The 43998-nt window shown below is 73.5% G+C and carries 43 protein-coding genes (1 of these 43 running past the window's edge); 14 read left to right on the top strand and 29 right to left on the bottom strand.

The window, feature by feature from the left end:
• Positions 1 to 410 precede the first annotated feature (410 nt).
• On the top strand, positions 411 to 614 hold the full coding sequence (locus ACZ7G1_RS31705; protein ID WP_470882474.1) for a hypothetical protein: 204 nt from the start codon (positions 411 to 413) through the stop codon (positions 612 to 614).
• A 92-nt stretch (positions 615 to 706) separates the two neighbouring features.
• Here the strand turns inward: ACZ7G1_RS31705 and ACZ7G1_RS31700 are convergent, their stop codons facing one another.
• The 10 genes from ACZ7G1_RS31700 to ACZ7G1_RS31655 form a co-directional block, all read right to left on the bottom strand.
• Positions 707 to 1780, bottom strand: a complete 1074-nt coding sequence (locus tag ACZ7G1_RS31700; RefSeq protein ID WP_470882473.1) for a helix-turn-helix transcriptional regulator — start codon at positions 1778 to 1780, stop codon at positions 707 to 709.
• Between the two features lie 168 nt (positions 1781 to 1948).
• On the bottom strand, positions 1949 to 2980 hold the full coding sequence (locus ACZ7G1_RS31695) for a helix-turn-helix transcriptional regulator (protein ID WP_470882471.1): 1032 nt from the start codon (positions 2978 to 2980) through the stop codon (positions 1949 to 1951).
• A gap of 99 nt (positions 2981 to 3079) precedes the next feature.
• Positions 3080 to 3520 (bottom strand): Fur family transcriptional regulator, encoded by a 441-nt coding sequence (locus ACZ7G1_RS31690; RefSeq protein WP_470882469.1) that lies wholly within the window; start codon positions 3518 to 3520, stop codon positions 3080 to 3082.
• A gap of 172 nt (positions 3521 to 3692) precedes the next feature.
• The gene (locus ACZ7G1_RS31685) at positions 3693 to 4553 is read right to left on the bottom strand and encodes an SAM-dependent methyltransferase (protein WP_470882467.1); all 861 of its coding nucleotides are present in this window, start codon (positions 4551 to 4553) and stop codon (positions 3693 to 3695) included.
• 238 nt (positions 4554 to 4791) lie between these two features.
• Positions 4792 to 5277 carry a GNAT family N-acetyltransferase gene (locus ACZ7G1_RS31680; RefSeq protein WP_470882465.1) on the bottom strand — a complete coding sequence of 162 codons (486 nt, stop codon included), beginning with the start codon at positions 5275 to 5277 and terminating at the stop codon, positions 4792 to 4794.
• A 122-nt stretch (positions 5278 to 5399) separates the two neighbouring features.
• Positions 5400 to 6311: a M56 family metallopeptidase gene (locus ACZ7G1_RS31675; protein ID WP_470882464.1), complete on the bottom strand. Its 912-nt coding sequence runs from the start codon at positions 6309 to 6311 to the stop codon at positions 5400 to 5402.
• Complete coding sequence (locus tag ACZ7G1_RS31670; RefSeq protein WP_470882462.1) at positions 6308 to 6697, bottom strand: BlaI/MecI/CopY family transcriptional regulator; 390 nt, start codon at positions 6695 to 6697, stop codon at positions 6308 to 6310. The genes ACZ7G1_RS31675 and ACZ7G1_RS31670 overlap by 4 nt, the downstream gene beginning before the upstream one ends.
• Before the next feature lie 137 nt (positions 6698 to 6834).
• Positions 6835 to 7116, bottom strand: coding sequence for a metal-sensitive transcriptional regulator (locus ACZ7G1_RS31665; protein ID WP_384873482.1), 282 nt, complete (start codon positions 7114 to 7116; stop codon positions 6835 to 6837).
• 34 nt (positions 7117 to 7150) lie between these two features.
• Entirely contained in the window at positions 7151 to 9412 is a 2262-nt protein-coding gene (locus ACZ7G1_RS31660) for a heavy metal translocating P-type ATPase (protein WP_470882459.1), read from the bottom strand.
• A gap of 147 nt (positions 9413 to 9559) precedes the next feature.
• The gene (locus ACZ7G1_RS31655; RefSeq protein ID WP_470882457.1) at positions 9560 to 9847 is read right to left on the bottom strand and encodes a heavy-metal-associated domain-containing protein; all 288 of its coding nucleotides are present in this window, start codon (positions 9845 to 9847) and stop codon (positions 9560 to 9562) included.
• Positions 9848 to 10040: 193 nt separating this feature from the next.
• Between ACZ7G1_RS31655 and ACZ7G1_RS31650 the strand changes: the two genes are divergently transcribed.
• Both ACZ7G1_RS31650 and ACZ7G1_RS31645 read left to right on the top strand, forming a co-directional pair.
• On the top strand, positions 10041 to 11021 hold the full coding sequence (locus tag ACZ7G1_RS31650) for a hypothetical protein (protein ID WP_470882456.1): 981 nt from the start codon (positions 10041 to 10043) through the stop codon (positions 11019 to 11021).
• A gap of 53 nt (positions 11022 to 11074) precedes the next feature.
• Entirely contained in the window at positions 11075 to 11764 is a 690-nt protein-coding gene (locus ACZ7G1_RS31645; RefSeq protein ID WP_470882454.1) for a copper homeostasis protein CutC, read from the top strand.
• A 61-nt stretch (positions 11765 to 11825) separates the two neighbouring features.
• Here the strand turns inward: ACZ7G1_RS31645 and ACZ7G1_RS31640 are convergent, their stop codons facing one another.
• Entirely contained in the window at positions 11826 to 12551 is a 726-nt protein-coding gene (locus ACZ7G1_RS31640; protein ID WP_471204325.1) for a transcriptional regulator, read from the bottom strand.
• Between the two features lie 46 nt (positions 12552 to 12597).
• Between ACZ7G1_RS31640 and ACZ7G1_RS31635 the strand changes: the two genes are divergently transcribed.
• The 3 genes from ACZ7G1_RS31635 to ACZ7G1_RS31625 all read left to right on the top strand — a co-directional run bounded on the left by ACZ7G1_RS31635 (position 12598) and on the right by ACZ7G1_RS31625 (position 15084).
• Entirely contained in the window at positions 12598 to 12957 is a 360-nt protein-coding gene (locus ACZ7G1_RS31635; RefSeq protein ID WP_470882450.1) for a hypothetical protein, read from the top strand.
• A complete protein-coding gene (gene tgmC, locus ACZ7G1_RS31630) occupies positions 12947 to 14113 on the top strand; it encodes an ATP-grasp peptide maturase system methyltransferase (RefSeq protein ID WP_470882448.1) in 1167 nt (388 codons plus the stop codon). Before ACZ7G1_RS31635 ends, tgmC begins: the two co-directional genes overlap by 11 nt.
• A gap of 62 nt (positions 14114 to 14175) precedes the next feature.
• A complete protein-coding gene (locus ACZ7G1_RS31625; protein ID WP_470882446.1) occupies positions 14176 to 15084 on the top strand; it encodes an aminoglycoside phosphotransferase family protein in 909 nt (302 codons plus the stop codon).
• 153 nt (positions 15085 to 15237) lie between these two features.
• Here the strand turns inward: ACZ7G1_RS31625 and ACZ7G1_RS31620 are convergent, their stop codons facing one another.
• The 3 genes from ACZ7G1_RS31620 to ACZ7G1_RS31610 form a co-directional block, all read right to left on the bottom strand.
• Positions 15238 to 16026 carry an ABC transporter permease gene (locus tag ACZ7G1_RS31620; protein ID WP_470882444.1) on the bottom strand — a complete coding sequence of 263 codons (789 nt, stop codon included), beginning with the start codon at positions 16024 to 16026 and terminating at the stop codon, positions 15238 to 15240.
• A gap of 65 nt (positions 16027 to 16091) precedes the next feature.
• Entirely contained in the window at positions 16092 to 17054 is a 963-nt protein-coding gene (locus tag ACZ7G1_RS31615; protein ID WP_470882443.1) for an ATP-binding cassette domain-containing protein, read from the bottom strand.
• Positions 17055 to 17106: 52 nt separating this feature from the next.
• On the bottom strand, positions 17107 to 17778 hold the full coding sequence (locus ACZ7G1_RS31610) for a DUF4097 family beta strand repeat-containing protein (protein ID WP_471204322.1): 672 nt from the start codon (positions 17776 to 17778) through the stop codon (positions 17107 to 17109).
• A 266-nt stretch (positions 17779 to 18044) separates the two neighbouring features.
• Here ACZ7G1_RS31610 and ACZ7G1_RS31605 point away from each other — a divergent pair, with 266 nt between their 5' ends.
• A complete protein-coding gene (locus ACZ7G1_RS31605) occupies positions 18045 to 18794 on the top strand; it encodes a GbsR/MarR family transcriptional regulator (protein WP_470880511.1) in 750 nt (249 codons plus the stop codon).
• Between the two features lie 10 nt (positions 18795 to 18804).
• On the opposite strand, the gene ACZ7G1_RS31600 is transcribed toward ACZ7G1_RS31605, so the two are convergent.
• The 3 genes from ACZ7G1_RS31600 to ACZ7G1_RS31590 form a co-directional block, all read right to left on the bottom strand.
• Positions 18805 to 19848 carry a saccharopine dehydrogenase family protein gene (locus tag ACZ7G1_RS31600; RefSeq protein WP_470880513.1) on the bottom strand — a complete coding sequence of 348 codons (1044 nt, stop codon included), beginning with the start codon at positions 19846 to 19848 and terminating at the stop codon, positions 18805 to 18807.
• Positions 19849 to 19969: 121 nt separating this feature from the next.
• Positions 19970 to 20368, bottom strand: a complete 399-nt coding sequence (locus ACZ7G1_RS31595) for a VOC family protein (RefSeq protein ID WP_471204319.1) — start codon at positions 20366 to 20368, stop codon at positions 19970 to 19972.
• Positions 20365 to 22404 (bottom strand): HelD family protein, encoded by a 2040-nt coding sequence (locus ACZ7G1_RS31590; protein WP_470880517.1) that lies wholly within the window; start codon positions 22402 to 22404, stop codon positions 20365 to 20367. Before ACZ7G1_RS31590 ends, ACZ7G1_RS31595 begins: the two co-directional genes overlap by 4 nt.
• Before the next feature lie 229 nt (positions 22405 to 22633).
• Here ACZ7G1_RS31590 and ACZ7G1_RS31585 point away from each other — a divergent pair, with 229 nt between their 5' ends.
• A complete protein-coding gene (locus ACZ7G1_RS31585; protein ID WP_470880519.1) occupies positions 22634 to 22819 on the top strand; it encodes a hypothetical protein in 186 nt (61 codons plus the stop codon).
• 31 nt (positions 22820 to 22850) lie between these two features.
• Here ACZ7G1_RS31585 and ACZ7G1_RS31580 read toward each other — a convergent pair whose 3' ends face one another.
• The gene (locus ACZ7G1_RS31580; RefSeq protein ID WP_470880520.1) at positions 22851 to 24491 is read right to left on the bottom strand and encodes a DNA repair helicase XPB; all 1641 of its coding nucleotides are present in this window, start codon (positions 24489 to 24491) and stop codon (positions 22851 to 22853) included.
• Between the two features lie 161 nt (positions 24492 to 24652).
• Here ACZ7G1_RS31580 and ACZ7G1_RS31575 point away from each other — a divergent pair, with 161 nt between their 5' ends.
• Positions 24653 to 24967, top strand: a complete 315-nt coding sequence (locus ACZ7G1_RS31575; RefSeq protein ID WP_470880522.1) for a hypothetical protein — start codon at positions 24653 to 24655, stop codon at positions 24965 to 24967.
• Positions 24968 to 25007: 40 nt separating this feature from the next.
• Here the strand turns inward: ACZ7G1_RS31575 and ACZ7G1_RS31570 are convergent, their stop codons facing one another.
• Positions 25008 to 27671 carry a helicase-associated domain-containing protein gene (locus ACZ7G1_RS31570; protein WP_470880524.1) on the bottom strand — a complete coding sequence of 888 codons (2664 nt, stop codon included), beginning with the start codon at positions 27669 to 27671 and terminating at the stop codon, positions 25008 to 25010.
• 95 nt (positions 27672 to 27766) lie between these two features.
• Between ACZ7G1_RS31570 and ACZ7G1_RS31565 the strand changes: the two genes are divergently transcribed.
• Positions 27767 to 28873, top strand: a complete 1107-nt coding sequence (locus ACZ7G1_RS31565; RefSeq protein WP_470880525.1) for a hypothetical protein — start codon at positions 27767 to 27769, stop codon at positions 28871 to 28873.
• On the opposite strand, the gene ACZ7G1_RS31560 is transcribed toward ACZ7G1_RS31565, so the two are convergent.
• Genes ACZ7G1_RS31560 through ACZ7G1_RS31550 form a run of 3 tightly spaced genes read right to left on the bottom strand, consistent with a single transcriptional unit; the run spans position 28870 to position 31855 of the window.
• Positions 28870 to 29688 carry an ABC transporter ATP-binding protein gene (locus tag ACZ7G1_RS31560; protein ID WP_470880622.1) on the bottom strand — a complete coding sequence of 273 codons (819 nt, stop codon included), beginning with the start codon at positions 29686 to 29688 and terminating at the stop codon, positions 28870 to 28872. The genes ACZ7G1_RS31565 and ACZ7G1_RS31560 overlap by 4 nt on opposite strands.
• 8 nt (positions 29689 to 29696) lie before the next feature.
• Positions 29697 to 30854: a FecCD family ABC transporter permease gene (locus ACZ7G1_RS31555; RefSeq protein ID WP_470880527.1), complete on the bottom strand. Its 1158-nt coding sequence runs from the start codon at positions 30852 to 30854 to the stop codon at positions 29697 to 29699.
• Complete coding sequence (locus ACZ7G1_RS31550) at positions 30851 to 31855, bottom strand: FecCD family ABC transporter permease (protein WP_470880529.1); 1005 nt, start codon at positions 31853 to 31855, stop codon at positions 30851 to 30853. Before ACZ7G1_RS31550 ends, ACZ7G1_RS31555 begins: the two co-directional genes overlap by 4 nt.
• Before the next feature lie 101 nt (positions 31856 to 31956).
• Here ACZ7G1_RS31550 and ACZ7G1_RS31545 point away from each other — a divergent pair, with 101 nt between their 5' ends.
• The gene (locus ACZ7G1_RS31545; protein WP_470880531.1) at positions 31957 to 32607 is read left to right on the top strand and encodes an HAD family hydrolase; all 651 of its coding nucleotides are present in this window, start codon (positions 31957 to 31959) and stop codon (positions 32605 to 32607) included.
• On the opposite strand, the gene ACZ7G1_RS31540 is transcribed toward ACZ7G1_RS31545, so the two are convergent.
• Positions 32595 to 32873, bottom strand: coding sequence for a hypothetical protein (locus ACZ7G1_RS31540; RefSeq protein WP_470880533.1), 279 nt, complete (start codon positions 32871 to 32873; stop codon positions 32595 to 32597). The two genes, ACZ7G1_RS31545 and ACZ7G1_RS31540, sit on opposite strands and share 13 nt — an antisense overlap.
• 141 nt (positions 32874 to 33014) lie before the next feature.
• On the opposite strand from ACZ7G1_RS31540, the gene ACZ7G1_RS31535 reads away from it, so the two are divergent.
• Positions 33015 to 33398: a cold-shock protein gene (locus tag ACZ7G1_RS31535; RefSeq protein ID WP_033211384.1), complete on the top strand. Its 384-nt coding sequence runs from the start codon at positions 33015 to 33017 to the stop codon at positions 33396 to 33398.
• Between the two features lie 24 nt (positions 33399 to 33422).
• Here the strand turns inward: ACZ7G1_RS31535 and ACZ7G1_RS31530 are convergent, their stop codons facing one another.
• The 4 genes from ACZ7G1_RS31530 to ACZ7G1_RS31515 all read right to left on the bottom strand — a co-directional run bounded on the left by ACZ7G1_RS31530 (position 33423) and on the right by ACZ7G1_RS31515 (position 37030).
• The gene (locus ACZ7G1_RS31530) at positions 33423 to 34277 is read right to left on the bottom strand and encodes a 1,4-dihydroxy-6-naphthoate synthase (protein WP_470880535.1); all 855 of its coding nucleotides are present in this window, start codon (positions 34275 to 34277) and stop codon (positions 33423 to 33425) included.
• Positions 34274 to 35035, bottom strand: a complete 762-nt coding sequence (locus ACZ7G1_RS31525) for a futalosine hydrolase (protein ID WP_470880537.1) — start codon at positions 35033 to 35035, stop codon at positions 34274 to 34276. Before ACZ7G1_RS31525 ends, ACZ7G1_RS31530 begins: the two co-directional genes overlap by 4 nt.
• A 7-nt stretch (positions 35036 to 35042) precedes the next feature.
• A complete protein-coding gene (locus ACZ7G1_RS31520; RefSeq protein ID WP_470880539.1) occupies positions 35043 to 35522 on the bottom strand; it encodes a DUF2771 domain-containing protein in 480 nt (159 codons plus the stop codon).
• Positions 35523 to 35632: 110 nt separating this feature from the next.
• A complete protein-coding gene (locus tag ACZ7G1_RS31515) occupies positions 35633 to 37030 on the bottom strand; it encodes an MFS transporter (RefSeq protein ID WP_470880541.1) in 1398 nt (465 codons plus the stop codon).
• Positions 37031 to 37441: 411 nt separating this feature from the next.
• Between ACZ7G1_RS31515 and ACZ7G1_RS31510 the strand changes: the two genes are divergently transcribed.
• Positions 37442 to 38371 carry a DUF3027 domain-containing protein gene (locus tag ACZ7G1_RS31510; RefSeq protein ID WP_470880543.1) on the top strand — a complete coding sequence of 310 codons (930 nt, stop codon included), beginning with the start codon at positions 37442 to 37444 and terminating at the stop codon, positions 38369 to 38371.
• Between the two features lie 179 nt (positions 38372 to 38550).
• On the top strand, positions 38551 to 41682 hold the full coding sequence (locus ACZ7G1_RS31505; protein WP_470880545.1) for a sacsin N-terminal ATP-binding-like domain-containing protein: 3132 nt from the start codon (positions 38551 to 38553) through the stop codon (positions 41680 to 41682).
• 18 nt (positions 41683 to 41700) lie between these two features.
• Here the strand turns inward: ACZ7G1_RS31505 and ACZ7G1_RS31500 are convergent, their stop codons facing one another.
• Positions 41701 to 43761 (bottom strand): protein kinase domain-containing protein, encoded by a 2061-nt coding sequence (locus tag ACZ7G1_RS31500; RefSeq protein ID WP_470880547.1) that lies wholly within the window; start codon positions 43759 to 43761, stop codon positions 41701 to 41703.
• Positions 43762 to 43837: 76 nt separating this feature from the next.
• Positions 43838 to 43998, bottom strand: the final stretch of a protein-coding gene (locus ACZ7G1_RS31495) for an HAD-IC family P-type ATPase (RefSeq protein ID WP_470880549.1). It continues 2248 nt past the right edge of the window; 161 of the gene's 2409 nt are visible here — the last part of the coding sequence; its start codon lies beyond the right edge, outside the window; its stop codon occupies positions 43838 to 43840.

Here is a 43998-nt window from a genome sequence, read left to right as displayed (position 1 = left end):
CCTGCTCGGCGCGTTGCCTTTCTTTTGTGGGGGCGCGGGGGGGGGGGGGGGGGGGGGGGGGGGGGGGGGGGGGGGGGGGGTTTTTTTGGGGGGGGGGGGGGGGGGGGGGGGGGGGGGCGGGCCCCCCCCCCCCCCCCCCCCCCGGCGGCCTCCCTCTCCTGGAGGAACGAGAAGGCCGTAGCACAAGTCTAGCATCTCTTTTGGTTCGACCAAAGGTATGGCGAGCTCCGGATGCCTCAATTCCGTTGTGAGAATGGCGCATTGACGCATCCACGCCATGGCGGGTCCACGCAGCGAGTATCCCTGGATTCGTTCTCGAGGCCGGGACAGTATGGAGATGTCTTCAGGGAACGCCCGGCGGCACGGGCCCCCGGAAGGCGGAACGCACATTCCGAATCCTGGAGGAAAGCATGTCCGCGCAGAACACCGGCATCAGCAAGGCCATCCGTCAGCTCCTGGTCGCCGCCGTGGCCTGTATGGCCGTCGCGGGCGGCGCCGCCTACGCCGTCTCCCCCGACAGCGCCCCGGTCGACCCGCAGACCGTCGCCGGCGTCGCGGACGACAACGGCTGGCCGGTCGCCCCGCCGAAGCCCACCCCCAGCCCCACCAACTGAGAACAATTCCAGGGGAATTCCCCACGCATTTTCGCAACACCAGGCCCCGTGATCGCTGCCACGATCACGGGGCCTCACGCATGTCGCATTCCTCAGTCCAGCCAGCCGAGCCGCACCGCGCGCGCCCCCGCCTCGAAACGGCTCGTCGCGCCCAGTTCCTGCATCAACTCGGAAATCATCCGGCTGACCGTCCGCAGCGACACCCCGAGCGTCCGCGCGATCCGCTCGTCCTTCATTCCCGAGGCCAGCATGTGCAGCGCGGCCCGCTGCTGTTCGGACAGGCCGTCGCCGCCCGCCTCCGTGGTCGTCTCGACGCCGTACGGGGTCGCCGTGTGCCAGCAGTGCTCGTACAGGCTCAGATACGGCCGCACCAGGGCGCTGCCGCGCGCGAGGATCGCGCCCTCGCCGGGCTCGTCGGGGCGGATCGGGACCAGCGCGAACTGCTGGTCCGCGATGATCATGTTCATCGGGACGACGGGGGCGAGCCGGATCTCCACGCCCAGCTCCGCCCGCTGCCCGAGCAGCTTCTCCATGTACGGGTCGGTGGCCTCGTGCCGGCCGTAGATGGCGCGCACCCGCACCCCGTTGGCGATCTGGCGGCGGTCGCGGTCGAGCATCCGGTCCGGGTTCTGCCGGCCCGGCGTGCCCGGGTGCAGCGAAGCCGAACTCTCCTGCATCACGTCCGTGATGTCCTCGATGGCCTGCTGGATCCTGCGGTAGTCGGTCAGCGCCTCGACATGCGCCTCGGCCCGGGTCAGCGCCTCCGCCCGCAGATACGAACCCGCCAGGATCTCCAGGGTGCTGTACGCCTCGTCGGCCTCGGCCAGGTGCTCGCGCAGCCGCTCCCGCTCCCGTTCGAGCAGCCGGAGCAGCGCGATCTCGGGGTCGATCGCGGCGACCGTGTCCGTCTCGGACCGCCAGCTGCCGTCCTGCACGGCCGTGACGGTGGCGTGCGCCTGGCCCGTCGGCACGACGAGACCCAGGGAAAGGAGTTCGGCGCGACATCGCTCGTACTCCTCCGGGGCCAGGCCGAGCGCTCTGCGGACCTCCTCGAAGTCCGAGACGCCCCGGCGGCGCAGCTCCTGGTACACGGCGAGGAGGACGCCGCTCGCCCCGTCCCCGACGCCGGTCGTGCCGTCCCCGATGCCGTCGCCCCCAATGACCATGGCGAAGTGACCCCCTCATCCTCCGAGTCGCCCCGCCCTCCCCGTGTCAGGTGGCCCGGCGGGTGTCCGTCGTGCAGTGCGTGCAGCCCGTGCGGTCCGCGCGCCCCGAGTGGTCCGTCCGGCTCGCGCGGCTCGTGCGTGTGCTCCGTGCCATGTGAACTCCTCGTACTAGGCCCCGGGTTCCGACCCCTCGCCGTCGAGCAGGCCGAGCCGGGCGGCCTTGACGCCGGCCTCGAAGCGGCTGGCCGCCCCGAGCTCCTGCATCACCTCGGAGAGCAGCCGGCTGACCGTCCGCAGCGAGACGCCGAGGTTGCGGGCGATCTGCTCGTCCTTGATGCCGGAGGCCAGCATGTGCAGGGCGGCCCGCTGCTGGTCGGACAGGCCGTCGCCGCCCGCCTCGCCCGGCTCCTCGCCGTACCGCGAGGCCGCCTGCCAGCAGTACTCGTACAGAGCGAGGTAGGAGCGGACCAGGCCGGGGCCGCGGGCCAGGATGACGGGCGAGTCGGGGTCGTGCGGGTCCGTCGGCAGGAGGGCGAAGTTCTCGTCGGCGAGGACCATGTTCATCGGGACGACGGAGGAGAGCCGCAGCTCGACGCCGAGCGCCGCCCGGTCCGCCAGGTGCTGGGTCATCTCGGGAACGGTCCCGACCCGGCGGCTGTACATCGCGCGGATCCGCACCCCGCGGGCCGCCCGGGAGCGGTCCCGCTCCAGCTCGGCGGCCATCTCCTCGCGGCGCACGGAGCCGGTGTGCATCACGTGGACGGCGGTACGGACCGATTCCGTCAGGTCCGTCAGCTCGCGGCCCACCCGCTGCGGGTCGGTGACGATCTCCACCTCGACCTCGGAGCACGGGGCGGCCCCGGCCCGCAGGAACGGACCGGCGAGGGCCTCGATCGCGGTGTGCGCGCGGCTGGTGGCGGCGAGCCGGTCCTGGAGCCGGTCGCGCTCGCGCCGCAGCAGCCGGAGCAGGGCGACGTCGGGGTCGACGACGGAGGCCGGGGCGTGCGGGGCCGCGGGGTCCTCGGGGCCGGTCAGTCCTAAGGAGGAGAGTTCGCGGCGACATCGGTCCCGCTCGTCGGCGGAGAGGCCGAAACACTCCGCGACCTCGTCGAATCCGGCGTCGGGACGGGCCCGGAGCTCCTGGTACACGGCGAGAGCCTGGTCGCTGCCCACACGGGTGACGGCGGCGTTTCTGGACACGGCGCAGCAGACTCCCCTCGGATCCCACCGGACCCCTGATGAATCGCCCCGCTAGACCCTGCCACAAATTCGAACGACACGCACGGAGTTGACCGCCCCTCAGGCGGTCTCGGCGCTCGCCCGGCAGTCGGGGCACAGGCCCTTGAACACGACCTCGGCGTCGTCCACCCGCCACTGGGGCAGGGCCCGGCGGGGCGGCTCGGGCACGGTCGCGGTGACGTTCTCCACCCGGCCGCAGTTCGTGCACAGGGCGTGCTGGTGGGGCGGCCCGGAGATCTCGAAGACGGCGGGCAGGCCGGGCCGGTCGAACTTGCCGACCAGGCCGGTCTCCTGGAAGTGCCGCAGCATCTCGTACACGGCCTGGCTGGTCAGCGTCCCGAGCCGCTCGCGGGCGGCCGCGGTGATCGCCTCGACGTCGAGATGACCGCCGGCGGCGAGCACCGTGAGCACTTCGAGGCGCGGGCCCGTGACCCGCAGGCCGACGTCGCGCAGGCGCTGGATCACCGCCTCGCGGCCCGTCAGCTCTTCCACGACTGCCATCTTCTCCGCCCGCCACCTGGTCGGCTCAAACTTTTGTGGGCATCGTACCTCTTGCTCGTCAACCTGGTGAGGTGTCCGTCGGCCGTCCGGAAACCGATCCGGTCACTCGTCCGGCGTCACTGGTCCGGCGTCACTGGTCCGGCGTCACTCGTCCGGCGTCACTCGTCCGGCGTCACTCGTCCGTCCGGCACACGAGGAGCACGCTCTCCGTCCGGTCGTCGATCCGGTGCCGCCGCCGGCCCTCGATGTGCAGGCCCGCCGAGTGCAGCTCGGCCGCCAGCCGCTCGGGGTCGACGATCCACTTGTCCGTGGTCAGCACCACCCGCTCGGTGGACAGCTTGCCGGTGCGGGCCGCGTAGTACGTGATCCGCTCGCTCATCGACGGCAGGTCGAAGACCTGCCGCGCCACCACCCACTCGTCGATCCCGTCGAACCGCGGCACCTGGAACGCCCAGGTCCGCTGCGGCTCCGCGATCAGCCCCGGCAGCCGGTGCGCCGTGTAGTCGAGGGCGAGCGCCCCGCCCGTCTCCAGATGGGCCGCGACCTCGCGGAGCAGCCCGGGCCGCCGGGCCGGCGGTACGGCCGAGACCATCGCGCCCGCGAGGAGCGCGAGCCGGTAGCTGCCGTCGAGCCGCAGTTCGGCGAGGTCCGCCCGGTGCGTGACGACGAGGCCGGCGACCTGTGGGCCGATCCGGTGCGCCCAGCTTTCGAGGCGCTCCAGTGCGGAGGCGTCCCGGTCCACGGCTTCCACGGCGAATCCGTGGCGGGCGAACGGGACGGCGAGCCGCCCGGCGCCGGAGCCGAGGTCGAGGACGGGTCCGCCGGTGGAGCGGGCGAGGCTGAGGTACCGGACGATGTCCGCGCTGTGCGGGCCGAGCAGGGCGTCGTGCAGCCACACGGAGTTCTCGTCGGCCGGTGCGACCGATTCGAGTCCGGGCAGGGTGTCCGCGGTGACCCGCACCCCCGCCCCCGGCGCGGGCTCCGTCACCCGGCCGTATCGGGACGGCAGGACCGGTGCGAGCGCTGCGGGCACGACGGGCAGGGAAGTGCCGCTCGGTGTGTGCATCCGCTCCTCCAGGGGCTCGCTCGGTCCGTGCCGTCCGGACGAGGTACCCGTGCCGCCGGGACCGCGCCGCTGCACCCATCGTGACCTGGCGAACGACCCCCGATCCACCGGATCGGGCTGCGTGAACACGCGATGGCGTGGATCTGCCACGGCCCGCGGGGATCCTCGGCGGATCCTCGGGGGGATCTCCGCCGGGGCGGGAGCGTCAGCCCAGGTGCCGGCTCAGGCGGGCCGGGTCCTCAAGCGGCGCGAAGCCCTGGTGGGCGTAGAAGGGGAGGGCGGGGTCGGTGTCGACGGGGAGCTTCACGCGCTGCTCGCGGGCGTCGTAGGCGCGCATGCGGTCGGTGGCGGCGGCGAGCAGGGCCGTACCGACTCCGGTGCGGCGCGAGCCGGGGGCGACCGCGAGGGCGTAGACCTCGCCCTCGCCCGGTACGGGGACGCCGCCGGCGGCCACGCCGACGACCGTGCCCGCGGTGTCGGTGGCGACGAGCCAGCCGAGCCATCCGGGCGCGCCTCCCGGTATTTCAATTTCCGCGCGGATGCGGGGGAGTGCGCATTGGGCCGAGATCAGCCGCCGCATCGGGATTTCGTCCAGTATTCCGGCGTAGCTGCTCCGGATGATGTCGGCAAGCAGTCTGGATATCGTCGTCGCGTCGCCGGCCGCTGCCGTGCGAACGCCAGCGATCTGCATTGGTTGTGCACCCTTCGACGTATCGAGTCCGAGCCCCAACGTACCCACGATAGCGGTGAATTCGGGTGCTCGTGACCGATGCGAAATCTACGAATTCGCTTAGTAAATAGTGGCGTTCGCCATTACGGGGGGAATGAGCAGCAGGCGAAGACCAGAGGCGCCATCGCGAGGGCCGCCGAAGCGATCGTGAACAGGCCGCGGAGCACGGGGTGTCCGGCGCTGTACGGGGTGAGGATGCGCCGCATCCGCAGCGCCGCAGAAGGGCCGCCCGCGGCGAACGCGGACCGCGGGGCCCGTCCCGAGGCCAGCGCGTACAGCGCGGTCGCCAGCGCGTCCCGGGTGCACCGCCGCAAGGCCCGGTCGTCCGCGGCCATTTCGAGCAGCAGCGGTACGGCGCTGCCCCCGCCGCGGGCCAGCGGGAGGCGCGGCAGGACCGCCGCGAAGGCCTCCGACGCGGTGACGAGGAGGTGGTGGCGGCCGGTGATGTGCGCCCGCTCGTGCGCGAGGGCCGCGGCGAGCTGCGCGGGGGTCAGGGTGTCGACCGCGCCCGAGGAGACGACGACCCGGCGCGAGCGGCCCGGCAGGCAGTAGACCGCGGGCCGTTCGTCGTCGAGGACGGTGGCGCGCAGCTCGGGGTCGTACCGGCCGACGAGCCGCAGCACCCCCGCGTGCCGCACCCGGATGCGGCGGGCCCGGGCGAGCCGGCGGGCGAAGGCGAGGGTGGGCACCGAGAGGACGGCGAGGAAGAGCGCGAGGGCGAGCAGCTCGCGGCCTTCGAGGGCGAACAGCTGCGCGGGGGTGGGGAGTCGGAGAGTGAGCGCCATGTCGGTGAGGCGGTGACTGCTGGCGTTCGGCAGCACGAGCTGGGCCGGGACCAGGGCGCTCGCGCCGGTGAAGACGGCGCCGCAGGCGGCCCAGACGGTGAGCGCGAGCCGGGGCACCTGCTGGGCCCAGCGGGCCCGGGCGACCAGCCACGGGACGACGAAGCCGGTCAGGAGCACGAGCCCGAGCGGCACCAGGACGTGGTGGCTCACGCGGGGCCCCCGGCCGGTTCGCCGCCCGTGCCGCCGCGCGCGGCGCGCAGGGCCGCGTCCAGGGCCTCCATGTCCTCGTCCGAGATGACCTCGACGAACCGGAGCAGGGCGGCCGGGCGGTCCTGGCTGTCGCCGAGGGCGTCCCGCATCAGTCCCGCCGTGTACTCCTCGCGGCCGCGGACCGGCTCGTACAGCCAGGCCCGCCCGGCCTTCTCGCGGCGGAGCCAGCCCTTGCGGTGCAGTATGTCCGCGACGGTCATCACCGTCGTATAGGCGACCCGGCGGCCCCGGTTGATGTCGTCGACGACCTCGCGGACCGTCGCGGGCCGCTGCCACGCCCACAACCGGTCCATGATCTCGGCCTCCAGCTCTCCCAGCCGGCGCACGTGGCTCCCCCTCCTGCCATGGGCGGCTCATCGTACGGGCCGCCGACACCGCTCAGGTATACCCCCCAGGGGTACGGTGACGGGAACCCCCCTCGCGAACAAGGGGGGTTCCCGTCACCGTCCCGACCGTCTTCCCGTCACGTCCTGATGAGCCGGGCGATGGCCTTCGAGGCCTCGCCCACCTTGGCCTTCGCCTGGTCCCCGCCCTGGGCGATGGCCTCCGTGACGCAGCAGCTCAGGTGCTCGTCCAGGAGGGCCACCGCGCAGGACTGGAGGGCCGCGTTGATGGCGGAGACCTGGGTGAGGACGTCGATGCAGTAGACGTCCTCGTCGACCATCCGCTGCACCCCCCTGACCTGGCCCTCGATGCGGCGCAGGCGTCTGATGATGTCTTCCTTGTGCTGTCCGTAACCGGCCACGACGGGCTCCTCGGGGTTCAGGGATTCACAGGGGTCAGCGGTCGGCGGCCTGGAAGCCCCGCAGGCGGAGGCTGTTGCCGACCACGAAGACCGAGGAGAAGGCCATGGCCGCGCCCGCGATCATCGGGTTGAGCAGTCCGGCCGCGGCGAGCGGCAGGGCGGCCACGTTGTAGGCGAAGGCCCAGAAGAGGTTCGAGCGGATCGTGCCGAGGGTCTTGCGGGAGAGCCGGATGGCGTCGGCCGCTGCCCGCAGGTCTCCCCGTACGAGGGTCAGGTCGCCGGCCTCGATCGCGGCGTCCGTCCCGGTGCCCATCGCCAGGCCCAGGTCGGCCTGGGCGAGCGCGGCGGCGTCGTTGACGCCGTCGCCGACCATGGCGACCGAACGGCCCTCCGCCTGGAGCCTCTTGACGACGTCGACCTTGTCCTGCGGCATGACCTCCGCGATGACCTCGTCGATGCCGACCTCGGCGGCGACGGCCTCGGCGACCGCCTTGTTGTCGCCGGTGAGCAGGATCGGGGTGAGGCCGAGGGCGCGCAGCCGCCGGATGGCCTCGGGGCTGGTCTCCTTCACCGCGTCGGCGACTTCGAGGACCGCGCGGGCCTCGCCGTCCCAGGCGACCGCGATGGCGGTCTTCCCGGCCTTCTCGGCCGCGTCCTTGGCGGACTTGAGCGCCGCCGGGAGCTCCATGGCCCACTCTTCGAGCAGCTTCTCGCGGCCCACGAGGACGGCGTGGCCGTCGACGACGCCCTGCACGCCGAGCCCGGGGATGTTGGCGAAGTCCTCGGGGGTGGGCAGGGTGCCGACCCTGGCGGCGGCGCCGGTCGCGACGGCCTGGGCGATCGGGTGCTCCGAGGAGTGCTCCAGGGCGCCGGCCAGGCGCAGGACGTCGCTCTCGTCGGTGCCTTCGGCGGTGTGGACCTTGATGAGGGTCATGCGGCCGGTGGTGACGGTGCCGGTCTTGTCCAGGACGATCGTGTCGACCTTGCGGGTGGTCTCCAGGACCTCCGGGCCCTTGATCAGGATGCCGAGCTGGGCGCCGCGGCCGGTGCCGACCATGAGGGCGGTCGGGGTGGCCAGGCCGAGGGCGCAGGGGCAGGCGATGATCAGCACGGCGACGGCGGCCGTGAAGGCGGCGGTGAGCCCCTGTCCCGTACCCAGCCAGAAGCCGAGCGTGCCGAGGGCGAGCGCGATGACGACCGGCACGAAGACGGCCGAGATCTTGTCGGCGAGGCGCTGGGCGGCCGCCTTGCCGTTCTGGGCGTCCTCGACGAGCTTCGCCATCCGGGCGAGCTGGGTGTCGGAGCCGACGCGGGTCGCCTCGACGACCAGCCGCCCGCCGGCGTTCAGGGTGGCGCCGGTGACGGAGTCGCCGACGGAGACCTCGACCGGCACGGACTCGCCGGTCAGCATGGACGCGTCGACCGCCGACGAACCCTCGACGACGGTGCCGTCGGTGGCGATCTTCTCGCCCGGGCGGACCAGGAAGCGGTCCCCGACCTGGAGTTCGGCGGTGGGCACGGTGACTTCCCGACCACCCTTGAGGACGGTCACCTCCTTCGCGCCCAGCTGCATCAGCGCCTTGAGCGCCGCGCCCGCCTTCCGCTTCGACCGGGCCTCGAAGTAGCGGCCCGCCAGGATGAAGGCGGTGACGCCGGCCGCGGCCTCCAGGTAGATGTTCCCGGCGCCGTCGGTGCGGGCGATCGTGAACTCGAAGGGGTGCGTCATCCCCGGCGTGCCGGCGGTGCCGAAGAACAGCGCCCACAGCGACCAGAGGAACGCGGCGATCGTGCCGACCGAGATCAGCGTGTCCATGGTGGCCGCGCCGTGCTTCGCGTTGGTCCAGGCGGCCTTGTGGAAGGGCCAGGCGGCGTAGACGACGACCGGCGCGGCGAGCGTGAGGCTCAGCCACTGCCAGTACTCGAACTGGAACGCCGGGACCATCGCCATCAGGATCGTCGGCACCGCGAGCGCGACGGCCGTGACCAGCCGCTGCTTCAGCGGCCGCAGCTCCGCGTCCGCGATCTCCTCGTCGGAGGGGCCGCCGCTGCCGTCGTCGCTCTTCGGGGGAGCGGGCTCCTCGGCGGTGTAGCCGGTGGCCTCGACGGTGGCGATCAGGGCGGCGACGTCGATGTCGGCGTCGAACGTGACCTTCGCCTTCTCCGTCGCGTAGTTGACGGTGGCCTCGACCCCGTCCATCCGGTTCAGCTTCTTCTCGATACGGGCCGCGCACGAGGCGCAGGTCATGCCGCCGATGGCGAGCTCGACCTGGGCGGTGCCCGGAGTGGTCGTTGTCATGAGTACTGCTCCTCGTGAGTGCGGGGTCGGGGGCCGGGACCCGGGCGTGGTGGGCGGGTCCCGGCGGCCGGGGTGGTGCGGCGGTGGCGTGGCCGACCGGGTCGTGCGGGTCCGGTCAGGTGCGGCGGACCGGTGGCGCGGCGTCGGTCAGGCGCGGCCGGTGAGCTCGTAGCCGGCGTCGTCGACGGCGGCGGTGATCGCGGCGTCGTCGGGCTCGCCGCCGGTGGTGACGGTGACGAGGCCGCCGGCGACGTCGACGTCGACCGAGAGGACGCCGTCCAGCGCGCTGACGGACTTGGTGATGGCGGACTTGCAGTGGCCGCAGGTCATGCCCGAGACCGCGTAGACGGTGACGGTGCTCTCGGCGATGGCCACGGCGGTGGTGCCGTCGTTGCCGGTGGAGCAGCTGTTGTCGGGGGTGCAGCAGGAACCCATGGTGTCCTCCGTCGATCAGGGTCACTGGATACCCTTGGGGGGTATCCCTTCGTCGGCTCCATGTATACCCCCCCATGGTATCCGGCGCAAGTGTCGAACCGACTTGACTTGATACCCCCCAGGGGTATGGTGAAGTGCATCGAACGGCCAGCACGGGCCCTCACCGGCCCCACCCACGCACGGGAGAGCAGTCATGAACACCGGAGTGAAGATCACTGCCTTTGCCGCCGCGCTCGCCGCGACCTTCGGGACCGCGTACGGGGTAGGCAAGGGGGTCGGGCCCGTCGACGAACCGCAGAAGGCCGGCCACGGCGAGCACGCCGCCGCCCCCACGCCCTCGAAGAGCCCCGCGGCCGGCGGCCACGCGGGCCACGAGGAAGGCGCCACCACCGGCACCGCCACCGCCGCGGACCTCCCCGGCGGCCTCCAGGTCTCCCAGGACGGCTACACGCTCGCCCTGGAGACCCCCACCCCCGCCGCGGGCCGCAGCGTCCTGAAGTTCTCCATCAAGGACGCCGCCGGGAAGAAGGTCACCGCCTTCACCACCGAGCACGGCAAGGAACTGCACTTCATCGTCGCCTCACGCGACCTCAACACCTTCCGCCACCTCCACCCCGTCAAGGCCGCCGACGGCACCTGGTCCGTCGACGCCGACCTCCCCGCCGCCGGCGGCTACAAGGCCTTCGCCGACTTCAAGCCCGCCACGCCCGGCGCCAAGGCCGTCACCCTCGGCGCCGACCTCGCCGTCGCGGGGACGTACACCCCCCGGCCGCTGCCCGCCGCCGCCCCGACCGCGACCGTCGACGGCTACCAGGTCCGGCTCGGCGGCACCCTCGACCCCGGCAAGGCCGGCGAGCTCCGCCTCACCGTCACCAAGGCCGGCAAGCCGGTCACCGACCTCCAGCCCTACCTCGGCGCCTACGGACACCTCGTCGCCCTCCGCGCCGGCGACCTCGCCTACCTCCACGTACACCCGAACGAGGGTGGCCCCGGCCCCGACGTCTCCTTCACGGCCACCGCCCCCAGCCCCGGCACGTACCGTCTCTTCCTGGACTTCCAACACCAGGGCAAGGTCCGCACCGCCGCCTTCACGGTCACCACCGGAGCCGGAAAGACCGCTGTTCCCGCAGCTGGTGAGGCCACGCACGGTGCGGCGGGCCACGCGCACGGCTAGTCTGGTCATTGGACTAGACCTATTAGCCGTCATTCATGGAGGAATGGGCCGCGATGATCAACCGTGCAGTCCTTGAGGTGATCGCCCTCGACGAGGAAGACGCGGTCGCCGCCCAGGCCGGCGGCGCCGACCGGCTCGAACTCGTCACCGACATGGCGGCGGACGGGCTCACCCCGTCCACGGCGGCGTTCACCGCGATCCGCGCCGCCGTCGACATCCCGCTGCGCGTGATGCTCCGCCTCGCCGACGGCTTCGCCGCCGGTGACGTCGACGCCCTCGTCGCCCGCGCCCACGAACTGCGCGCCGCCGGCGCCGACGAGTTCGTCCTCGGCTTCCTCACCCCCGACGGCGCACCCGACCTCGTCGCCGTCGAACGGCTCATCGCCGTCCTCGACGGCGCCCGCTGGACCTTCCACCGCGCCATCGACCGCGCCGCCGACCGCGACGGCCTCCGCAAACGCCTCGCCGACCTCCCCGGCCTCGACACCTACCTCACCGCCGGCTCCGCCACCGGCGTCGACGACGGCCTCCCCACCCTCGTCGCCGAAGCCGCCCGCACCGGCGAACCCGGCTACGAACCCCAGATCCTCGTCGGCGGCGGCCTCCGCCTCGACCACCTCCCCCACCTCCGCTCCGCCGGCCTCACCGCCTTCCACATCGGCGGCGCCGCCCGCCCCCACGGCTGGACCTCCCCCGTCTCCCCCGAAGCCGTACGGACGTGGCGCGAGGCACTGGACGCGTAGAGCTTGGTAGGAGGGGTCACCGCCGACGGCGGTCCGCCTGCCGCGCGGCCCCTCCACCACGTCACGCCTGCAGCAAGGGGCGACCGCGCTCGAAGACCTCTCTCGCGTGGGCGTTGCCGAGGTGCGGGCGCAGGAGAGACAGCATGTTCCGGACCCGGTCGTCGCAGCGGCCGGACCGGACGTGCGGGTAGTCGTCCAGGACGCGGTGCCACTCGACGCACGCTTCGTCCAGCCGTCCCACGGCCAGCTTCCGCTCCGCGAGCATCGCGTTGTACCGGACCCGCGTGCGGCGGTACACGGGTTCACGCAGCCGGTCCGCCAGCTCCAGCGACGCGATCGCCCCTGCGACGTCACCGAGCTCACCACGCACCTGCCCCGCGTGATAGTTCAGCGCCGACGGGTCGTACGACCCGAACGCCTTCGCGCTCGACTCCGCCTTCTCCATCGCAGACTCGGCCTCCCTGAGGCGCATCAGCGCCCCCGCACGATCCCCGGTCCGCGCCGTGGCATGGGCCTGCTGCCCCGCCAGGAACGCGCGCATCCTCGGCCCTGCCTGCGGGGACGCCGCAGCCGCCGCGTCCGCGAGACGCAGGGCGAGAGGGCCGTGGCCGAGATCGACGGCCTGCACGCTCATGCCCCGCAGAGTGGTGCAGTACGTCAGGTGGTCGCCCGCCGCACCCGCCAGTTCGAGCGCCTTGGTGTAGTACGCCTGGGCCAGCCCGTCCTGACGCTCGTCCATCGCCATGTATCCGGTCAGATAGCAGTGGTCCGCCGCGGCCGAGCACAAGGCCCGTCTCACCTCGTCCGAAGCCGTCGCCCTCAGCGCGGGAACGATGGTGTTCACCAGGAAGGCCGCCGCCATGGGCCGGGCCATCCGGCCGCCGAACCTGTCGTCGAGATCCACACGCATCGACACGGACGGAGACCACCTCGACTGGCGGCAGGACCAACGCCTGATCACCTGCTCCCCGCTCCAGGTGCCGGCTGCCGTCGGCGACGCCGTCCGTGCCTACCTTCACGCGTTCGGACTCACCTTCGCAGCTTTCGACTTCGCACTCGATGGTGAGGGCCGATGGTGGTTCCTGGAGTGCAACCCGAACGGGCAATGGGCCTTCGTCGACGAGGACACGAGCCGCGCCATCGCGAGCGCGCTGGCGACCACTCTCCAGAAGGGGACCACGCATGACCGCTGACATCGCCGATACCGCCGCGAGCCTGCGCCGCCGGATGGCCGAACAGCTCGTCGCCGACGGCTTGTTGCGCACGGCGGACGTGCGCCGCGCCGCCGAGACCGTCCCCCGCGAGACCTTCCTCGGGTCGGCCGTCTACACGGCGAGTGAGCCCCCGGGCGTCACGGTCTGGAGCCCGGTGCGCCGCGAGGACCTCCCCGTCGGTGAGTGGCTTCGGCTCGCCTACGAGAACACCACGTGGGTGACGCAACTCGACGGGGTCCTCGCCGAACACGCGGGCCCCGGGCCGGTCACCGGAGGCACGCCGACCTCGTCGTCGACCCTCCCCGGGCTCATCCTGTGGATGATCGAGGAGAGCGGAGTCGCCGCGGGGAAGGACGTGCTGATCGTCGGAGCGGGTACCGGTTACTCGACGGCGTGTGTCTGCGAGATCGCCGGCGAGGAGCACACGACCGCGATCGAGACCGACCGGGACGCCGCGGAGCGCGCGCGGAAGGGCCTCGCCGAGGCCGGTTACGGTCCGGCGCTCATCACGGGCGACGGACTGCGGGGGCACGCCGAGAGCGCCCCGTACGACGTCGTGCTCGCCTTCTGTTCGATGCGACACGTCCCGTACGGGCTGCTGCGGCAGGTCAAGGAGGGGGGAACGCTGCTCGTGACGCTGGCGGGCTGGGGGTTCGGCCACGGGCTCGTGCTCCTGACCGCCGACGGCGACGGTGGTGCGACAGGCCGCTTCCTGCCCGGGTACACCTCGTTCATGATGGCGCGTCCCCACGAGCGCCCCCCGCACGGGCCTGTCGAGCTGCTGCCGGGTGACGAGCGCCCGAGCCGTATCGACCCCACTCTGCTCGACGAATGGTCGGGCAGGTTCGTGGCGCAGCTCGCCGCGCCGTCGGCCGAACGGCTCGGGGCGGGAGACGAGCAGATCCTGCTCGACGTGGCCACGGGGTCCCAGGCCCGAACCCGCCCCGTCGGCGGCGGCTGGACCGTGACCCAGCGCGGTCCGCTCAGGCTGTGGGACGCCATCGAGGAAGCCGTCGAGACCTGGCGGCGTCACGGCTCACCGCATCTGTCGGAGTTCGGCATGACGATCACACGGGACGCCCAACGCGTATGGCTGGGTGCCGCCGATGGACCGAGCTGGACGCTGCCCGTCTAGGCCGTCCCGGGCACGCGAATATCGCTGGCCCGGTGTCTGCGCAGCTGGTTAGCCTCCGCGCCATGGCAGCCACCAAGATGCATCCCGATGAAATCGACATCGACAGCGCGCTCGTCGAACGGCTCGTGGCCCGGAGGTTTCCGGAGTGGGCGGGGCTGGAGGTGCGGAGGGTCGAGTCGGCGGGGACGGACAATGCGATGTTCAGGCTGGGGGACGGGCTGGTGGTGAGGTTGCCGCGGGTGCCGTACGCGGCGGGGCAGGTGGAGAAGGAGCAGCGGTGGTTGCCGGTGTTGGCGCCGGGGTTGCCGTTGGAGGTTCCGGTGCCGGTGGGGCGGGCGGAGGCGGGGGAGGGGTTTCCGCTGCCGTGGTCGGTGTACCGGTGGTTGGAGGGGCGGGACGCCTTCGAGGCGCCGGTGGACGATCTGGCGCACGCGGCCGTGGAGTTGGGGCGGTTCGGGAAGGCGCTGCGGGGGGTCGGGGCGAGTGGGGGGCCTGTGTCGTTCCGGGGTGGGCATGTCGGTGAGTGGGAGGAGGGGCAGCTGCCCGGGGCCGTACGGGATCTCGCGGAGGACGGGGTTGTGGACGGTGAACTCGCGCTGGCGGCTTGGGAGTCGGTGGGGCGGCTGCCGCAGTGGGAGGGGGAGCCGGTGTGGGTGCACGCCGATCTGCTGCCGGGGAATCTGCTGACGCGGGAAGGGCGGTTGAGTGCCGTCATCGATTTCGGGGGGTTGGGGGTCGGTGATCCGGCCTGCGACATGATGCCGGCGTGGAGTCTGCTGACCGCCGGGACGCGGGAGTTGTTCCGGGAGGCGTCCGGGGTCGATGACGCGACCTGGGCGCGGGGGCGGGGCTGGGCGCTGGCGTGGGGTCTGGTGACGGAGCACTACTACCGGGTGACGAATCCGGTGCTCGCGGAGGTGGCGCGGCGGACGCGTACGGAGGCGTTGGAGGAGTACGCGGCCGGGGTGTGAGACGAGCTGGTGTGAGACGGCTGGTGTGAGCCGGTTGGTGTGAGCGGTTGTACGGGGAAGGCCCGGCGCTGCCATCGGATGATGGTGGCGTCGGGCCTTCTCGGGGTTCGGGGTGGTGGTGGTCGGGCGGGTGGGCCCGGGGGTGCATGACGGTTACTTGGGGTCGCGGTTGAACTGGGCCTTGGACCAGCGGTAGCCGAGGAGGGTGAGGGCGAGGCACCAGGCGACGGAGAGCCAGCCGTTGTAGCCGATCTCGGTGCCGAGGAGCAGGCCGCGGAGGGTCTCGATGGCCGGGGTGAAGGGCTGGTACTGGGCGATGGGCTGGAACCAGCCGGGCATCGTCTCGAGCGGGACGAAGGCGCTGGAGATCATCGGCAGGAGGATCAGCGGGGTGGCGCTGTTGCTGGCGGCCTCGGCGTTCGGGCTGCCCATGCCCATGCCGACCGCGATCCAGGTGAAGGCGAGGGCGACGAGGGCGAGGAGGCCGAAGGCGGCGACCCACTCGACGAGGGTGGCGTCGAGGGAGCGGAAGCCGATCGCGGCGGCGACGCCGCCGACGAGGGTGACGCTCGCGATGGCCTGGAGGACGCTGCCGGCGACGTGACCGAAGAGGACCGAGCCGCGGTGGATGGCCATGGTGCGGAAGCGGGCGATGATGCCCTCCGTCATGTCGGTGCAGACGGAGACGGCGGTGCCGACGGCGGTGGAGCCGATCGTCATCATCAGGATGCCGGGGACGATGTAGGCGATGTACGCCGAGCGGCCTCCGCCGCCGCTGAGGCCGGCGCTCATCGCGTCTCCGAAGATGTAGACGAAGAGCAGCAGCAGCATGATCGGCGTGAGCAGCAGGTTCAGGGTGAGCGACGGGTAGCGGCGCGCGTGGAGGAGGTTGCGGCGCAGCATCGTGGACGAGTCGCGGAGGGCGAGGGACAGGGTGCTCATCGGGGGTTCTCCTGGTTCTGCGGGGTGGGCTGGGCGGACTGGACGGACGGGGTGGGCTGGGTGGACTAGACGGACGGGGCGGGCTGGTTCTGCTGGCCCGGGATGTCCGCCGTGCCGGTGAGGGCGAAGAAGACGTCGTCGAGGTCGGGGGTGTGGACGGTGAGTTCGTCGGCCTCGATGCCGGCGGAGTCCAGGCGGTCGAGGATGGCGCGGAGTTCGCGCTGGCTGCCGTCGCTGGGGAGCTGGAGGGCGAGGGCTTCGTCGTCGCGGGCCGAGTCGGCGAGGGTGGTGGCGGCGGCGCGGTAGGTGTCGGGGTCGGTGAAGCGGAGTCGTACGTGTCCGCCGGGGATGAGGCGCTTGAGTTGTTCGGCGGTGCCTTCGGCGGCGATCTTGCCGTTGTTGAGGACGGCGATGCGGTCGGCGAGTTGGTCGGCTTCTTCGAGGTACTGGGTGGTGAGGAAGACGGTGACGCCGGTGGTGACGAGTTCGCGGATGATCTGCCACATGTTGTGGCGGGAGCGGGGGTCGAGGCCGGTGGTGGGTTCGTCGAGGAAGATGACGCGGGGGTCGCCGACGAGGGTCATGGCGATGTCGAGGCGGCGTTTCATGCCGCCGGAGTAGGTGGAGGCGGGCTTCTTGGCGGCTTCGGTGAGGTCGAAGCGGGCGAGGAGTTCGGTGGTGACGCGGCGGCCTTCCTTCTTGGGGAGGTGGTGGAGGTCGGCCATGAGGAGCATGTTCTCCTCGCCGGTGATGAGGCCGTCGACGGCGGAGAACTGGCCGGTGACGCCGATCGCGGAGCGGACCTTCTGGGCGTCGGTGGCGAGGTCGTGGCCGGCGATGCGGACCTGGCCGGCGTCGGCGCCGATGAGGGTGGAGAGGATCTTGACGGCGGTGGTCTTGCCGGCGCCGTTGGGGCCGAGGAGGGCGAAGACGGTTCCCTCGGGGACGGTCAGGTCGACGCCGTCGAGGACGTTCTTGTCGCCGTAGGACTTGCGGAGCCCGTTCGCGGCGATGGCCGGGTTGGTCATGGGAGTTGCTCCTTGGGGGAATTCGGGGCGGGGCGGGGCGGTGCGGGGTGGGTCAGAGGCTGCGGGCGGTGATGTTGCCGTAGGAGGTGGTGGCGTGGATGTTGAGCGCGGCCTGGGGGCCTTCGGCGTTGGTGAGGGTGTTGCTGATGCGGCCGTAGGCGGTGCCGGCGTCGAGGGTGGCGGAGGTGCCGCGGGGGGCGCCGATGGTGATGTCGCCGTGCTGGGTGGTGAGGGTGACGGTGCCGCGCTGGGCTTCGGTGACGGTGAGGGCGCCCTTCTGGGTGCGCAGGTCGGCGGGGCCGGTGAGGCGGCCGAGGGTGATGTCGCCGGCCTGGAGGGTGAGGTGGGCGGCGGCGGTCTCGTCGAGCTTGACGGTGGCCTGGGCGGCTTCGAAGGTGACGTCGCCGAGGCGTCCGACGCCGCGGAGTTCGGCGAGGGCGGCCTTGGCCTCGACGCGGGAGCCGGCCGGGAGCTGGACGGTGATCTCGACGGAGCCGGAGTTGCCGAAGAGCTGGTTCTTGGCGGCGGGGGCGGCGATCCGCAGGACGCCGTCGGTGTAGTCGACGGTGATCTGCTCGGCGGCCTTCACGTCGCGGCTCTTGCCGGCGTTGGCCGGGAGGACCTCGACGGTGGTGTCGGCGCGGTCGGCGGCGATGAGGCGGATGTTGCCGGCGGGGATGTCGAGGACGGTGGCGATGGCGGCGGGGGTGGCGAACTGCTGCATTTCTCTGCTCCTTCTCAGTGGCGGGCTCTTTGCCGTCCCGCTCTTTCCGATGAAGGAAAAGCTACGTTGCGTTCGAGGCTCTGGCAACGACTTCGTTGCGTAGGAACGTTGAAATCCCAGGTCAGAGCCGGAAATTCATTGCAATGGTCCTGGATGTAATGCAACGTCACCTCTCCAATCCATTGCAATGGATTGAGGGTGAACGCTATGCTGAGGCGTCAGAGCGCAGGAAGTGCCTCGCAGGAAGCACATCGAAGGAGACCGTGATGCCGGGAGGCCGACTCACCCAGCCCGAACGCCAGCAGATCGCAGTCGGTCTGGCCGACGGCCTCGCGTACGCGGAGATCGCCCGCCGCCTCGAACGGCCCACCTCCACCATCACGCGCGAGGTGATGCGCAACGGCGGCCCCACCGCCTACCGGGCCGAGGTGGCCCACCGCGCCACCGAACGCCGCGCCCACCGGCGCAAGCAGGCCGCGCCCCGGGGCCCGGAGGCGCTCCCGCAGCCGCACGGGCGCGACCCCGAGGCCATGCGCGCGTACGAGGAGACGTTCACGGCCGTCCTCGCGGGCTCCGGCATGCCGGCGATGATGTCCAGGGTGATGGCCTGCCTCACCCTCACGGACACGGGCAGCCTCACCGCGTCCGAGCTCGTCGAGCGGCTCCAGGTCAGCCCGGCGTCCATCTCCAAGGCGATCGCGTTCCTGGAGAGTCAGGGCTTCGTCCGCCGCGAGCGGGACGAACGCCGACGCGACCGCTACGTCGTCGACGACGACATCTGGTACCAGTCGATGGTCGCCAGCGCCCGGTCCACCGCCCAGATCGTCGAGATCGCCCGGCAGGGCGTCGGCGTCCTCGGCTCCGAGACCCCCGCCGCCGTCCGCCTGGAGAACGTCGCCCGCTTCCTCGACTTCGTCTCCGAGAGCATCATGCGCGCCGCCGAGCAGGCCCGCGAGGTCCTCTACGCCAAACCCCCGTCGGCGGAGACCGCCGACGGGGAGCCGGAGACGTCCTGAACCCGCGGGCTCAGCCGACCGGTTCGTACGTGATGTGCGGGGCCAGGTCGCGGAGGAAGGCCGGCGCGTCGAAGGCCGCGCCGGCGGAGGCGACGCCGACCGCCTTCGTCCGCCCCGTGAGGATGTGGCGCAGGGCCTCCACGGCGAGCGGCGCGCTGACCGCGTAGATGTCCTGGCCGCTCGCGACCGCGCGCCGCTCCTCGCTGCCCGAGCGGACGACGACGTCGACGAGGAACGTCTGCGCCGACCGCCCCCGCTCGTCGACGGCGGTGGGCGCCGGGGTGTCGGGCGCGGTGAGCTCGCGGGCCGCTTCGACGGCCATGTAGGTGCGGACCTCGGGGACGGCGAGGTGGCTCGGGACGGTGACGATGTCGGCCATGCTGAACTCGCCGATCACGGGCCTCGGGCCCATCGGCTCGGGGAACGTCCAGTCCAGGGCCGGGGCCGCGTCGGTGCGGTGCTGGATGCGGCCGTCGGCGTACACGATCCGGCGTCCGTCCCGGCGCTCGCGGGAGACGGCGCCGGCGGCGATGGTGCCGGCGGTGGGGTGCCAGCCGCTCAGGCCGTAGGCCACGTGGGCCTCGTCGGCCGTCTCCCAGTCGCCCATCGCGGCGGTGACGAGGAGGTCGCCGAGGCCGCCGAAGAAGGCCATGGCCGGGACGACCAGCGTCCCCGCGGCCTTCGCCCGCTCCTCGTACCGCGCGAAGGTGTCGAGGTTCGCCTCGATCTCCGCCGCCACGTCCACGTACGGGATCCCGGCCCGCAGCGCCGCCTCGATGACCGGACCCGCGGTCACCGCGAACGGCCCGGCGCAGTTCACCACGGCCGCCGCGCCCTCCAGCGCCCGGTCGAGCGCCGCCGGGTCGTCGACGGAGGCGGGCCGCACGCCCAGACCGCCGCGGACGCTCCCGTACGTCCCCGCCAGCGCCTCCAGCTTCGCCGCGTCCCGCCCGGACAGCACCGGTACGAAGCCCCGTTCGAGCAGCTCTGCCACCACGAACCGCCCGGTGTGCCCGTACGCCCCGTAGACCACTACCGACTGTCCCGCGCCCATGGTTCTCTCCCGCCGTTTCCGTTAGTTCAACTGTGAACCATCTTGTCGGCGGCGGCCGGTCCGCGCGAGTACAGGGACCGCCAGGAGTCGCACAGTTTCGGACGCCCGCGGACGGGACCCCCTAAGGGCTCGCGACCAGCTCCACCTCGAAGCCGTCGGCGTTCTCCAGGTAGGCCGCGTAGACGCCCTCGCCGCCCGCGTGCGGATGGCGGTCGGGGAACAGGAGCCGCCAGCCGTGCGCCGGGGCCTCGGCCGTCAGGGCGTCGACGGCGGCCCGGTCGCCGGCGTGGAAGGCGAGGTGGTTGAGGCCGGGCCGGAGGCGGTCGTGCTCGTCCGAGGTGCGGGCGGGGGACTGCTCGACGACGAGGTAGCAGGAGCCGAGGGCCCAGCTGCGTCCGCCGTCCCAGCGCTGGAACGGCTCGTACCCCAGGGCGCCGAGGAGCCAGCCGAAGCTGGCCTCGGCGCCGTCCAGGTCGCCCACCCAGATCTCGACGTGGTGCAGCGCTCCCACCCGGCTCACAACGCGCCCAACTGGGCCGGGACCGGGGCCGAGTGAACGACCGTCAGGCCGGACACCGCACGCGTCAGGGCGACGTACAGGCGGCGCAGGCCGGTCCGTTCGTCGGGTTCGCCGTCGACGACGGCGGCGGGCTCGTCGAGGACCACGTAGTCGTACTCGAGGCCCTTGGCGAGGGAGGCGGGGACCAGCGTGAGGCGGGATTCGGCGGTGGTCTCCTCGCCGGGCGAGAGGGGGGAGAGGCCGGCGGCGGCGAGGGCCTCGGCGAGGGGGGCGACGCGGGCGTCGGCGGCGATGAGGCCGATGGAGCCCTCGTGGGCCAGCGACTCCACGCAGGCGGCGACGACGGCCGCGTCGAGGTCCTCAGCGGGGCGGACGGTCAGCGAGCCGGGGTTCTCACGCACCGACTCCACCGCCGCGAGCCCCGGCGACATGTGGGGGAGGAGCCGGGAGGCGTACGCGATCACCTCGCGCGGCACGCGGAAGCCGGCGGTGAGCTCCTCGACGACCGCCTCCGGCTTGCCCAGGTGCCCGAGCGCCTGTGCCCAACTCTCCGTCGCCCAGGGGGTCGTGCCCTGCGCGAGGTCGCCGAGGATGGTGGCCGAACCGGTGGTGCAGCGGCGGCCCACCGCCCGGTACTGCATCGGGGACAGGTCCTGCGCCTCGTCGAGGACCACGTGGCCGAGCGAGTGCGTCCGCTCGATCAGGTCGGTGGCCTCGTCGATGAGGACGGCGTCCGCCGCCGACCACTTCGCGGTCTTCACGCTCCGCGCCGGCTTCGCCCAGAGCAGCAGCTTCTGCTCGTCCTCGGTGAGCAGGCCTTCGGCGTGCTCGGCGAGGAAGTCGGCGTCGCCGAGCAGCCGCAGGACCAGCTTCGCGGGCTCGACGGGCGGCCAGCACTCCTTCACGACGGCCTTCACCGCCGCGTTCCGCGCGACCGCGTTCTGCACCCGGTCGTCGGGCGCCTCGCCGGCCTCCTCCATGCGCACCAGGACGGCGTGCGCGATCCGCTGCGGCAGGGCCTCGCGGGCCGCGCCGTACCGGATGTCGCGGTCGAGCAACTCCCTTACCATCTCCTCCAGTTCGTACGCCGGGACCCGCCAGCGCCGCGAACCGCGGACCACCATCAGGGGCTCCGTCGGCAGCGAGACGTGCGAGCGGACCGCCCGCCGCAGCACCTCCGCCATCCGGGCGTCACCCTTGACGACCGCCGTCGCCGCCTCGTCCGTACCGCGCACCTCGACGTGCGCCACGAGGTCGTCCACCGTCGCCTGCTGCACCTCCAACTCGCCGAGTGCGGGGAGGACTTGCTCGATGTAGTGGAGGAAGGAGCGGTTCGGGCCGATGACCAGCGTGCCGGTGCGGGCCAGCCGGTCCCGGTGCGCGTACAGCAGGTACGCGACACGGTGCAGGCCCACGGCCGTCTTGCCGGTCCCGGGGCCTCCCTGCACGCAGACCGTGCCCGACAGACCGGAGCGGACGATCCCGTCCTGCTCGGGCTGGATCGTGGCGACGATGTCCCGCATCGGACCCACGCGGGGCCGCTCGATCTCCGCCTGGAGCAGCTTGCTCGTCTGCTCCAGCTCGCCCGGGTCGGAGAGGTGCTCGTCCTCGTACGCGGTGAGGTCGCCGCCCGTGTACCCGAAGCGCCGCCGCAGCCCGACGTCCTGCGGGTCCTTCTTCGACGCCTGGTAGTACGGCTGCGAGACCGGCGCACGCCAGTCGATCACCATCGGGTCGCCGTCGGCGTCGTGCACGTGCCGCCGCCCGATGTAGAACCGCTGGCCCTCCTGCGTGGTGTGCAGGTAGTCGAGCCGGCCGAAGAACAGCGGGGTGTCCGCGAGGTCCGCGAGCGCCTTGATCCGGTCCTCGATCTGCCGGCCGAGGACCAGCGAGTTCACCCAGTTCGCCGTGACGTCCTTGATGTCGAGCGCCTCCACGTCCTCGCGCATCGCGCGCAGTGCGGCGCGGGACGAGGTCAGATGGGCGCGCTCCCGCGCGAGCGGGTCCGCGAGCGGGTCGGTTGCGGAAACGGACACGGTGAAGCCTCCGAGCAGGTGGATACGCGGACACGACAAAGTGGCCGCCGGTTTCCGACCGGACGGCGGCGCTCCACGAACGGGAGGCGGGGAAGCCGGCAAGTGTAACTCCGCCCGCGCGAGGGGGCGAACCACTTTCGCCCCTAGGGGGCGGGATCCGCCTCACGTCGGACCCGGTTTCCACCCCCAGGCCGATGTGTTCGGAATGTCCGGATTCCATCATGGAGACATGACCGCGACGACCTTCACCCTCGTGACCACCGTCCCCCGCCCCCACCGCCTCGCCACCGCCGTCCGCGCCCTCCGCGCCTTCGGCAGCGCCGCGGCCGCGGTGACCCTCCTCGGCGACCACGGCCCCGAGCAGGCGGGCGTCAGAAACCCCCGCCCGGAGCACATCTCCCGGATACGGGCCTGAGGCCTCCCGAAAGAGACCTCAGGCCCGCGCCTCACGGCGCGAGCAGCTCGTCCGCGTCCATGATCCGGTAGGCGTAGCCCTGCTCGGCCAGGAAGCGCTGCCGGTGCGCGGCGAAGTCCTGGTCGATGGTGTCCCGGGCGACCACGGAGTAGAAGTGCGCCTGGTGGCCGTCGGCCTTCGGCCGCAGCACGCGACCCAGGCGCTGGGCCTCCTCCTGGCGGGAGCCGAAGGTGCCGGAGACCTGGATGGCGACCGTCGCCTCCGGGAGGTCGATCGAGAAGTTGGCGACCTTCGACACGACGAGGACGTTGATCTCGCCGTTGCGGAAGGCGTCGAAGAGCTTCTCGCGCTGGGCGTTCGACGTCTCGCCCTTGATGACGGGCGCGTCGAGGTGCTCGCCGAGCTCGTCGAGCTGGTCGATGTACTGCCCGATGACGAGGATCTGCTGGCCCTCGAACTTCTTCACCAGGGCTTCCGTGACCTTCCGCTTCGTCGCGGTCGTCGCGCAGAAGCGGTACTTCTCCTCGGCCTCGGCCGTCGCGTAGGCCAGCCGCTCGGAGTCGGTGAGGTTGACCCGGACCTCGACGCAGTCGGCGGGCGCGATGTAGCCCTGCGCCTCGATCTCCTTCCACGGCGCGTCGAACCTCTTCGGCCCGATCAGCGAGAACACGTCCGACTCCCGCCCGTCCTCGCGGACGAGCGTGGCGGTCAGTCCGAGGCGCCGGCGCGCCTGGAGGTCGGCGGTGAACTTGAAGACGGGCGCGGGCAGCAGGTGCACCTCGTCGTAGACGATCAGGCCCCAGTCGCGGGAGTCGAAGAGCTCCAGGTGCGGGTAGATGCCCTTCCGCTTCGTCGTGAGCACCTGGTACGTGGCGATCGTGACCGGCCGGATCTCCTTGCGCGTACCGCTGTACTCGCCGATCTCGTCCTCGGTCAGGGACGTCCGCTTCACCAGCTCGTGCTTCCACTGGCGGGCGGAGACGGTGTTGGTGACGAGGATCAGCGTCGTCGCCTTCGCCTCGGCCATCGCCCCGGCCCCGACCAGCGTCTTGCCCGCGCCACACGGCAGCACGACGACGCCGGAGCCGCCGTGCCAGAAGCCGTCCACGGCCTGCCTCTGGTACGGCCGCAGGCTCCAGCCGTCCTCCGCCAGGTCGATCCGGTGCGCCTCGCCGTCCACGTACCCGGCCAGGTCCTCGGCGGGCCAGCCCAGCTTCAGGAGCGTCTGCTTGATCTGCCCGCGCTCCGAGGGGTGCACCACCACGGTGTCGTCGTCGATCCGCGCGCCGACCAGCGGCTGCACCTTCTTGGACCGCAGGATCTCCTCGAGCACCGGCCGGTCCGTGCTGGTCAGCACCAGGCCGTGGGTCGGGTGCTTCGACAGCGTCAGCCGCCCGTACCGCGCCATCGTCTCCGCGATGTCCACGAGCAGGGCGTGCGGCACCGGATAGCGCGAGTACTCCACCAGGGCGTCCACGACCTGTTCGGCGTCGTGCCCGGCCGCGCGGGCGTTCCACAGGCCCAGCGGCGTCACCCGGTACGTGTGGATGTGCTCCGGCGCCCGCTCCAGTTCCGCGAACGGTGCGATCGCCCGCCGACACGCCTCGGCGAGCTCATGGTCGACCTCCAGGAGCAGCGTCTTGTCGCTCTGGACGATGAGTGGCCCATTCACGTGCGATCTGGTCCTTCCCGGGCCGCTCCGACGTCGGCCAATCCTCCAGTCTGCCTGATCCGGGGCCGGGACGGGACGGCATGGGGCTGAGTACCCGGTACTCAGCGGAATGAGTACGCGGACGGATGGACGGCCCCCGACCGGGGCGGTGGGATGGCGGCATGCCACCGACTCCCGGGGCCGGGGAGCGGTCCGTTCCGGCCGCGCACGATCCGAACTGGTCGGCGGCGGTGCTGACCGGGGCCCTCGGCGGGCCCCTGCTCGTGCTGCTCGTGGGGAGCCGGTTCGGGCTGCCGGCCGCGCGGCCGGCCGTGATCGGCGTCTGTCTGCTGCTGCCGGTCCTGGTGGCCGTCCCCACCTGGTTCCTCGCGCGCACGCCGGACCGGCGGCCGGTCCGGCGGTTCGTCGCCGGCCTCGCGTGCGCCGTCGGCCTCGCCTGCCCCGTGCTCGCCCACGCGCTCGGGCTGCTGCCCTGAGAAGGGCCGGACCGACGCGGCGGGGTCGGACCCGGCGGGGTCAGACCTGGTCGTCCGCGAGTTCCGCCACGCCCGTGATGCGGTGCAGGGGGTAGGTGCGGACCTCGTCGGCGGTGTGGTCGTAGCCGGTGACGAAGCCGCCCTCGACGCGGACGGGGGCGATGACGCGCTGGCTGGCGGCGCCGTCGGCGTTGACGTAGCCGATCCAGACGGCGGAGCCGGTCATGGCGGCCATCTGGACGGTGGCGAGGGTCTCGGCGGCCGAGGTGCGGGGGAGCGTGCCGCCCGCGGTGGCGACCGCCGGCTCCTTGCGTACCGCCGTCGCCGCCCGGTCGCCCGCGCGGATGGCCTTGACCGCCGCGCCGAGGAGCGTGCCGTCGGGCGCGGGCGGGCCGTCGGGGACGGGGACGGGGGCCGTGCGGGCGGGGGTGCGGTAGGCGTCGGCGCGGGTGACGAGGACGTCGCCCTCGGCGGACTCGGCGGCGGGGGCGTACCCCATCGACCGCAGCCCGGCGAGCAGCGAGGCCGGGTCCGTCTGGGCCGCGAGGACGGTCGGCGCGAGGCGGCGCAGGCCCAGGGCGGCCGAGCGCCGGTCGGCCAGGATCTCGCCGAGGACGGTGTCGTCGTCACAGCGCAGGTACGCCGAGGCGGCCCCGACCTTCAGGTGCCCGTGCCGGCGCGCCACGTCGTCGATGAGGTACGCGAGCGGCTGCGGCACCGGCGTGCGGGAGTGCGCGGCGAGGAAGGAGTGCAGGTCGGTGGCGGTCTGCCCGGAGTCGAGGGCCCGCCGTACGGAACCGGGCGTGAACCGGTAGACCGTCGCACCACCCTTCGACTCCACGTCCGCGAGGACCGCCAGCGCGTCGGCGAGCGGCCGCCGCAGCGGCCCGGGCGCGACGGCCGTCAGATCCGCCTGGAGCAGCACATGGTCGACGGCCTCGGGCAGCAGCGGCGCGAGCAGCGTCGCCGCCCGCCCGGCGGCCACCGCGAGCTCCACCCCGCCGCCGTGGTCGCCGGGGGTCGCCGCCTCCGCGAGCGGCAGGTTGAGCAGCGCCCGCGCCGGTCCCGACAGCGCGCCGCGCCCGGTGAGCCCGAGCAGCTCGGCCTCGTCGAGCGTCCAGCGCGCCAGCCGCGACCGCAGATCGGTGGGCGCCTGGGGGCCGGTTCCGCTGCCGGGTCCGGTGCCGGGGTGGGGAGCGGCCTCCGGGGCGTCGGGCGCGCCGGGCGTGCCGTGAGCACCGGTCCCGCCGGCGGCCCCGGCCGCCCCGCCGGCCGCGCCCACCGGCCGAGGGGCCCCCGAGGGCGCCGCGCCGCGCAGCGGGCGCTCCCAGCGCAGCCGGGCGAGGAGGGTCTCGGGGTCGGCGGAGGAGCCGGGGGGGAGGGTCGCGAGGAGTTCGAGGACGCGGTGGCGGACCTCGGGGGCGGCGGCCCGGTCGAGGTCGGGGCCGAGGGCGGACAGGGTGCGGCCCTTGGCGTCGGCGCCGCCGACGAGGCCGGGCGTGCGGGTGGCGGCGAGCCAGGGGGTGACGAGCCGGGCCCAGCGTTCGGCGGGCGGCAGGTCGAGCCAGTCGTCGTAGGCGGGCGTGGGCGCGTACCGCTCGTCGGCCTCGCCGTCGGAGGCGAGCAGGCCCGCGCCGAAGGCGAGCTCCAGCCAGAACGCGGTCGTCTCCTCGGAGAGGTCGAGGGCCGCCGCGGTCCGCTTGAGGTCCCGTACGGCGAGACCGCCCGCGCGCAGGACCTGCGGGCCGCCCTGGTCCCAGGACTTCAGGAGCTCCTCGACGGTCGCGAGCGCGGCGTGCGCCTGGCCGGCGGCGGCGTTGTCCACAACCTGTGGGCGGTACTCGCGCAGCACGGCCGGTTCCGGCGCCACCGGCTCCGGCGCCCGGTGCGCCCGTCCGCCCCGCAGGTGCAGCGCGACCTCGCGCGGCAGCACCATCGTCCGCGGCGACACGGGAAGCAGCAGGCCCCGGTCGCGCAGCCAGCGCACCGGCGGCGCCGGGTTCGCCGTCACCTCGCCGTACGGCGGGCCCCACACCAGCCGGTCGAGCACGGCCAGCGCCTCGGGCGCCGCCGTGTCGAGCAGCGCGCCCATCCGCGCCCGGTCGGTGAACAGCTCCGTGAGCAGGGCCACCGCCGACACCGGATCGTGCGTCGACGGCAGCCCGGCGGCCTCGATGATCTCCTGCACCCGGCCCGGCGACATGCCGGCCGTCGCCTCCGCGACCGTCGGCCCGAGCCCCGTCGGCGACGGATGCTGCGCCGAGGGCGCGAGCAGTTCCCGCGCCGTCCGCACGAGCCGCAGCCGTTCGTCGTCGCCCCACAGCAGCGCCTGCTCGCGCAGCAGCGCCACCGCGCCCGGCAGCGCCGCCTCGATCTCCGGATCGCCCTCGTCGCCGGTGAGCAGCCCCAGGAGCACGGAGTACGGGGCCGGGTCCGGCGCCACCGCGAGCGCTTCGGCCGTCTGGAGGGCGAACCGGTCGAGCCGCTCAAGGGCCCGCACCACCGAACCGCGCGTCCCGGCCCGCGTCGCCAGCTGCGTCAGATCGTTCGGGACCGGGCTCAGCAGGTCCGGACGCGCCCGCAGCAGCGCGGCGAGCCCGTCGTCGCCCCGCGCCCGCAGCGCCTCCGCGAGCGTGCGCGGCGCGCCGCCGGTGCCAGTTACCTCGGCCACGTGCGCCTCCCGGTCCAGCTCGCCGATCCCCATCCGCCCCACGTTAGCCCCAATCCGTACGACTGAGGCCGCCACGCAGGCGCTAACGTCGGCCCCGTACCGGGCGAACCGGCCGTGGAGGGGGCACCGTGGGCATCGAGAGCGACCAGCTGGTCTACGACTATCTGAGCCGGGTCGGCGATCTGGCCCAGCAGCACCATCTCCCCGCGAGCGACCGCGCCCGCCTCGTCTCCGGCCTCCGCGACGAGATCGACCGCCGCCGCGCCACCCACGGCGAGGAGTCCCCAGCCGCCGTCCGCGCCCTCCTCGGCTCCCTCGGCACCCCCGACGAGGTCGTCACCCGCGCCACCCCCTCCCCGGAACCCCACCCCGTCCCCAACCCCCGCGACGGCGAAGCCACCACCCCGCGCGCGCGTACCGCCGACTCCCCACGCGCGCGTACCGCCGGCGCCACGGACGCGGGCGCGGCGAACCCCGCACGCGGCAAAACCCCCGGCACGGGCGCGGGCGCGGCAAACCCCGCGCGCGACAAAGCCCCCGGCCCGGGCCCGGGCACCGTGAGCCCGACGCGTGCCAAAGCCCCCGGCACGGGCCCGGGCACCGCGAACCCCGCGCGCGGCAAAGCCCCCGCCAGGGACTGGTGGCAGAAGGACCTCGACGCCGAGGACCCCGACGCGGAACCCCCGCTCTTCGAAGGCGGCGTCGAACGCCCCGACCTCTTCGTGCCCCCGGCCGACGAGGACGAGGACGACGAGGCGGCGCCCGGAGCCCCCGCACCGGCCGAGCGCCGGGGCCTCGCCCGCCTCCTGCGGCGCCGCAAGACCCCAGCGGACGCGCAGGACACGGGGGAGCCGGACGCGGAGGGCGGCGGCACGGCGCCCGCACGCCCGCGCGTACGCCTCGGCAACCCCTTCGTCCTGCTCGCCGCGCTGCTCCTCATCGCCGGGGCGGTCTTCGGCTCGCTGCTCGCGCTGGCCGCGGGCTGGCTCCTCGCCTACGCCTCCCGCCGCCTCACGCCCGCCGAGGCCAAGGCGGCGGTCCTCTGGATCCCGGGCCTGGCCGCCACGGCGGGCGCCGTGTGGCTGTGGGGCCGTCTCGGCGGACGCTGGGGCGCCCCGATAGCGCCCGGCGGCGAGGCCCTGGGCGCGGCCATCACCGAGACCTGGCCCTGGGCCCTCAAGAGCGCCGCGGTCGCCTCGGCCCTCTTCCTCCTCTGGCGCTCCCGCAGGTCCTAGGAGGCGGTCTCCGCCTCCGGCTCGCCCGCCCGCCACGGCGCGCCCGGCACCACGAGGGGCGAGCCGGTGACCGGGTCGGGGACGACGACGGATTCGAGCCCGAAGACGTCCCGTACGAGCTCGGCGGTGACGACGGACTCCGGCGGGCCTTCGGCGACGACGCGGCCGGCCTTCATGGCGACGAGGTGGTCGGCGTAACGGGCGGCCTGGTTGAGGTCGTGGAGGACGAGGACGACGGTGCGGCCGCGGAGGTGGTTGAGGCGGCGGACCAGGTCGAGGACCTCGACCTGGTGGGAGATGTCGAGGTAGGTGGTGGGCTCGTCGAGGAGCAGGAGGTCGGTCTCCTGGGCGAGGGCCATGGCGATCCACACGCGCTGGCGCTGGCCGCCGGAGAGCTCGTCCACGGACCGGTCGGCGAGGGCGGCCACGTCGGTGCGGGCCATGGCGTCGACGACGGCCCGCTCGTCCTCCTCCGACCACTGCTTCCACCAGGCCTGGTGGGGCTGGCGGCCCCGCGACACCAGGTCGGCGACGGTGATCGCCTCCGGCGCGACGGGCGTCTGGGGCAGCAGCCCGATCGAGCGCGCGATCCGCTTCGTCGGCAGCTTCGCGAGCTCCTCGCCGTCGAGGAGGACGGCGCCGCCGGCCGGCTTGAGGAGCCGGCCGAGGGCCCGCAGCGTCGTCGACTTGCCGCAGGCGTTCGGGCCGACGATCACCGTCACCTTGCCGTCGGGGACGGCGAGGTCGAGGGAGTCGACGACCGTGCGGTCCTCGTAGGCGAGCGTCAGCCCGCGCGCGGTCAGCCTGCTGTCCATGCCTGCGCTCACGCCTTACCTCCAGCAGCTCGGCTCCGGACGATGAGCCAGATCAGATACGGGGCGCCGACGGCCGCGGTGAGGACGCCCACGGGCAGTTCGACGGGGGAGAAGAGCCGCCGGCCGAGGAGGTCGGCGGTGACGACGACGACCGCGCCGGCGAGCGCGGAGGACAGCAGCGGGATCTGCGCCGTCCGGGTCATGCGGCGGGCGATCTGCGGGGCGAGCAGGGCGACGAAGTCGACCGGTCCCGCGACGCCCGTCGCGACCGACGCGAGGACGACGCCGACGGCCACGAGCCCGAGCCGGACGCCCCCGAGCCGCACGCCGAGCGCCGTCGCCGTGTCGTCGTCGAGGGACACCGTCCGCTGGGCGCGGGCGGCCCACAGGACGGCGGGCAGCATGACGAGCAGGGTCCAGCGGATCGGCGCGGACTCGTCCCAGCCGCGCCCGTTGAGGGAGCCGGTCATCCAGATCTGGGCCTGCTGGGCGACGAGGTAGTCGCCCTTGGTCATGAACAGGGTGATCAGGGAGCGCAGGGCGATCGCGATGCCGATGCCGATGAGCACGAAGCGGGTCGCGTGCAGTCCGCCGCGCCAGGCGAAGGCGTACACGAGCGCGGCGGCGAGGATGCCGCCGGCGATCGACAGGTACGGCAGGACGGTGTACGAGGTGAGGCCGAAGGTCATCGCGGCGACGGTGACCGCCCCCGCGCCCTGGCTGATGCCGATGATGTCGGGGCTGGCGAGCGGGTTGCGCGCCACGGTCTGGATCAGCGCGCCCGCGATGCCGAACGCGGCGCCCACGGCCAGCGCGACCACCAGCCGCGGCTCCCGCAGCTCCGCCACCACGAACGCCGACGGCGACGGCTGCCCGAGCAGGATCCGTACGACCTCCGAGGGGCCGACGAACCGCTCCCCGACGCACAGGTACGCCACCGACGCCACCGCCAGGAGCACAAGGAGCCCCCCGGCCACGGCGGCCGAGCGCCGGTGCACCAGGAACGAGCCGCGCCCTGCGCGCACCAGCCCGTACCCGGCGGGCCGCACCGCGGCCTTCGTCACCGTGCCCGTCCCGCCGGCACCGCCTTCGGCCGTACGGGGATCAGCCGTGCCCGTCACGCCGGCACCGCCTCCGGCCGTACGGGGATCACGCGTGCCCGTCATGCCGGCACCGCCTTCCGTCGTACCAGCGTCACCAGGAACGGCACGCCGATGAGCGCGGTCATCACGCCGGCCGGCACCTCGCCGGGCGGGAAGACGATCCGGCCGGCGACGTCGGCGGCGAGGAGCATCACGGGGCCGATGAGCGCGGCCATCGGCAGCACCCAGCGGTGGTCGGCGCCGACGACGGCGCGGGCGATGTGGGGGACGGCGAGGCCGACGAAGGCGACGGGGCCCGCCGCGGCGACGGCCGCGCCGGTGAGGACGGTCGCGCCGAGCCCGCCGACGATCCGGACGGTGGCGACCCGCTGGCCGAGGCCCTTGGCGACGTCCTCGCCGAGCGCGAGCGCGTCGAGGCCGCGCGCGACGGAGAGCACGAGGACGGCGCCGAGCAGCAGGAAGGGCCAGATCTGGCCGACGATCTGGGCGTCACGGCCGTCGAGCGAGCCGATCTGCCAGAACCGGAACTCGTCGAGCGCCGAGGCCTTGGTGGTGAGGATGCCGGTGGTGACGGAGAGCAGCAGCGCGTTGATCGCGGCCCCGCCCAGGGCCAGCTTCACGGGCGTCGCGCCCCCGCGCCCGCCGGACGCGATGGCGTAGACGGCGACGGCGGCGACCGCGGCGCCCGCGAAGGCGAACCACACGTACCCGCTGAGCTCGTGCACGCCGAGGAAGGCGATCGCGCACACGACGGCGACCGAGGAGCCCTGGCTGATGCCGAGGATGCCCGGGTCGGCGATCGGGTTGCGGGTGATGCCCTGGAGTGCGGTCCCGGCGAGCGCGAGGGCCGCCCCGACCATGAGGCCGATGAGCGTACGGGGCACGCGGAGCTGGCGTACGACCTCGGCGTCCGGGCTCGTCCCGCCGTGCAGCAGCGCGTCGAACACGACCGAGGGCGCGATGGCGCGGGCCCCCACGGCGAGGCTGAGCAGGACGGCGACGAGCAGGGCGACGACAGCCGCCGAGGTCGCGAGGACCCGTCTGGAGGGAAAAGCGGCTGGCATGGGGACCCATCGGGCGGAGTGCGGGTTCGGTAAGGCTTGGCTCAGTGTAAGCAGCACACATATGCGAACGCCCCGGGCCTGAGGTCCCCCAGAATGGGCCCATGACGACCACGCCCGAGACGCACGAGACCCCCGAGACGCCCGGCACGCCGCTCACCGTCGGCTTCGACCTCGACCTGACCCTGCTCGACACCCGCCCCGGCATCAAGGCCGCCTGGCTCGCCTTCTCCGCCGAGACGGGCGTCCCGATCGACGCGGACCTCGTCGTCAGCCGCCTCGGGCCGCCCCTCGAACAGGAGATCGCGCACTGGTTCCCGGCGGAGCTCGTCACGGAGATGACGGCCCGCTACCGGGCGCTGTACCCGGCGTACGCCATCGAGCCCACCGTCCCGATGCCCGGCGCCCGGGACGCCATCGCGGCCGTGCGGGAGGCCGGCGGGCGCACGATCGTCGTCACCGCGAAGAACGGCCCGCACGCCGAGCTGCACTTCGAGCACCTCGGCATCGAGCCCGACGCGATCGTCGGCGGCCTGTGGGCCGAGGGCAAGGCGGAGGCCCTGCGCGCCCACGGCGCCCGGGTGTACGTCGGCGACCACGTCGGCGACGTCCGCGGCGCGGCGGCCGCAGGAGCGGTCTCGGTGGCCGTGGCGACCGGCCCCTGCGCCCCCGATGAGCTCCGTGCGGCGGGCGCGGACGTGGTCCTCACGGACCTGACGGACTTCCGCCCGTGGTGGCAGGCCTACCTCGGCTGAGCCGCCGTGGCCGAAGCCCGCCGGGCCTGCCGCCGCTGGGCCGCGATCGACCGCAGCACACCGGCGGCGGCGACCGCGAATCCGACGCCCATCAGCATCGACACGGTGTACGCGACGGTCGGGAACGGCTCGGTCCCGAGGAACAGCGGAGCCACCGTGACCAGCGTCGCTACCGCGCCGATCGCGAACAGCACCACACCGGCCTTGACGAGGCCGTCACCGGGGGCACTGTCGTTCACCGGCACGTCGGGGGTTTCACTACGCATCCCGCCAGGGTAGTTCCCAGGCCGGACGAACACTCCGGCGACGTCTTGTCAGCGCTCCCCGGAGCACTAGCCTTGGCGTCGGCGGGTCCAGCGACCCGCCGTTTGCCATACCCAGCGACGAGTACGAGGACGAGGACAGACGTGCCTACCGGCAAGGTCAAATGGTTCAACAGCGAGAAGGGCTTCGGCTTTCTCTCCCGCGACGACGGCGGCGACGTCTTCGTCCACTCGTCGGTGCTCCCTGCCGGAGTCGACGCACTGAAGCCGGGGCAGCGGGTGGAGTTCGGCGTGGTCGCCGGGCAGCGCGGTGACCAGGCGCTCTCCGTCGCCATCCTCGACCCGACCCCGTCGGTCGCCGCGGCCCAGCGCCGTAAGCCCGACGAACTGGCGTCCATCGTGCAGGACCTGACGACGCTCCTGGAGAACATCACCCCGGCCCTTGAGCGCGGCCGCTACCCCGAGAAGACCCAGGGCAAGAAGATCGCCGGCCTGCTCCGCGCGGTGGCGGACCAGCTCGACGTCTGACCCCTTACGGGAATCCCCGGGGCCTTACGGGAACGACAGCGCGTCCGGCGCGAGGGGCGGTACGAGCCCCTCCGCCGCGGCGCGGGTGAGCAGCCCGCGGACCGCCGCGTAGCCGTGCTCGCCGAGGTCCGCGGTGAACTCGTTCACATAGAGGCCGATGTGCTGGTCGGCGACCTTCGGGTCCATCTCCTGGGCGTGCTCCAGGACGTACGGACGCGAGGCCTCCGGGTCGTCCCAGGCCATCCGCACGGACGCCCGGGCGGCCTCGGCGAGCCGCCGCAGGGTCTCCTCGCCGAGCGAGCGGCGGGCCACGATCGCGCCCAGCGGGATCGGGAGGCCGGTCGTCGACTCCCAGTGCTCGCCCATGTCGGCGAGGCAGTGCAGCCCGTAGCTCCCGTACGTGAAACGGGCCTCGTGAATGACGAGCCCGGCGTCGACCTTCCCGTCGCGCACCGCGGGCATGATCTCGTGGAACGGCATCACGACGACGTTCCCGACCCCGCCGGGCACGGCTTCCGCCGCCCACAGCCGGAACAGCAGGTACGCCGTCGAACGCTCGCTCGGCACCGCGACCGTCTTCCCCGCGAGGTCCGCCCCGGTGCCGGCCTCCCTGGTCAGCACCAGCGGCCCGCAGCCCCGGCCCAGCGCGCCGCCGCAGGGCAGCAGCGCGTACTCGTCGAGGATCCACGGCAGCACCGCGTACGACACCTTCAGGACGTCGTGGTCGTCCGTGCCGCCCTCGGCCCAGCCGTTCGTCACGTCGATGTCCGCGAAGGTCACGTCGAGCCGCGGCGCGCCGGGCACCCGGCCGTGCGCCCAGGCGTCGAACACGAACGTGTCGTTCGGGCAGGGCGAATAGGCGATCTTCAGCTTGGTCACGGCAGCTCCACGAAGACGGTCCTGCTGAGCAGCGCGAAGGCGCCCCGGAGCGCGTCCAGGGCCTCCCCGATGCGCCAGGCCGCGCGGTCACGCGGCCCCACGGCGTTCGAAACGGCCCGGATCTCGACGAACGGCACGCCGTACGTGCTGGCGGCCTCGGCCACGCCGAACCCCTCCATCGCCTCCGCCACGGCCCCCGGATACCGCTCGGCGAGCTCGGCGGCCCGCCCTTCGGTCCCGGTGACGGTGGACACGGTCAGCACCGGCCCCACGACGGGCGCGGGACCCCCGGCCGCGAGGGCCGCGGCGATCCGCCCGCTCAGTTCCTCCGGCACGGCGTGCGCGGCCCGCCCGAAGCCGAGCTCCTCCACCGTCAGATACCCGTCCGGCGTCTGCGCCCCCAGGTCGGCCGCGACGACCGCCCCCGAGACCACGACGCTCCCGAGCGGCGCGGCGGGCCGGAATCCGCCGGCGATCCCGGCGGAGACGACGAGGTCGTAGGGTCCGTCCTCCGCTTCGGCGGACGCGCGGGCCAGGGCCGTACCCGTCGCGACGGCGACGGCGGCCGGGCCGACCCCGCCGACGAGCACGTCGACACGGACATCGGCATGGGCGGTGCGGCCCGTGTGACGGCGTACGGCGAAACCTCCCGGCAGCGGGAGGTGCCCGGGGCCTTCGAGGCCGCCGAGGCCGAGGCCGGCGGCGACGGAGTCGGCCTCCGCCGCCACGGCCGTCACGATCAGGATCCGGTGGATCACCGGCGGATCAGGATTCCTTCTTCAGCTGGAAGTGCCAGATGCCGGTCAGCGTCTTGCCGGTGTTCTCGACGATGGTCACCTGGGTCTTGTCGGTGGCCTCGCCGGTCTGGGACGAGAAGAAGGCGCTGGCCGGAATGGTCCGGTACGTCTTCTTGTACGGCTCCTGCTCGGCCTGCTGGCCACCCAGGAAGATCGTCCAGCCGTGGTCCGCGATCTCCGGGTCCACGCCGAAGCGGATCTTGTCGTCCGAGGCGACCGTGATGGTCTTCTCGGCCTTCTTGTTCAGGCACTGCTGGATCTGCGACTCCTTGATGGGGTCGCCGTCGTTGTAGCAGGCGGCCTCGGAGTGGACCGAGTCGGTCCCGACCGTCAGGGTCGCGAGCGGAGTCGGCTTGTCGCAGGCGGAGAGTACGAGGAGCCCGGCGGAGACGGCCCCGAGGGCGACGGCGGCCCGGCGGCGCGAGCCGGAGAAGAACGCAACGGTCATGAGCCGAAGGCTATCGGGCCGCCCCGCCCGCGCCACGCGGGGGTACGGCGTGCCGCCCCCGGGCACCCCTCCGGCCCCGCACGGGGGGTACGGAGGCCGCCGGCCCGTGGCTAGGCCACGCGGGTCTTCGGGCGGCCCTTGGGGCCGGGGCGGCGGCGGGCGGCCGTGAGGAGGCCGCGGACGGCGAGGGCGGCGCCGAGGGCCAGGATGGCGGCGGCGACGGACATGCCGAGGGTGCCGTTCAGAGGCAGGGCGATGCCGATGCCGCCGCCCACCACCCAGGCCATCTGCAGCGCCGTCTCGGAGCGCGCGAACGCCGAGGTCCGCACCTCCTCGGGCACGTCGCGCTGGATCAGCGCGTCGAGGGACAGCTTCGACAGGGCCTGGGTGAGGCCCGCGACCGCGCCGAGGACCGCGACCATGAGCCCGCCGAAGAAGACCGCCGTACAGATCGCCGTGCCGAGCACGACGCTGATCATGGTGGCGATGATCACCTCGGGGCCGTGCCCCCGGTCCCGCAGCAGCGAGCCCGCCGCCGTGCCGCACGCGTTGCCCACGCCCGCCGCGACGCCCACGATGCCCAGCGAGACGGCCGCGCTCTGCCCGGAGAGCGGATGCTCGCGCAGCAGGAACGCCAGGAAGAAGATCAGGAAACCCGACAGCATGCGCTGGGCGGCGTTTGCCTCAAGACCGTGCAGGACCGACGGGCCGACCGTCCGCAGACTCGGCTTCCGCTCCCCGTGCGTCAGCAGATGCGCCCGCCGCTCACCCTTCGCCGAGTCGACCTTGTGCGGCATCCGCAACGCCCAGAACGCGCCGAGCAGGAACAGCGCGCACGCCCCGTACAGCGGCCAGCCCGGCCCGATCAGCTGGAGCCCCGCCCCGATCGGCGCGGCGATGCCGGTCGCGAGCAGCCCGGCGAGGGTCACCCGCGAGTTCGCCTTCACCAGCGAGAAGTTCGGCGGCAGCAGCCGCGGCACCACGGCGCTGCGCACCACCCCGTACGCCTTCGACGCCACGAGCACGCCGAGCGCCGCCGGATACAGCTCCAGGCCGCCCGTCGCCACCGCCCCCGACATCATGATCGCGAGCACCGCGCGGGTCAGCATCGCGCCCGCCATCGCCGCCCGCCGCCCGTGCGGAATGCGGTCGAGGAGCGGCCCGATCACCGGCGCGAGGAGCGTGAAGGGAGCCATCGTGACGGCCAGATAGAGGGCGACCCGGCCACGGGCCTCGTCGGTCGGCACCGAGAAGAAGACCGTCGACGCCAGGGCCACGGTGATCATGACGTCTCCTGCGCCGTTCACCGCGTGCAGCTCGATCAGCTTCCCGAGCCCCGACTCACCCGCCCCATGGGCGTGCGTCGCCTTCCTGATCCCCCGCGCCGTCCCCGTGAACGGCAGGTGCAGGGCACGCCCCACCGACCGGCCCGCTCGGCGGAGCGGTCCGGCATGATCTTCGGATCGTGCGCGAGACCGTGCGGCTGCCACTCCGTCATAGTGCCCCACCCGCACCCCGGACGAACCCGTGCCACGACGGCGAAACCCCCACGCACGGAACGTCCCACCCGTACCGGAGGCCCGGAATCCCGGCCCGTACGCGGCCGGTGACCGTACGTGAAGTGGGCTCCGGGCGCGGTCTCCGGCGTCCGCGATCCGGGCCACTTGGGGCGGGCAGGTGGGCGGAGGCCCGCGAACGGGGTAGCGTGCGTAGCGCGTCACCGGCGGAAGCTCTCGGCCGCGCGCCTCTTCGGCATCCCGCAGAATGGATGGCGTTAGGTGTGCCCGAGACATGCGAGAACAAGCCGGGTGCGCGGACGTCGATGCGGCCCACAGGTCCGCTCCGCCCGCCGCCCGTGGCTTCGCTCCCGCTCCTCGGCCGGCGCACCCGTGAGACGGCGTAGGAGAGAAGCGAGACCTGTGAGTGCTGCGACGACGCGAAGCGGTACCCCGCGTACCCCGCGAGCCACGCGTACCCCCGACCGCCTGTGCGTCGAGGCCGTAGACCTCGCGCGAGAGGCCGCCGAGGAGGCGGCCGCGCCCGGCATCGTCGGCGCGCACGTCGAGGTGGTCGCGGAGGGCGACCGCGTCGTCACGCACTACTTCGAGTCCAAGGAGCCCGGCTACCGGGGCTGGCGCTGGGCGGTGACGGTCACCCGCGCCTCCCGCGCCAAGAACGTCACGCTTGACGAAACCGTCCTGCTCCCCGGCTCCGACGCCCTCCTCGCCCCCGAGTGGGTGCCGTGGAGCGAACGCCTCCGCCCCGGCGACATGGGCCCGGGCGACCTGCTGCCCACCGAGCAGGACGACCTGCGCCTTGAGCCCGGCTACACCGGCGAGGACACGCCGCCGCCGAACTCCGTCGTCTCGGAGGAGCTGGCCGACCACCTCGACGCCGAGGACGCCGAGATCGTCACCCGTACCCCTTCGCGGGGTGCCATCGCCGCCGTCGCCGAAGAGCTCGGCATGCGCCGCGCCCGCGTCCTCTCCCGGTACGGCCTCCACCTCGCGGCCGACCGCTGGGACGAGGCCTTCGGCGCCAAGACGCCGATGGCCCAGGCGGCCCCCGCCTCCTGCGAGTCCTGCGCCTTCCTCGTACCGCTCGCCGGCTCCCTCAAGCAGGCCTTCGGCCTCTGCGCCAACGAGTTCTCGCCCGCCGACGGCCGCGTCGTCTCCCTCGCCTACGGCTGCGGCGGCCACTCCGAGGCCGCCATCATGCCCAAGCCCCCGCGCCCGGCCCCCCCGGTCCTCGACTCCATGGCCGCCGACGCCTTCCCCCTCCGCCCCGCCCCCGACTCCGGCTCCACCACCGAACCGGACGCCACCTCCGAGGACCTCGGCCACTCGTAACCCGCCTCTCGCGGACCGGCCTCCCGCGGACCGCTCTCTCGCGGGCCGCGTGAATGCCCCCGCGCGCCCCGTCCGCCGGACGTGCCCCGGCGGCAGCGGCCGCGTGGGGCGCGGTACCTTCGGGCACCGGACTTCGGTCCGGGGTCCATGAGGGTCAGCGCCGCAGAGTGGAGTGAGACGTGAGCGTCAGCGTCCGGACGACGACCGACGGGACCGATCCCTTCGGGACGGCACGGCTGCGGCGGGGGGTCCTGGACGCGTGGGGCGCGTCGCCCGCGCGGTTCCGGGAGGACGCGAACGCCGAGGAGGACCTGGCGCTCGGCGGCTACCGGGACCGCCTCGTCGTCGAGCTCGCGCAGAACGCGGCGGACGCGGCACACCGGGCCGGCGTGACCGGCCGCCTCCGGCTCACCCTCCACCCGGCGGACCACGAAGGCCCCGCCGTCCTCGCCGCCGCGAACACCGGCGCGCCACTGGACGCGACGGGCGCCGAGTCGCTGTCGACGCTGCGGGCCTCCGCGAAGCGGGAACAGGGCCCCGGGGCCGTGGGCCGTTTCGGCGTGGGATTCGCCGCGGTCCTCGCGGTCAGCGACGAACCGGCCGTCCTCGGCCGGCACGGCGGCGTCCGCTGGTCGTTGGCGGAGGCACGCGAACTGGCCGCCGAAGCCGCCCGGTACAGTCCGGGCCTCGGCGACGAACTGCGCCGCCGAGACGGCCACGTACCGCTGCTCAGGCTGCCGCTGCCCGCCGAGGGCACCGCGCCCGAGGGGTACGACACGGTGGTCGTCCTGCCGTTGCGGGACTCGGCCGCCCAGGACCTCGCCGAACGCCTCCTCGACTCCGTCGACGACGCCCTCCTCCTCACCCTCCCCGGCCTCGCGGAGATCGTCGTCGAGACGCCCGAGGGGGTCCGGACCCTCCGCCGCTCCGAGGAGGACGGGTACGTCCGCATCGACGACTCCGCGACCGGCACCCACCGCTGGCGGACCGTCACCCACACCGGCCCCATCGAGCCCGGACTCCTCAAGGACCGGCCCGTCGAGGAACGGCTGCGGCCGCACTGGTCGGTGACCTGGGCCGTACCCGTGGACGGCGAAGGAGCCCCGCGCTACCCCCGCACGACCCCCGTCGTGCACGCCCCGACCCCCACCGACGAGCCCCTCGGCATCCCCGCGCTCCTCATCGCCTCCCTGCCGCTCGACACCGCCCGCCGGCACCCGGCACCCGGCCCCCTCACCGACTTCCTCGTACAGCGCGCCGCCGACGCGTACGCTGAACTGCTCGCCGCATGGCAGCCGGTGACGACCGCGACCCTCGACCTCGTACCCGGACCGCTCGGCAAGGGCCCCCTGGACGGGGCCCTCCGCGAGGCGATCCTGGACCGGCTGCCGAGGGTCGCGTTCCTCGCCCCGGCCGCCCCCTCCGAGGACCTCCCGGCGCTGCGCCCGATCGAGGCGGAAGTCGCCGAGGGCGCGGGCGCGGACACGGTCGAGGTGCTCGCCGAGGTGTTCCCGACGCTCCTCCCGGCCGGCCTGGAACGCCGTCCCGAGCTCCGTACCCTCGGCATCGGCCGCGTACCGCTCACCGAGGCCATCGACCGGCTCGCCGGCGTCGACAGGGCGCCGACCTGGTGGTGGCGGCTCTACGACTCGCTCGCCGGCGTCGACCCCGACCGGCTCACCGGCCTCCCCGTACCGCTCGCGGAGACCACGGAAGGGGCCCGGGCCCGTACCACCATCGGCCCCCGGCAGGTCCTCCTGCCACAGGACCGCACCCCCGCCGAACTCACCCGGCTCGGCCTGAAGGTCGCGCACCCCGAAGCCGCCCACCCGCTCCTGGAGAAGCTGGGCGCGCTGCCCGCCACACCCCGCGCCGTCCTGACGACTCCGCAGGTACGGGCCGCGGTTGCCGCCTCCCTCGACGCCGGCGACATCTGGGACGAGGACGCCGACACCCTGGACGCCGACGAACTGGCCGACACCGTCCTCGCGCTGGTCAGGGACGCCGAGCTCGAACCGGGCGACGAGCCGTGGCTCGGCGCGCTCGCCCTCCCCGACGAGGACGGCGAACTCTCCCCGGCGGGCGAACTCGTCCTGCCCGGCTCGCCCTTCGCCGCCGTCATGCGCGAGGACGAACTCGCCTTCGTCGACTCGGAACTTGCCGCCCGCTGGGGCGAACGCCCGCTCGCCGCCTGCGGTGTCCTCGCCACCTTCGCCCTGGTCCGCGCCACCGACCTCGTCCTCGACCCCGACGAGGTCGAGCCCCGCGAGGGCGACTACCCGGAGCCGGACGACGCCGGCCTCCTCGACGCCGTCGACGTGTGGTGCGAGGACGTCCTCGACCGGCTGCCCGAGTCACCGGTGCCGCCCGTCGCGACCGAGATCGTCGCCGTACGGGACCTCGACCTCGTCGACGACGACTGCTGGCCCCAGGCCCTCGCCCTCCTCGCCCAGCCGCCCCTCCGCGACGCCCTCACCCAGCCCGTCCGCGTCCTCCTCCCCGACGGCACGACCGAGACCGTCCGCCCGTACACCGCCTGGTGGCTCCGCGACCACCCCGTCCTCGACGGCCGCCGCCCCGCCGGCCTCCGCGCCGAAGGCTCCGACCCCCTCCTCGCGGGCCTGTACGACTCCGCCGACGCCACCGGCTTCGACGACGAACAGGTCCTCCGCGCCCTCGGCGTCCGCACCTCCGTCCCCGCCCTCCTCGACGAGCCCGGCGGCGCCGCCGAACTCCTCACCCGCCTCGCCGACCCCACCCGCGAGGTCACCGCCCCCCAGCTCCACGCCCTCTACACGGCCCTCGCCGACCTCGACCCCGAGCAGGTCACCCTCCCCGACGAGCTCCGCGCCGTCGTCGACGGCACCCTCGTCGTCGTCGACGCCGCCGACGCCCTCGTCGCCGACGCCCCCGACCTCCTCCCCCTCACCGCCGGCACCCCCCTCCTCCCCGTCTCCCCCTCCCGCGCCGCCGACCTCGCCGAGCTCTTCCAGGTCCGCCGCCTCAGCGAAGCCGTCGAAGCCCCGGTCACCACCGTCGGCGAGGAACACGACGTCCCCCCCTCCGTCCACGCCCTCCTCGGCCCCTCCACCCCCGCCACCTACATCGAGCACGACGAACTCCGCGCCGCCGGCACCGAACTCGACTGGCGCCTCACCCCCGACGGCGTCCTCCACGCCTCCACCCTCGAAGGCGTAGCCGCCGGCCTCTCCTGGTCCACCCACCAATGGCCCCGCCGCTTCGAAGTAGCCGCCCTCCTCGAAGACCCCTCCCGCACCCCGGAACTGGCCCGGGACCGCTGGTTCGACTGACGTCGGCCCGGCGGCCCCCTAGGGGGTGGGGGCGAGGAAGGAGTGGATCTGGGCGTCGTGGGTGGTGGCGATGACGATGTCGCCGAGGACGACGGGAGGGGCGAGGAAGTCGGTGGGCGGGGGGTCCGACTGGCTGTTGTCGAGGCGGGTGCTCGGCGGGCTGTGCTGCCAGAGGACGCCGCCGTTGTGGCGGTCGAGGGCGATGACGGTGCCGTCCTCGGCGGTGAAGTGGACGCGGTCGCCGGAGACGGTGGGCGCGGAGAAGCCTTCGTGCAGGGTGGTGGAGGACCAGAGGCGCCGGCGTTCGGTGAGGTCGTAGGCGCTGATGGTGCCCAGGTGGTGGCTGTAGAAGATGTCGCCGGTGATGCCCAACAGCTCCTCGGGTGAGCCCAGTTCGACGGTCTTGCGGGCGCCGGTCCTGCGGTCGGTGCTCGTGAGGGCGGTCATGGTGCTCCGGTCGGGCGAGGCGGTGTGGATGAGTCCGCTGTCGGAGACGGCGAGGACGTCGGAGTTCTCGGCGACGGCGCGGTTCCAGAGGAGCGTGCCGTCGCCCTGGGTGATCTCGCCGACTTCGAGGACGTGCCCGTCGGGGGCGCGCTTGACGACGTGGACGCGGTTCGGCTGGGAGTTGGGGAGCGGCCGGAGGAGGTCCCAGCCGGGCGCTGCGGTCCACAGCGGGGTGAGCTCGACGGGGTCCCAGGCCGAGATCTTTCCCTCGTGGGCGCAGAAGAGGGTTTCGAGGGCCGTGGCGCAGTTGTCGGTGCCGGGGACGGTCCGCCGGCCCCGTGGCATGCCCCTCTCGGAGTCGTAGGCCCGGATCTGGCGGGAGACACCCGGCTCGTTCCCCTGGTACGAGACGGCGAGCGCGGCATGGCGGGACGGCTCGAAGACGATCGAGTCCTGGCCGTCGGTGGACTTCTGCTGCCATACGACCTTTCCCGTGCGGAGGTCGACGCGCGCCGCCAGGATGCCCGCACCGGTGCACCAGAGGGCCGAGAAGCGGTAGTGGCAGCCGAGTATCCGGGGCGAGGCCGCCGCGTTCGTGTCGACGCGGGTGGTCCACGGTTTCCAGCCAGGGAGGAGTACGGGGGTGGGGGTCGGGCGGGGGGTGGTGGCTGTGGCGAGGGGGGTGCGGGGTGGGGTGGTTCGGGGGTCTGTGTCGGGCCACCAGGTCCAGAGGCCGAGGGCGAGGGTGGCGGAGGTGAGGGCGGCGAGGGGGAGGGTGGCGCGGCGAAGTCGGGTGCGGCGGGTGTGGGCGAGGGTGGTGGTGCGGCGGTGGCGGCGGGAGGAGAGGAGGGCGAGGAGGGTGTCGGGGGTGGGGCGGGACGCGGGGTCTTTGTGGAGGCAGGGGGTGACGATGGGGTGGAGGGAGTCGGGGAGGCCGGTGAGGTCGGGGGGTTCGTGGACGGCGTTCCAGGCGATGGCGTAGGGGCTGTCGGCGTCGAAGGGTCCGTGGCCGGTGGCGGCGTGGACGAGGACGGAGCCGAGGGCGAAGACGTCGGCGGCGGGGCCGGCTTCGCGAGGGGTGCGGAACTGTTCGGGCGCCATGAAGAGGGGCGTGCCGAGGATCTGGCCGCTCTGGGTGAGGGCGGTGGCGTCGACGACGCGGGAGATGCCGAAGTCGATGACGCGGGGGCCGTCGTCGGCGAGGAGGATGTTGCCGGGTTTGAGGTCGCGGTGGACGAGGCCGGCGCGGTGGATGTCGCGGAGGGCTTCGCAGAGGCCGGAGGCGAGACGCCAGACGTCGTCGGCGGGCAGCGGGCCCCGGGTGGTGACGACCTCGGCGAGGGTGGGCCCTTCGACGTACTGGGTGGCCATCCAGGGGGTGGGGCCGGTGGTGTCCGCGTCGAGTACGGGGGCGGTGAAGGCGCCGCTGACCTGGCGGGCGGCCTGGACCTCGCGGGCGAAGCGCTCGCGGAACCCGGGTTTGGCGGCGAGGTCGGCGCGGATGACCTTGATGGCGACGGCCCGGCCGGAGGGGGAGTGGGCGAGGTAGACCTCGCCCATGCCGCCGGAGCCGAGCAGCTCGGCCACGTCGTAGTGCCCGAGTGATGTGAGACGTGCTTCCCCCGCTGCCATGCCGGCTCCCCCTGACGGACGATCACATGATCGTGCGGCGGCCACCCTAGCGGGGTGCGGTGGGGCGGGGCAGGGCTTACGCCGGGAACCTCCTGCTCACCCAGCGCCAGGTGAGTTCGAGGAGGGCGGAGGCGGTGGCGGCGATGGCTACGGCGGTCCAGGGGAGGGTGAGGCCGACGAGTTTGAGGGCGAAGAAGTGCTGGAGGGAGGGGACGGTGAGGACGAGGAGGAAGGCGG

The organism is Streptomyces sp. NPDC037273 (assembly GCF_055603625.1).
The sequence above is the reverse complement of the archived record's forward strand: the minus strand, read 5'-3'. Positions and strand labels throughout refer to the sequence as shown.

Coding starts and splice junctions, on each gene's coding strand:
- ACZ7G1_RS31705 (WP_470882474.1), top strand. CDS start 411: ATGTCCGCGCAGAACACCGGCATCAGCAAGGCCATCCGTCAGCTCCTG.
- ACZ7G1_RS31700 (WP_470882473.1), bottom strand. CDS start 1,780: ATGGTCATTGGGGGCGACGGCATCGGGGACGGCACGACCGGCGTCGGG.
- ACZ7G1_RS31690 (WP_470882469.1), bottom strand. CDS start 3,520: ATGGCAGTCGTGGAAGAGCTGACGGGCCGCGAGGCGGTGATCCAGCGC.
- ACZ7G1_RS31680 (WP_470882465.1), bottom strand. CDS start 5,277: ATGCAGATCGCTGGCGTTCGCACGGCAGCGGCCGGCGACGCGACGACG.
- ACZ7G1_RS31660 (WP_470882459.1), bottom strand. CDS start 9,412: ATGACAACGACCACTCCGGGCACCGCCCAGGTCGAGCTCGCCATCGGC.
- ACZ7G1_RS31655 (WP_470882457.1), bottom strand. CDS start 9,847: ATGGGTTCCTGCTGCACCCCCGACAACAGCTGCTCCACCGGCAACGAC.
- ACZ7G1_RS31650 (WP_470882456.1), top strand. CDS start 10,041: ATGAACACCGGAGTGAAGATCACTGCCTTTGCCGCCGCGCTCGCCGCG.
- ACZ7G1_RS31645 (WP_470882454.1), top strand. CDS start 11,075: ATGATCAACCGTGCAGTCCTTGAGGTGATCGCCCTCGACGAGGAAGAC.
- ACZ7G1_RS31635 (WP_470882450.1), top strand. CDS start 12,598: ATGGTGTTCACCAGGAAGGCCGCCGCCATGGGCCGGGCCATCCGGCCG.
- tgmC (WP_470882448.1), top strand. CDS start 12,947: ATGACCGCTGACATCGCCGATACCGCCGCGAGCCTGCGCCGCCGGATG.
- ACZ7G1_RS31625 (WP_470882446.1), top strand. CDS start 14,176: ATGGCAGCCACCAAGATGCATCCCGATGAAATCGACATCGACAGCGCG.
- ACZ7G1_RS31620 (WP_470882444.1), bottom strand. CDS start 16,026: ATGAGCACCCTGTCCCTCGCCCTCCGCGACTCGTCCACGATGCTGCGC.
- ACZ7G1_RS31615 (WP_470882443.1), bottom strand. CDS start 17,054: ATGACCAACCCGGCCATCGCCGCGAACGGGCTCCGCAAGTCCTACGGC.
- ACZ7G1_RS31610 (WP_471204322.1), bottom strand. CDS start 17,778: ATGCAGCAGTTCGCCACCCCCGCCGCCATCGCCACCGTCCTCGACATC.
- ACZ7G1_RS31605 (WP_470880511.1), top strand. CDS start 18,045: ATGCCGGGAGGCCGACTCACCCAGCCCGAACGCCAGCAGATCGCAGTC.
- ACZ7G1_RS31600 (WP_470880513.1), bottom strand. CDS start 19,848: ATGGGCGCGGGACAGTCGGTAGTGGTCTACGGGGCGTACGGGCACACC.
- ACZ7G1_RS31585 (WP_470880519.1), top strand. CDS start 22,634: ATGACCGCGACGACCTTCACCCTCGTGACCACCGTCCCCCGCCCCCAC.
- ACZ7G1_RS31575 (WP_470880522.1), top strand. CDS start 24,653: ATGCCACCGACTCCCGGGGCCGGGGAGCGGTCCGTTCCGGCCGCGCAC.
- ACZ7G1_RS31570 (WP_470880524.1), bottom strand. CDS start 27,671: ATGGGGATCGGCGAGCTGGACCGGGAGGCGCACGTGGCCGAGGTAACT.
- ACZ7G1_RS31560 (WP_470880622.1), bottom strand. CDS start 29,688: ATGGACAGCAGGCTGACCGCGCGCGGGCTGACGCTCGCCTACGAGGAC.
- ACZ7G1_RS31555 (WP_470880527.1), bottom strand. CDS start 30,854: ATGACGGGCACGCGTGATCCCCGTACGGCCGGAGGCGGTGCCGGCGTG.
- ACZ7G1_RS31550 (WP_470880529.1), bottom strand. CDS start 31,855: ATGCCAGCCGCTTTTCCCTCCAGACGGGTCCTCGCGACCTCGGCGGCT.
- ACZ7G1_RS31545 (WP_470880531.1), top strand. CDS start 31,957: ATGACGACCACGCCCGAGACGCACGAGACCCCCGAGACGCCCGGCACG.
- ACZ7G1_RS31540 (WP_470880533.1), bottom strand. CDS start 32,873: ATGCGTAGTGAAACCCCCGACGTGCCGGTGAACGACAGTGCCCCCGGT.
- ACZ7G1_RS31520 (WP_470880539.1), bottom strand. CDS start 35,522: ATGACCGTTGCGTTCTTCTCCGGCTCGCGCCGCCGGGCCGCCGTCGCC.
- ACZ7G1_RS31500 (WP_470880547.1), bottom strand. CDS start 43,761: ATGGCAGCGGGGGAAGCACGTCTCACATCACTCGGGCACTACGACGTG.